The sequence below is a fragment of the Ruminiclostridium cellobioparum subsp. termitidis CT1112 genome, from assembly GCF_000350485.1.
Taxonomy (GTDB): Bacteria; Bacillota; Clostridia; order Acetivibrionales; family DSM-1351; genus Ruminiclostridium; species Ruminiclostridium termitidis.
This window is the reverse complement of the sequence record NZ_AORV01000051.1, coordinates 1-48,119: the sequence shown is the minus strand read 5'-3', so window position 1 is coordinate 48,119 and position 48,119 is coordinate 1. Positions and strand designations below refer to the sequence as shown.

Here is a 48,119-nt window from a genome sequence, read left to right as displayed (position 1 = left end):
GGGGATAAGCCGGTAGTGGATATAAGCCTTAGAGTTGACGGAAATATAATCAAGTGGAGTAATCCCGACAAACCGGTAACTGTAAGCATCCCTTATACGGCTACGGCTTTTGAGGCTAAAAATCCTCAGTTTATCATTGCCTGGTATATAGACGATACCGGAAACAGGATAGTTGTTCCAAATTCCAGATATTCAGCTGATAAGAAGGTTGTAGCCTTTACAGTCACTCATTTCAGCAAATATGCCGTAGCATTTATCATGAAGAGCTTTGAGGATGTAAAGAGTGAAAAATGGTACGCTCCTGCGGTTGTAACCGTGGCCTCATACGGCTTTGCCCAGGGAACTTCGGATACTGTTTTCAGTCCTGACAAGGCTGTAACCAGGGGTGAATATTTAGGCTGGCTCATAAGAACTCTGGGTCTTACCTCTGAGGTAAAGTCCAACTTCAGCGATGTGCCTGAAGCGTATAAATATTCTGCTGAAATCGGTACAGCCAAAGCACTGAAGATAACTGCAGGTACCGGAGAAAATAAATTCAGCCCAAATGCCAATATTTCAAGACAGGATCTGATGGTGCTTACGGTAAAAGCCATACAGGCAGCTAAGGGAGAGCTTCCTTCAAAAACTCCTGTGGATTTGAAAAAATTCTCTGATGCGGGCAAGATTGCAAAATATGCGGTTAACGATGTATCTGCAATGATAGCCTCAGGTTATGTGGGCGGAAGCACCAATAACAGGTTAAATCCTCAAATGCTGACGACCAGGGCTGAAGCGGCACAGATACTCTATAACATCTTTAATTCATATAAATAGCCACAGGCATAATAACAGGCTGTTTGCAAAACAAAAACAAATGAGACACATGTGTCTCATTTGTTTTTGTTTTAGAGCAGCCTGTCGTCTATAAGCCCTTTTTGTTTATTATTTCGTTATACTTGGTTATGGCGGCATTCAGCATTTGGCTGGCTGAGATTATTTCAGGATCAGTCAGGTTGATGCCTTTTTTACTTATAACCTCATGTAAATTTTCACGCAATTTATCTATATCATCCAGGAGTCTTTGAAGTTCGCTCATATTTATTTCCTCCTCCAAAGACAGTATTTGCAAGCAGGCAATTAATATTCACAATATGATGAATATTACTGAGTATGCCGGTATACTCAAGGGTTTTGTGAATAAGTCTCATAAATATGCCAGAAAGCTTCTATTTCAGGCATTATTAATTTGTTTTTATGGATAATAATCTGTGACATAATGGGAAATTGCATACCACCCCATTTAAGTTTTACAAGACTATGATCCGCCAATTCATTTTGTGCTGTAATGGAAGGGATGAAAGCAATACCATGACCATTAGCGGCAAATTGCTTAAGAATCTCTTTACTTGATGTCTCAAGAGCTATTTTGCAGGTGAGTCCTTTTCTTGCCAGGTCGGATAAAAGCATAATACGAAAATTGCAATTTGCATCGGTAAGCAGTAAAGGATACTTTGCAATATCTTCTTCGACGACCATTTTACATTGGGACAGCGGGTGGTTGGGAGAAACCAGAAAGTCAAGGGATTCCGGCTGGCTATATGGAATCAGAAAATTATCGTCTTTATATGCTGTATTTATTGTATAAACAAAATCCAGCAGTCCCTCCTGTAGAAGTTGGGGAAATGTAGTGTGATTTATAAATTTAAGCTGAATATCAACCTTTGGATACAGACTTTTGTAATCCTGCAGGAGTTTTGGAAATTTTGTATAGCACAGGGATTCTGCAACTCCGATTTTCAATGTACCGGAGGGCGATTCTGATTCCGGAACGTGGGATATAATTTTATGCTCTAATTGAACCATATCTTTTGCATAGGGAAGTAATCTCTGGCCGGAGGCAGTCAGTACAATGGTCTTGCCAAGGCGTTCAAAGAGAGGGGTGCCCAGCTCCTCCTCAAGTAATTTTATCTGAGTGGTTATAGTGGATTGTGCGTAACCGATCTGTAAAGCTGTTTCTGTAAAATTCATTTTTTCTGTAAGAACAAGAAAAGTGTGCAGTTGTTTAATATTCACAGTGTATCTGCCTCCATAATATCAATTAAATCGATAGTTGCAATCTATTAATTCAATTTTACTAATAATGTTTACAATGCTATTATAATGTAAAAGCGGAAGGGGATCAATACAGTATGGGAATTAATGTGGAGCATATTTCAAAAAGTTATCATGTTGTGAGGAGAGAAAAGGGACTGCTTGGTTCGGTAAAGCAATTTTTCCACCCGCACTATACAATAATCAATGCGGTAAACGATATTTCCTTCAACATTGAAACCGGTAAGATTGTTGGGTTTATTGGTGAAAATGGAGCAGGCAAGTCAACAACAATTAAGATGATGGTTGGAATCCTGACACCGGACCGCGGAACAATCAGAATTAATGATGAGATGGTCGGAGTAAATAAAAAAAAGATAGCATATCAAATCGGGGTAGTATTTGGCCAGAGAACACAATTATGGTGGGATATCCCCATTATAGAATCTTTCCGGCTGTTTAAGGATATGTATCGCATACCGGATCAGGAATATAAAGAGAACCTTGATATTTTTCAGGAGATTCTCGGACTGAATGAATTTATGAATCAGCCCACCAGGCATTTGAGTCTGGGGCAGAGAATGCGTGCCGATCTATGTGCTGCGTTGCTGCATAATCCTTCGGTATTGTTTTTGGACGAACCAACGATAGGTATTGATGTTGCGACAAAGGAGAAAATGAGAAATTTTATACGGGAGATAAATCGGAGAAAGTTAACAACAGTTTTACTGACGACCCATGATATGAAGGATATAGAGGAACTTAGTGATGAGCTGATAGTAATTGATCGGGGAGGATTGATTTATCAGGGAAATCTGCAAAACCTGAAAACCAGATATGGCGGCATGAGCACCATTACATTAAAATGCTGTCCGGAAACTGCCGGTGAAATACAGAAAAGTGTTTCATCAAAAGAAATAAATTGTAGGTATGATGATGCACTTTATCTTGTTTTCGATAAAAAAAAGTATTCAGCGCAGGAAGTTTTAAGAGACATGGTAAATCAGTTTACATTTTCCGATATACAGGTTGAGGATAGCTGTCTGGAGGATATTGTAAAAAAGATTTATTATGAAATAGATAATGGGGGATGCATATGAGAGGATATTTAAACTATACAAAAATCTCAATGGAATCGATCCTGGCATATCCCTTTAATCAATGGATGAAATTCTTCTCCAAGGTTTTATTCCTGGTTATGCAGGTTTGTTTATGGAATGCATTATATCAATCCAATGGTCAGATAAGTACCGGACATGGATTTAACGAAACAATGAGCTATGTCATTGTAGTAAATATTGTGAATACATTTATGGAAAGTAATATAACCGCCTGGCTAAACAATGAAATACGGACAGGAGATATTGTATTCGATCTCATGAGACCGCTAAATTTTGCCTGTATGACATTTTGCAAGCAGATGGGTGAAACATTGCTGAACGTGATATTTCAAACGCTGCCGCTTTTATTGATATCATTACTCCTGGGAAAAAATATTGCGTTCTGTAATAGCCGGCTGGGTTTGTTTCTGATTTCCATAGCATTGGGTTACATAATTAATTTTTTGTATTCATATTTAGTGGGAATAATGGCTTTTTGGTTAATTGTAACCTGGCCGTTAAATATGCTGCTATCCGCAGTATACAAATTATTGTCGGGTATGTGGATTCCGGTTTTTCTATTTCCTGAATTTCTAAAGAGTATTAATAATTACTTGCCGTTCCGCTATATTTATGCGGTACCGGCAATGATTTTTACGCAGTATTTAAGTTATGAACAGATTGCAAATGAATTGACTGCCCAGTGTCTATGGGCCGGTATATTTTTCGTAACTGCCGCGGGTGTATGGTATTTGGGCAGGAAAAGGATGGTGGTTCAAGGTGGCTGAGCTTGGAAGGCTGTATGGGAATTTTATTAAGATCTATTTAAAAAGCAAGCTGGAGTACCGGTTTGGATTTATCCTTGAAATTCTGGCGAATTTTGTACTTATCGGTGTTTATTTTTCAGGTATATGGATACTGTTTGATAACTTTAATAATATTGCCGGGTGGAGTAAATATGAATTCTTGTTTCTATTCACCACCAACTGGCTTACGTACTCAATAAGCAGCTTCCTGTTATGGCAGCCAATGAAGGATATGGGGGAGCTGGTGAGGAGCGGGGGAATGGATTCGTATCTGATTCGTCCACTCAATCCCCTGGTTTATCTGGTAGTACGGCAGTTTCAATATACCTTTTTGCCGAGACTGATACTGGCAGCTATATTCTGGTGGTATAGCCTTAAAAGGATACAGGTGATATGGTCTCCCTTATATATATCATACCTTATTATAAATATGTTTGCCGCATTATTGATATTTTCGGGTATTTACATATTTTCCGGTGCGGTCAGCTTTTGGACGGTGCAAAGCTCGGAGCTTACAGCTCTGCTTACCAGTAATGATTATGGCTTGCGTACCTATTCCGATTACCCCCTCAACATATTTCATAAAGGAATCCAGATACTTTTGACTTTTATTTTTCCCTATGCCTTTACTGGATATTATGAGGTGGTATATTTGCTTGGTATGAGCCCGGGAGGCATTTGGCAGAATATTTTACAATGGTGTGCGCCACTGGCAGGAGTTCTGACATTTGGTATTTCCATATGTGTATGGAATAAAGGAGTACAGCGATATGGCAGCAGTGGTACATAGGAAAATTTAAAGAAATATACATAGCATGCAGATACCCCATGGATATTAATGAGAATCTGTTATATAATGGGGAGGTAAAACGTCCAGTAGGAACCCGTGAAAAAGCAGCCGCAGGACAGTTTTGTTTTATACATACAATATATATTTAAATTACAGATATCAAAGGGACTTTTAAACAGTCTCTTTTTTTGTAACTTGGTAACAGAAATCCGCAACTTAGGTTGTGCAGACTTGAAATAAAGAAATGCCGGAGATATTATAAAAGCGATATGGAGGTCAGTAAATGAAGATTAACATTCAGACTTTCAGCAATGTACAGGAGACCGAGATAAATATTATCTGCAATCAGCTGACACCGGAAATTGAAAGGCTTGTCTCGCTTATCCGCATTATGGATATGAAGTTTACCGGAGAGAAAAACGGGCAGATACATATATTGGATATCAGCAAGATTCTATATATAGATACGGTGGATAAGAAAACCTTCTTTTACACCAAAACTGACGTTTATGAAACTCCGTTGCGGCTTTATGAGCTGGAGGAACAGCTTGAAGGAACAGAATTTTTCAGGGCGAACAAATCCTGCATTGTCAATTTTGAGCAGATCCAATCCTTAAAATCAGATCTGGACGGGAGGATTCTGCTTACAATGAGCAATAATGAGAAACTGTATGTTTCAAGGCAGTATTCACCTTTTGTAAAAAAGAAACTGGGGGTGAAGTAATATGGAGAAAAGGTTTACTATATTTGATTTTTTTTCAGAGGCATTTAACACATTTTCCATTATGGTGATCTGTATTGCATTTACGGCCCGTTTTGTGGGAAAGGACGCCGGTGCCATTTCATCACTTTACAGTTTTGGAAGTGACGGTATAGCGGTTGATACAATAGTTCAATTCCTGCTGGTATCCCTGGTTATGGAAGGTTCAAAAGTATTTTGGTTTTCTGAAAAGCTGCTTAAACATATGACTGCATTTTGGAGAACAGTGGGCATGGTACTATCGGTAATACCGATAATTACCGTTTTTGCCGGTGTATTTGACTGGTTCCCTCTTAATAATCTGTATGCCTGGTGCGGTTTTCTGACAGCCTTTTCCAGCTGCTTTGCTCTGAGCCTGCTGGTAATATATATAAAGACAAAACTGGAAAACAAAAAGATTGAGAAAGGCTTTGAACGCTACCGTAAAGAGCATGGATTGGAGGAAGATGATGAACAGTCTTGAGGTTGAGAAGCTGGAGAAAATATTTGGAGAAAAAAAGGTTCTGGATAATATCTGCCTGACTGTGGCCTGCGGAGAACTTTTTGGACTGCTGGGGCCTTCGGGAGCAGGTAAGACCACCCTGATCAAAATATTGACGGGACAGCTGAAGTATGGCGGGCAGGCCAGGGTATTAGGAAAGGACTGCAGCAAGTTTGGCAATGAAATTTATTCAAAAGTCGGGATGGTCCTGGACAATTGCGGAGTATATGAAAGATTGAACTGCTATGACAATATGAGGCTGTTTGCAAGGATATACAGGATTGATAATCAGACAATTCATTCTGTCCTAAAAAAGGTTGGGCTGTCGGAAGCCGTGAAGACGCCTGCGGGAAGGCTGTCAAAAGGCATGCGGCAGAGATTGCTGCTGGCCAGGGCAGTGCTTTATAAACCGGAAATTTTATTTCTGGATGAGCCAACAGGCGGTTTGGATCCTGCGACGGCCCAGGAAATCCACGAATATCTGAATGAACTTAAAAATGCGGGAACAACTATATTCCTGACAACTCACAATATGGAAGAAGCCTATAAGCTATGTGATAATATTGCTTTGCTGAACGAAGGAAAAATTGTTGAATACGGAGTTCCCGGAGAGTTATGCCGAAAATACAACCGGGAAAATACGGTTGAAATTATATTAAAGAACGGGGAGACAGTCAGGATTCCAAACAGTTCAGCTTCAGCAGAAAAAATAGCCTCATATTTCAGTGAAGATAAGGTGGAGGCCATCCATTCCTCCGAACCCAATCTCGGAACTGTATTTATGAAATTGACGGGGAGGGGCTTGAACCTATGATTCGGATAAACCATATGACTGCCATACTGGCAAAAGATATAAAAGATGTGATCAGGAATATCCAGGTACTTGTTTTGTTTATTGTATATCCCGCTGTGGCCTTTATAATGACACAATCCATTGGAGGAGAAAAGGTATTTTTCATCGGGGTGTTTGCAACAATGCATTTCGTGTTTACACCTATTGTAGTGGCAGCAAGCATGATTGCCGAGGAAAAGGAGAAAAATACACTGCGTGTGCTAAGGATGTCGGGCATTTCGTCCATGGAATTCTTTTTGAGCACGGCAGTATTTGTGGTGGTTCTGGACTGCTTGACCGGAAGTTCTTTTTTATTAATGCAGGGAGATGGCTCAATCAATGTGGGGTTGTTTTACTCTGCCGCAATTTTCGGAAGTGTCATATCGGTATTGATAGGAATGTGCGTGGGAACCTATTCAAAGAGCCCCAGTGCCACAAATGGTCTTGCGGTGCCGCTGGGAATGATCTTTTCCTTTCTTCCCATGCTTTCATACTTTAATAAAAATCTGGAGAGCATATCAAAATACCTTTTTGGGCAGCAGATACAGTATTTGATAGGGGGACAGAAGTGGACGGCTGAGGCTGTTATTATCTGTTCAATAAATTTTATAATAATCACAGGGCTTTATATACTGCTTTACAGAAGGGCAAAAACAGACGGGTAAATTAATAAGAATAATAAGCATAACAAGAATTACAAACTTACAGGAATCATACTGAGAAATTAATGAATTATATTATCAAGTCCGGTAAAAAAAGTGATATTCAGGTACGTCGGAAGGCAGCTGATGAACCGCAATGTTGAGAAAATCCGTAATCTTTAAGCTAAATGCCTGTTGAAGCATATTTAGTTGTATTGTCTTTTCATATGAAATCACAGGGCTATTTCCTCTCCGTCCCGGGGTATAAATATCCTATCCTGCATATTATTTTCCAAAACATATCTGCCCAGGTCCTTTCTTGTGAGTATGCAGTGATTCCAGCTTTCCATGTGGACCGCGATTATTCTGGAGGCGGGGGAATGCCGGTATATTGCGGCAATATCTTCAATTCCCATGGTAATGGGTCTTCCGCAGGAGAAGGTGGCTTCTCCTGCGTTACATATAACTATATCGGGCTTATACCTGTCCAGTACCTTCCTTGTTGCCGAATAAAATACGCTGTCGCCGGTAATATAAACGGCAGGCTCCCCGGTGGCGCTTATCACGAAGCCCGACACAGGTGCAAACATAAGGGCAGCTGCTCCGTGGCCGTGCCGGGCAGGAGTTCTGGCAATGCGTATTCCTTCCCAGTTGATGTGCCGGCATATGGCAGTAACATTTTCAAACCCGTAATTCAGTAATTTATCCCTGTCCCGGGGCTGACAGAAAATCTGCTTATCTCGGGGCAGCAATCTGGCAGCCGCTTCATCAAAATGGTCCCTGTGGGTATGGGTGATCAACACGGCATCGCAAGCTGTCAGCATTTCCCCGGAAACAGGAAGCTCCACCAGAGGATTCCTGTTTTGACTTTCAGCCGGTTTTGCAGGTTCCATACTTCCCTTATCTGAAAAAACAGGATCAACCAGCAGCTTCCTCTTATTTATTCCAAGTATTATTGTGGCATGGCGCACAAGTCTAAAATACATATATTTATCAGCCTTTCGATATGATATACTTAACAAAAATATATTTAATTTGATTATATAAAATTATAATACAGGCAGCGCTTTAATGGGCCAAGAGTTGGGGCTTGCATATTTTCAAAATTCAAAATTTATTGGCGGATTTGTTGAGTTTATAAAGGCCAATTAACCTCCTTTATTCGCCACATTGCGATAAAGGATAATTACTTGCATAACATTTTGTGGCCACGAATGTGGCTCATGGAGGTTAATATGTTTGATGAAGTGGATATGGAAATAATTAAAATCCTGCAGAACAATTCACGAATGCAGCTGCAGGAGATTGGAAATATGGTTCATTTGACAGGACAGGCGGTCAGAAACAGAATTACACGTCTGGAAAAGCTCGGTGCCATTGAAGGCTATACTATAAAGACCAATATGGCAAAGCTTGGCCTGGGGCTGACCGCTTATATCACTGTATACATGAAAACCAACAATCATGCGGCTTTTCATAAATATATAAGAGACAACACAATGATCACAGAGGCCCACAGGGTCAGCGGAGAGGGCTGTTACAGCCTGAAGGCCGAAGTTGCAAGCCATGGGATGCTGGAGGAGCTTCTGGACGGAATACTGCAATTTGGAAACTATAAGGTCAACCTGTCCATAAGCAGGATAAAGTAAAGCTACGGGAGATAATATACCTGGAAGGTTCGGATAACACACTGGATTGTCCGGCCGTTAAAAAGTAATTGACAAAAAAATTGCATACGGCATATAATATATAAAAGTTTTATTGGTAAGAATATTAATAATTTTATAGTTTCATGCAAAGACTGCGAAAAGAAGAGTAAGTACCGGATACATTTACAGAGAGTCCTGCTGCTGAGAGAGGATATGGTTTGAAGATACTGAACATGGTCTTGGAGTTGCGCACCGAACACATTTAGAATGAAGCCTGCCGTCATTATGAGGGCTGTGGGGATTTCGTGCCAGGCTGCGACGGTTTCGCCCGTTATAGCGATAGAGTATAAGGTAACAGGTCTTGCCCGGCAATTTCCGGGGCAGGAATTTGACCCGTACTCGATGAGGTTCCTGCCGTGAGGCCGGAACAAATTTGGAGTGGTAACGCGAAGTCATACTCTCGTCTCCGAAAATAATATTTTCGGAGGTGGGAGTTTTTTTATGCATATGAAAATATATATTTTTAAATTATGTTGAAGGAATTTGCAGATCTTATAGAACGGTTTGGGCCGCCATTGAGGCTCAAAGCCATAACAATGGCTTACGGAGGTTAACATGAATAACGGAGATTGCAGAAATATTTTGATCGGAGGCGCATGGCCTTACGCAAACGGCTCACTTCACATAGGGCGTGTCTCTGCGCTCATACCCGGAGATATTCTGGCAAGGTATCACAGGGCAATAGGAGACAGGGTTTTCTATGTATCGGGCAGTGACTGCCACGGTACGCCTGTGGCCATAAGGGCAAGGCAGGAAGGGAAAACTCCCGGGGAAATCAGCGACCATTACCACGAGGAATTCAAGGAGTGCTTTGACCGGCTTGGTTTTACCTATGATTTATACGACAAGACTTCCTCGGAAGAGCATAAAAATTTTGTAAAAGAGTTTCATAAAGCCATGTATGATGGGCGATACATCTATGAAAAGAATGTGCCTCAGGCATATTGCAGCACCTGTAAGAGTTTTCTGGCCGACAGGTTTGTTGAGGGCATATGCCCCGAGTGCCGGCAGGAGGCCAGAGGGGATCAGTGCGATGCCTGCGGAAAGCTGCTGGAACCTGAACTGCTCGAAAATCCCAGATGCTCGGTATGCGGGACAACTCCCGAGTTCAGGGAGAGCAGACACCTTTATATAGCACTTTCCTGGCTGGAGGAGGAAATCAATGCATATATAGGCAGCCATCCCGACTGGAGAAAAAATGCCCTGGCATTCTCAAAGAAATATATCAATGAAGGCCTGAGGGACAGAGCCATTACAAGGGATTTAGACTGGGGGATAGATGTCCCCAATCCGGATTTTAAAAACAAGAAAATCTATATCTGGGCCGAAAATGTTCTGGGCTACCTGTCAGGCAGCTATCAGACGGCCCTGAAAAGGGGTGACGACTTTAATGAATTGTGGTTTGGGAATAATACAAAACACTACTATGTACATGGCAAAGACAACATACCCTTTCACTCCATCATACTTCCTGGTCTGCTGCTGGCAAACGGCGAAGGCTGGCATTTGCCCGATGAAATTGTATCCTGTGAATATCTTACCCTGGAGGGCAGAAAAATCTCCACCAGCAAAAATTATGCCGTATGGGTCAGGGAGATGCTGGACAGTTTCGACCCCGATTCCATAAGATATTTTCTGATTACAAACGGGCCTGAAAAAAGAGACACCGATTTTACCTGGAGGGAGTTTGTAAACAGTCATAACGGGGAATTGCTGGGGGCGTACGGAAACTTTGCAAACAGGAATCTGGCATTCATAACGAAATATTACGGCGGTGCAGTGCCGGAAGGTATCCTGGATACTGAAATCTCTGCAAATCTTAATGCTTTGTTCGCGGCCACGGGAAAAAGGATTGAAAAGGGAGCCTTTAAGGAAGCCCTGGACGGAATATTTGAATTCGTGAGGTGGTCAAATAAATATTTTGATTCTCAGAAGCCATGGGAGACAAGGACTGCCGCTCCCCGGAAATGTGAGGATACACTTTTCAACTGTGTGCAGCTCATAGCAAACCTGGCAGTTCTCTTAAAACCCTTTCTTCCTTTTTCCTCGGAGAAGGTGCAGGGGTGGCTGGGATTAAACGATCTCTGGAAACCGCAATTTGTAGCCTCCGGCTATTCCTTGCCCGAAACGGGAATTTTATTTGAAAGAATTGATAAAAGCCGTGCGGACGAGGAATTGGAAAAACTGAAGGTACTTATAGGCTGATTGGCAAAAGGACACTTATCCCGGCTGTTCAGATCCCGCCGCCGAAGGTGAGGACCAGCAGGACTACGTTGGCTGCAATTATTATGCCAGCAATGATCCAGCCTGCTATATTGGTTATTGATTTATTAACCAGGGAACCCATCAAATCCTTGCGTCTTGTTATCAAAAGCATTGGAATAATTGCAGCCGGGAGTATGAAACTCAGCACTACCTGGCTGAATACCAGTGCCTGCATGGGGTTGATCCCCAGAATAATTATCAGCATGGCCGGCAGCATGGTCACCAGCCTTGTTATGTTATCACTTATTTTAAGTCCTACAAAGCCCTGCATTATGGTTGTGCCGGCCATGGTCCCCACTACCGAAGAAGACAGTCCCGAAGCGATGAGAGCCAGCCCGAAAGCTCCGCTTGAAGCGGCTCCCAGCAGAGGAGCCAGGGATTGGTGTGCCTGCTCTATGGTTTCGACAGCCATTCCGTTTTTATAAAATACGGCTGCCGAAACTATCACCATTGCGGCATTTATGACAAAGGCTATATTCATGGCTATGGTTATATCTATCCTTTCCATCTTCAAATGCTTTTTCTTCTGCTGCTCGGTCAGGTTTTCGTTTCTCTGCTGCACCAGCTGCGAGTGCAGGTATATGACATGGGGCATGACGGTGGCGCCCAGCATGCCAACGGCAATCATCACAGCTTCACCGTTGGGCAGTGACGGCATCAACACATGAAGACCTGCCTGTGCCCAATCAGGTTTTGCCAGAAACAGCTCAAGAGTATATGCTACGCAAATCACAGCCACCAATACGGATATAACTGCTTCCAGTACTCTTTGGCCGTATTTGCCCAGGTAGACTATAAAAAAGGTCAGGAAAGCTGTTATGAGACCAGCCCAGGCCATGGGAATACGAAAAAGCAGATAAAGGCCAAGGGTACAGCCAAGAAATTCGGCAAGATTGGTTGCCATGGCTGCTATTTCGGCAACAACCCAGAAGCCCCAGTTGGCCTTCCTGGAAAATACTTTTCCGCACATCTGGGGAAGGTTATAGCCTGTTGCAATACCAAGTTTCGCAGAAAGTGACTGCAAAAAGATGGCCATAAGATTGCTCCATAGAATGACCCACACAAGATTATAATTAAACTTTGACCCGCCGCTGATATTTGTGGCAAAGTTTCCGGGGTCTACATAAGCTACACTTACAATAAAGGCAGGACCCAGAAATTTCAGCAGTGTTTGCACCTTGGAAAAGGGTTGGGCCTTTCTGGTGAATATTTTTTCAAAACCCAAAGAATCAGTCTGTGATCCGGCTGCGGGTATGTAACTTTCGTCCAGCATTTCAGCACCTCAAAGTATGTTTACGGCAAGCTAATAACTTTAGCTTAGACTAATTTCGTTTACCTAATCTAAAATATGTGCTGAATGAAGGAAGTGTTACATAATGATATCAGAAAAAATTGCGGCAGCAAAAAAAGCCGCCTGTTTTATACAGCCGGCTGAAAAATACTCATTAAGCCATGGATATCAGGCGACAATTTCAATATCTTCCTTCTTTTCCTGCTTCGACAGGTAATCCTGATAACTCATATCCCGGCAGGGATAATATTTCATATCCGACGGGTTTTTTACAAATAAATGATCGGTGAAAAGACAAACCTTTTTTCCTTTTTCCTGGGAATAGTAATCGCATAAACTGCATTCCAACATTGGGCACACCTCCAAAAACTAAATCGTTAACAACCTACCACTAATTATAAAATTGCTGCGGCTGTTAACAATGCTTTTGTTTTTGTGCCCGGGATGAATATTTTTGCGGCAGTATTATTAATACGGTTTTTATGTGTGTTCGGAATTAAGCTTTATGAATTCGCTCAATTTCCTGCAGATTTCGGGATTGTTTATCAGAAACTTATTAAAGAGACCGATTTTGCTCAGGGTTGTCAGCGATACGTAATGTTCTATTAATTCCGTTTCGGTCAGTATATCCTCGGATACTCCCAGGTTGTTAAGGAATTCCTGAATAGTATTGTGCCGCTCCAAAAGAAACTTACCTATTTCACGTCCGTTTTCGGTAAGAAATATTATGCCGTATTTTTTATAATCCAGCAGTCCCAATTTACTCAGCTTTTGAACCATTTTTGTTGCTGATGGAGCGGCAACATTTAAGAGCTCTGAAAGGGTATTGACTCTCATATAGCCTTCCACAAGACTATTTCTGTAAATCATCTCAAGGTAGTCCTCCATAGCGGAAGTGAGGAGATTCTTGTTCTGTGAAAGGAGCTGGTAACCGCGCACAGTATGAAATTTTGAGATTTCTTCCACCATCGATCACTATCCTTTTTTTGCAGAGTTCCCATAATAAATATATTCAAAATCCCGGGAGATATAACTTGCATATGGCAATAAGCCATATTAAATTAACGCGTACAATTTCAATTGGTACAGCGCGGCAATTTAACCTGATAGCCACACAATGCAAGACTTGAAATTGTGTTTGCTTCTATAATATAATAAAATTAATTATGCTGGAAAGCAGAAGGGAATATATGGTACATGTAGTCCTGTCACTTGAAGGACATTTAAAAAAAAATCAGAATAAACGGGGGAAATATGCTTTTAATATATAATGGAAAAATAATGACCATGATAGATACGGAATATGACAATGGATATATTTTATGCGATAAAGATAAAATAATAGCTGTAGGCAATGATATTAAGGAAGTTGATGGACTTTTAACTGCTGAGGTGAACAAAATTGACTGCAGAGGAGGCTATGTGCTTCCGGGCTTCATAGACGCTCACAGCCATATCGGAATGTGGGAGGATGCCGTGGGCTTTGAAGGTGATGACGGTAACGAATCCACAGACCCTGTCACACCTCAGCTGAGGGCCATCGATGCTGTTTATCATGCCGACAGGGCTTTTGTAGAAGCCTATGAGGGGGGAGTTACCTCTGTTGTGACCGGCCCGGGGAGTGCAAATGTAATAGGCGGCCAGTTTGCTGCCATCAAAACCTTTGGACGCAGTGTGGATGAGATGATAATAAAGCAGCCCGTTGCCATGAAGGTCGCTTTCGGAGAAAACCCGAAGACGGTTTATAATGAAAAACACCAGTCACCTATGACGAGGATGGCAACAGCCGCAATTTTAAGAGAAAACCTCTTCAAGGCAAAGGAATATAAGGAACTCTGGGAGGAATACAAAAAAAATACCGCAGAACTGGATAAACCTGAATTTGATTTCAAACTTGAAGCCCTGGTTCAGGTGCTCAATGGCGAAATACCGCTCAAAGCCCATGCACACAGGGCTGATGACATTATTACCGCTATGAGGATTGCAAAAGAATTCAATTTGAATATTACCCTTGATCACTGTACCGAAGGTTATCTCATTAAGGATATTCTTGCAGAGGCCGGCCTGCCTGTTATTGTTGGCCCGATGCTGACTGACAGGTCAAAGATCGAACTTAGAAATCAGAACCTTAAAAATCCGGGCATACTATCAAAGTATGGTGTAAAAGTTGCCATAATGACCGACCATCCGTGTGTTCCGGTTCAGCATCTATGCATGTGTGCATCTCTTGCTGTAAAAGAGGGCATGGAACCGAAGGAAGCGCTTAAGGCCATTACAATCAACGCCGCCGAAATAGTGGGAATCGCTGACAGGGTAGGATCTCTTGAAAAAGGGAAGGATGCCGATATAGTCATTTATGACGGGAATCCCCTGGAAATGATGACAAAGGTTCAGAAAACCATAATAAACGGAACAGTGGTATATGAAAGGGTTCGCAATGATTAATACCGAAACGCATTCTTTCGAAGAAACCGTAGAGTTGGGAAAAAAATTCGGAAGGATACTTAAACCCGGTGACGTAGTTTGTCTGTCCGGGGATTTAGGCACGGGAAAAACGGCATTTACAAACGGAATAGCAAAAGAACTCGGCATAGATTCCTATATAACAAGCCCAACCTTCACATTGGTTAACGAATATCAGGGAAAGTATCCCCTGTACCACTTTGACGTATATAGAATAGCTGATCCCGAGGAGATGTTTGATATCGGCTTTGAGGAGTACCTGAATGGAGAAGGGATCACCATTATAGAGTGGGGGGAATTGATATGGCCCATACTGCCCTCTGATATAATCAGGGTGAATATCGGAAAAAATCCCGGCAAGGGCCTGGATACCAGAGAGATCTCCATAGACTTTATCGGGGGTAAGTATTCCGGGTATGAACTGAAAATCTAAAAAACTGTTGGAAATTTACAGGGCCTGTCCGGCGGACCCTGCTCATATGGGATATGGAGGATTTAATGAAAATTCTAGCTTTGGACACATCAACAAATGCAGCTACTGCGGCAATACTTGAAGATGGCATAATAATAGGTGAATACAGCTGCAATAAGGGAAAGACCCATTCGCAGAGGCTGATGCCCATGATACAGAGCCTTCTTGACGCTGTTGGTTCAAGTGCCCGGGACATGGATGCCTTTGCAGCTTCCATCGGCCCCGGCTCCTTTACAGGTCTCCGCATAGGCGTCACCACGGTCAAAGCTATGGCTTTTGCAGCCCAAAAGCCTGTCATAAGCGTGTATACCCTGGATGCCCTGGCATATAATCTGGCAGCCTCAAAAGCCATAATCTGTCCTGTTATCGACGCCAGAAACGATCAGGTATTTACGTCTGTATATAAATTTTCTGGAGACAGACTGGAAAGGCTCACAGACTACCTTGGAATACATATTAATGAATTAGCGGATATTTTAGTGGCTATGGAAGGTGATGTGATTTTTCCGGGAGATGCCGCCTTCATGCATGAGGCTTTCTTCAGGGAAAGGCTGGGCAAGAGGGCTTCGGCAGCACCGCCCCATACAGTTCTTGCCAGAGCTTCATCAGTTGCCTTACTTGCAAAACAGGCTTTTGAAGAAGGCCTTTATGAGAACTGCTACGACATGAAGCCCTTCTATTTGAGAAAGTCACAGGCTGAAAGGGAGAAGGGTCAATAGAATGGTTAATAATATCGAAGTGGTTCAAATGACCCCGGAACATTTGGACGGTGTAATGATCATTGAGAACCTGAGCTTTAAGATACCCTGGTCCAGAAATGCCTTTATGGATGAACTTTCCACCAACCAGATGGCATTATATGTTGTGGCTGTTTCAGGCAGTGAGGTCATAGGTTACGGCGGTCTGTGGAGGATACTTGACGAGGGGCATATTACCAACATTGCAGTACATCCGGAATTCAGACGCTGCGGCGCAGGCTCGCGTATTCTGGATAAACTTTTGGAAATTTGTGACATCAACGGGATCAGAAGTCTTACTCTGGAAGTGAGAAAAAGCAACCTTCCTGCCCAGAAGCTATATGAGAAATACGGCTTTAAAGCCGAGGGGCTCCGAAAGGGCTATTACTCCGACACGGGGGAAGATGCCCTGATTATGTGGAGACACACTGCCGGTTAAATTATATAATGAGCTGTTTGAGCGGTTTCACATTGAGAAGCCGCTCAAAAAATACGAATGTTTTTATAACTATATTTATGTGTGCAAAGCATACAGATGGGAGAGTGTATGAAGCCAAGGGAACTTTCTTATAAGGATTTGGATTACAGGTGCGGTGAAGCCGTTTTTCCTTTCAAGAGTACTGCGGAACTGGGTACTTTTGAGGGGATAATAGGTCAGGAGAGAGCCTCTAAAGCTATGAAATTTGGCCTCAAAATGAAAATGAGAGGCTACAACATATATATGTCGGGTCCCACGGGTACGGGAAAAACAAGTTTTGCAAAGCAGATAGTGAATGAAATGGCCTCAACAATGAGCGTTCCCGATGACTGGTGTTATATATATAACTTCACAAAGCCGAATCAGCCCATGGCGATAAAGCTTCCTGCCGGGATGGGCAAGGAATTTCAGGCTGATATGGAAGCCTTCGTAAAAGTGATCAAGCAGGAGATAGTGAATGCTTTTGACAATGATCAATACGAGAAGGAAAAGGCTGAGATCATGGAGGAGTATGAAAGTAAAAAGGATGAACTGCTGGATAAGCTCAACGAGGATGCCGAAACACATGGTTTCAAGGTAAATACAGGCACCGCCGGAATATACTTTTTGCCCATCGTGGAAGGCAAAGCCATCAGTGAAGAGGAATTTGAAAATCTGGATGATAATATCAAGGAAGAAATAAATGAGAAAACAAATATTCTCCAGCAGGACACTCTTGAAATAATAAGAAAACTCAAAAACAACGAGAAAGAAACAAAACAAAAGGTATCGGAGTGGGAAAACAAAATTGCGCTTCTGGCACTTGGAGTACAGATGAATGACCTGAAGGAGAAGTATAGGAAGTTTGATGTCATCATGGAATATCTGGATAATGTCCAGAAGGATATACTGGATAACCTTGACGACTTCCAGGAGGAAGAGGTCAGCGAGGAGCAGCCCCAATTCATCATTCCCTTTATGCAAAAGGAAGAAACTCCGGTATACAAGTACAAGGTAAACGTACTGGTGGACAACAGCAGTCTTAAGGGTGCGCCGGTTATTATAGATTTCAATCCCACCTATCCCAATCTGATAGGTAAAATAGAGTACGAAAACGAATTCGGTTCTGTCTCAACCGATTATACAAAAATCAAGCCGGGCCTGTTTCACCTGGCCAACGGCGGGTATCTCATACTTCAGGCAAAAGATGTACTGGGCAACCCCCAGGCCTATGAGGCAATAAACAGGGTACTCAAAACAAAAAAAATAAACATTGAAAATATGAAGGACCAGGCGGGGGTGGTCGCAGTGCCGGCATTGAAACCTCAGCCCATTCCGGTGGACATAAAGGTTATTCTGGTTGGGAATACTCAGATATATCAGCTTTTATACGAGTATGAAGAGGATTTCAGAAAACTGTTCAAGGTCAAGGTTGATTTTGATGAGGAGATGGAGCGCAGCGAAGAAAATATATTGAAGCTGTCAGCGTTCATCAGCGGTTTTTGCAGAAAGGAAGAAACTCTTCATTTTGACAGATCCGGCGTAGCCAGGGTTGTGGAGTACGCTTCCTGGCTTGTGGAAGATCAGAACAAGCTCACTACCAGATTCAATGATATTGTTGAAATCCTGTGTGAGGCCTGTATGTGGGCCGAGGATGACAAGGCCAGATTTGTAAAGGCAAAACATGTAAAACAGGCTATAGTCGAGAAGGCCGCCCGGTGTGACCGGGTTGACAAAAAAATGCTGGAAATGCTTGAGGACGGAACCATAATGGTGGACACCAACGGCGAAGAAATAGGCCAGATAAACGGTCTTACGGTTATGGACATGGGGGACTATTCCTTTGGGAAGCCGTCAAGAATCACCGCTTCCACCTATATTGGAGAAAGCGGTATTGTGAATGTGGAAAGGGAGGTTGATTTGAGCGGAACCTCACACAGCAAGGGAGTTCTGATACTTAGCGGGTACATAGGACAAAAATATGCACAGGATTTCCCTCTGTCACTTACCGCCAGCCTTTGTTTCGAGCAGCTGTACGGGGGGGTTGACGGAGACAGTGCTTCAAGTGCGGAATTGTATGCTATTTTGTCCAGCCTTGCAGAGGTACCGATAAAGCAGTATATTGCAGTGACGGGTTCGGTGAATCAAAAAGGAGAAATCCAGCCTGTGGGCGGTGTTTCATATAAAATAGAAGGCTTCTTTGAATTGTGCAGGCACAGGGGACTTGACGGGAAACATGGAGTAATAATACCTCACCAGAATTGCAGAAACCTTGTCCTCAATGAAGAAGTTGTTGATGCGGTACGAAAAAAACTGTTCCATATATACCCCGTTACAACAATTGACCAGGGAATACAATTGCTGACAGGGTTGGAGGCCGGGGATAAAAATACCGACGGCAGCTATAAAAAAGGAACGGTCAATTATCTGGTCAACAGCAAGCTGGAGAAGTTTGCCAAAACGGTTATGAATACTGCCGGAAGGAGAAAATAATTTCAGACAAATTTAAAATTCGAACGTAACTATTATATACTGCAACATGAGATGCATGGCATTTTTCTGTGTAAAGGGGGTGTATCGAGCTTTGGTGCTTACAGATGCAGAACTGGTATCCCGATGTATAGACGGTGATAGTAGTGCGTTTGAAGAAATAGTGATAAGATATAAAAAACTGGTTTACAGTGTTGTATATAAGATGATATCGGATAAAGAGGAAGTCAACGATGTATCTCAGGAGGTTTTTATCAGATTATACAAATCTCTTCACAAATATAATCCGGAATACAAAATGTCAACATGGATAGTAAAGATTACTTCTAACTTGTGTCTGGACACCTTAAGAAAGAAAAAACAGGATACTGTTACACTGGATGATGCCATCGGGGTTTCAAGCGATATAGATACACCTGAACAAACCTTGATAAAAAATCAAAGGTCGCAATTGATTAACAAAGCTATTAATGAATTACCTGAAAAATATAGAATACTGATAATTCTTTTTCATAACAACGGAATGTCCTATGAGGAAATGACAAAGGTATTGAATGAGCCCATGTCCATAATAAAAAACCGGCTTTACAGGGCGAGGCTCATGTTAAAGGAAAAACTTGATAGTGCAAGAAAGGAGGAGGTATTATGAAATGTAACGAATCACGGGATTATATGATGAAATTCTTCGATAAAAATATCAACGACATTGAAGAGGCCCAGTTAAAACAACATATCAAAAGCTGCACAAAGTGTTCTGAAGAATTTTCAGTCCTGAGTGAAATATTTTCTGAAATAGAGCAAGACTTGGCAATTGAGCCTCCGGAGGATTTTGAACTACAGGTTATGAGCAGGCTGGAAAGAGAAGTGGTAATGTATACCAAACCTGCCGAAAAAAATACATTTGTATATGATATTTTATTGGTTGCGGTATCCTTTATCTTTGTGATTTTATTCGGAGGGATCCTTTACGAAGCTGTAAAGTACCCGCTTGGCTTTTTTCAGAATGTACAGATTGCAACCGATCTTGCAAAGGAATTTTTCTCTGCCGCGGTTACGATGGCAAAAGGGATTGGTATTGCTGTGATGGGTGTTGCCGCATCTGTTTACAAGACTTATTATTACTTGTACATTTTACTTGGAGTCCTGCTGCTGGTCATTCAGGGAGTATTTATAAGAATGGTCAGAGAGGGTAACGGTGCGGTGCAATGAAAAAAACGATTAAACTTGTGCTGGTATTGCTCATATTCACATTATTGATTCCGGGTGTGGTGCTGGCGGCCAGGAATGATCTGACCATCAGCAACCTTATAATATTGGAAGATAAAAACATAGATGATGTAAGCTGCGGAAATGTCACTGTTGTTCTGGGTTCCACCGACATAAAGTCAAATGTGCTCGGAAGTGTGATAGTTGTATTCGGAAAAGCCAATATAAGCGGAAAAGTGAACGGTGACGTTGTTTCAGCCTTCGGTGAAGTTTATCTGAAAGGCGATACCGAGGTAATGGGAAATTTGGTTTCGCTGGGGAAGCTTGAAAAAGACAGTGATGTAAAAATCAGAGGAACCAAAGTCTCAATGAACTTCGACTTTATCTCAATGTTCAAATCAAACGGAATATTGATCAATGCACTTATAGCAGGCTCAGTGTTCACACTTGTGGCAGGTCTTATATTGATAACCATATTTGCCGCCAGATTCAGAGTAATGTCATATTCGCTGAATAACGCCCTGCCCAGGCGGATGGTGCTGGGAGCACTGGTTGTAGTGAGTCTCACCATAGTCCTTGCATTCCTCATTTTCCTGCTGGTGGCTCCTGTTTTATACCTTTTGTTTATACTACTGGCCGATATTATCGGCAGCATATACCTTGGAACGGTTATATTCAAAAACAATTATGACAGATCTGCCATTTACATTGAGTTCTTTGTGGGACACATACTCATCAGCATTATAAAAATAGTGCCTTTGATATTTATCCCTTCAGGTTCCTATACGGCACTGATGATTTATGGGATATGTTATGTTGTAGTTCAATTGTCCCTTTCTTCCTTTGGTATCGGAACGGTGATAGATACCGGTTTTGGCAAGAACACGGAGCTTTTAAGGAAAAGCGGCAAGGTGTGATCGGTAAAAATTTTTTATTTGAAAATTGATCAGGCAAACAGCACAATGTGTTAATTTATTTCCCCCGCAATTTAAAGTTTGATTTGTTTGGCTTTTATTTGGTATAATACTATATATACAGTTGTCAAGATAAATAGACGGGGGAGCGAAAGATGATTTCAAATAAAGTCGTTATAAATTGTCCATCAGGTTTGGATTCAAAAGCAGCAGCATTGCTTGTACAAAAGGTATCAAAATACAGCTCAAACATCTGGCTCGAAAAGGGAGAGAGAAGAGCCAATGCGAAAAGTCTACTCGGCTTGCTTTCATTAGGAGTTGAAAGACAGGCAACAATAACAGTTATCACTGATGGGGAAGATGAAGAAAAGGCCTCCAGAGAGATTTCGGAATATTTCTCCACTGGATTTTAATTAATTTGTAATCTAGACTATATTTAAATATGCAACATAAACAGTTGTGGCTTTTGCGAACCTGTGAGTTCGCACAAACCACTTTTTGTTTATGTTAAGGAATTTGACAAGGTGTAAAACGCAGGTGTTTTAATTACTATTTTCCGGCGTGCACGGCACGTAGATGGGGACCAGGATGTTTGACATACAGGAAGAATTAAAAAAATTGCCCGACAAACCGGGTGTATATATAATGAAGGATGTTAATGGGATTGTTATATATGTAGGAAAGGCTGTGGTACTCAAAAACCGGGTAAGACAGTATTTCCAGAATTCCGCAAACCATCCTCCCAAAGTTTGTGCAATGGTTTCAAGAATTCATGAATTTGAGTATATTGTCACCGATACCGAAGTTGAAGCCCTGATGCTGGAATGCAATCTTATAAAGAAATACAAACCCAAATATAATATACTTCTCAAGGATGACAAGCATTACCCGTATATCAAGGTCACAATGAACGAACAGTACCCGCGTATTTTAAAAACGCGAAGGGTGGAAAAGGACGGTGCAAAATACTTCGGGCCGTATTCCAGTGCGTTTGCGGTCAATGATGCCATTGACACAATCAAAAAGCTTTTTCCCATAAAAACCTGCAACAGGAATCTTCCAAGGGATATAGGAAAATTCAGGCCCTGTCTGAACTATCACATCAGGCAGTGTCTGGGTCCCTGCCAGGGCGAGGTGAACAGGGAAGAATACAGGAATATGATGAAAAAGATTTGTTCCTTTCTGGGCGGCCAGTACGATGAGATCCTGAACGATCTCAAGGGCCAGATGGAGACTGCCGCGCAAAACCTGGAGTTTGAAAAGGCGGCACAGCTGAGAAACAAGATCAACAGCATCGTCCAGCTCTCAGAAGCGCAGAAGGTACTGTCGGCAGACGGACAGGACAGGGATATCATCGGCTTTGCGCAGAATGCTACCGACCTGTGTATTCAGGTATTTTTTGTGAGGAACGGCAGAGTGGTGGGAAGAGAGCATTTTGTTTTTGAAGGAGAGGGAAATGAGGATGTGAGATACTCTCTTTCAACCTTTATAAAGCAGTTTTACAATACGGTGCAGTTTGTGCCTTCAGAGATAGTTATACCGCAGGAAATAGAGGACAGCGGTATCATAGAGCAATGGCTTACCGGAAAGAGGGGCTTTAAAGTAAGTCTGAGGGTTCCTCAGAGGGGCGAACTTGTAAAATTTGTAAAAATGGTTGTACAAAACGCAGAAATATCTCTTAAATTGTATGGTGAGCGTCTCAGGCGGGAAGGCTCTATTCATGAGGAGGGCTTGAAGGAACTCACAAAAGCTCTCAGGCTTGAATGCATTCCCGACAGGATAGAATCCTATGATATATCCAATACGGGTTCTTCGGAAATAGTTGCATCAATGGTGGTGTTTGAAAACGGCAGGCCCGCAAGGGATGAGTACAGAAAATTCAAAATGAAGTCTGTTGAGGAACAGAACGATTATGCAAGTATGCAGGAAACTCTGTACAGAAGACTGTCACGGGCCAGAAGAGAGTCCGAGGGAGAGGATGGGCAGGCCAAATTTTCAAAGCTGCCCGACCTTATTCTGGTGGACGGAGGACTTGCCCATGTCAATGCCGCACAGCAGATAGCCGATGAACTGGGTTTTGATCTGGTTATAGCAGGTATGGCCAAGGATGACCGCCACAGAACCAGGGCTCTGGTATACAAGGGCAGTGAGTATGAACTGTCCTCAAACATGCCCATGCTGAGGCTGATTACCGAGATTCAGGATGAAACACACAGGGTAGCCGTACAATACAACAGAAAGCTGAGGGAGAAGAGATACACACATTCCGAGCTGGATGATATTGAAGGCATAGGAGATACAAGGAAAAAGGCGCTTATAAGACATTTTAAATCCCTGGCTGCGGTTAAAAAAGCTGAAATATCCCAGCTGCTTGAAGTGGATGGAATAAATCAAAAGGTGGCCGGAAAAATTTATGAGTATTTCAGGAAGTAGGTACAAAATTTTATGTCAGTCTTTGCAATAGCCGATCTACACCTGGCTCTGGGAATAGATAAACCCATGGATGTATTCGGGGGCAGATGGTCAAATTATATGGAGAAACTTAAAAACAACTGGCTGGAAACTGTCAGGGAATCCGATACCGTCATAATTCCGGGTGATATATCCTGGGCTACATATATTGAGAATGCCTATGAGGATTTCAAATATATAGATGTCCTGCCGGGGAAAAAAATTATTTCCAAAGGAAATCACGATTATTGGTGGACAACCAGTTCAAAATTGAATAAATATCTGATGGAGAACAAGTTTGAAACCATATTCTTCATGCATAACAATGCTTTTGTAGCTGAAAATTTTGCCGTTTGCGGTACAAGGGGCTGGAAATGTCCAGGAGAAGATGATTTTAAAAAGGATGATGAAAAAATCTATTTAAGGGAAATCGAACGTCTGGAGCTTTCCATAAAGGCTTCCATGGGTCTGGAGTATTCGGAAAGGCTGGTTTTTATGCACTACCCGCCGGTAACTGCCAAAAGTCAGACATCGGGTTTTATGGAGGTCATGAAAAAACACGGTATAACCAGATGCTTTTACGGACACCTTCATGGAGAAGGTATTAAAGGTGCCGTAGAAGGAGATTATGAAGGTGTTGTCCTGAAATTGATATCTGCCGATTATTTGAATTTTGTACCCATGATGGTAAATAGTCAGCAGGCAGTTGACAGGACATTGATGTCGGGGTATATTGATTCTTGAAATATGTGAACAATATGATATAATTGAATGGTTAATTTTTAAACCAGTAGTTTTTTGTGCGAAAAAACAAGCATACAAGCTGAATGTATAAAATTATACAAAACTAAATACCGGGAGGAAGTTTACGAAAATGAAAGTTAACAAAATGGAAGATGTTGAAAAGAACGTTGTACAACTTGAGATTCAAGTTGATGCAGCTAAATTTGAAGAAGGTATGCAGCAGTCCTTCAAGAAGAACGCATCAAAGTTTAACGTACCAGGTTTTAGAAAGGGCAAGGCTCCGAGAAATATAGTTGAACGTTACTACGGAGAGCAGGCATTATATGACGACGCAATCAACATAGTCTGCTCCGAAGCATATGACCAGGCTGTGGAAGAAAAGCAGCTGGAGCCCGTAGACAGACCTGAAATTGACATAGTGCAGATCGGAAGCAACCAGGATCTTATATTCACTGCAAAAATTACCCTCAAGCCAGAGGTTGAGTTAGGCGCATACATGGGTGTAGAGGTTACCAGGGCTGATGCTACCGTAACCGAAGACGATGTTGAAAACGAATTCAATAAGGTAGTGGAAAAGAATTCACGTCTGGTAACTGTTACCGACAGACCTGTTCAATCAGGGGACACTGCTGTTATCGACTTTGAAGGCTTTATTGATTCAGTGCCTTTTGAAGGCGGAAAAGGAACGGACTACAGTCTTGTAATAGGTTCGGGCTCATTTATTCCAGGTTTTGAAGATCAGCTGATCGGCAAGAATGCAGGAGAAGAAGCAGAGGTTAATGTCAGCTTCCCGGAAGATTACGGCAAGGAAGAATTGAGCGGAAAGCCCACATTGTTCAAAGTGACGGTTAAGGAAATAAAAGTAAAAGAATTGCCTGCCGTTGATGATGAATTTGCAAAGGATATAAGCGAATTTGACACTCTTGAAGAATATAAAAAGGATTTGAGAAATAAATTAGAAGAGACTGCTAAACACAAGGCAGAACATGAAAATGAAGAAAGTGTCATCCAGAAGGTAGCAGAGAACGCAACTGTGGAAATACCAAGGGTTATGGTAGAAAAACAAATAGATTCCATGGCCAGGGACTTCGATATGAGACTCCGTTACCAGGGACTTGATTTACAGAGATACCTCGATATGATGGGAATGGATTTTGAAGCCTTCAGAGGTCAGTTCTCAGCAAGAGCTGAAAACGAAGTAAAAGTACAGCTTGTAGTTGAAAAGATAGCACAGATTGAAAATGTACAGGTGTCCGAGGATGAAATTGACGAAGATATTGCAAAAGCTGCCGAAGCATACAAGCAGCCGGCCGAAGATTTGAAAAAATCCTTGAGGCCTGAGGATATGGAATACATTAAGAAAGATGTTGCTTTCAGAAAGACTATCAAGTTATTGGTAGAAAACGCAAAGCTGGCTTAATCAGCCGGCTTTATGCCTTCTCCGTCAACAGCCGTACATTTATGTGAAAATAGCGGTTGGACATTGTCGGAAATGGGTAACAATATATAAGGGTAACTAAATGGTATCGTGTATTCAGGTAATTAAAAAAATTTGATTGACATTGGGTATCATGAACAAGGAACGGTTATAAATCATAATCTGTTTTAGCGGGATATATTTTTAACCGTTGCAATAAAAATAACATATATTAATAAGGGAGGTATGGTCATGAGTTTAGTACCTATGGTTGTTGAACAGACTAATCGTGGTGAGAGGTCTTATGATATTTTTTCCAGACTGTTAAATGATAGAATTATTGTGTTGAGCGATGAGGTTAATGATGTTACTGCAAGCCTGGTTGTTGCACAGATGCTTTACCTGGAAGCCCAGGATCCCGACAAGGATATACAGTTTTATATAAACAGCCCCGGAGGAGCTGTACATTCCGGTTTTGCAATATATGATACCATGCAGTATGTTAAATGCGATGTATCAACCATATGCATGGGTATGGCTGCAAGTATGGGTGCATTCCTGCTGGCTGCCGGAGCAAAGGGTAAGAGATTTGCACTTCCCAACAGTGAAATCATGATTCACCAGCCTCTTGGCGGTGCAAAAGGTCAGGCTACTGACATCAAGATCCATGCTGAAAATATATTGAAAACCAAGGATAAATTAAATAGAATTTTAAGCGACAGAACAGGTCAACCTCTGGATAAGATCGAAAAAGATACCGACAGAGATTATTTTATGTCTGCAGAGGAAGCAAAGGCCTACGGACTCGTTGACGACATTATGGTTAGAAGATAATAGTTGAGGTGCAATGATGACCAGATATGATGAGAAGAAGCAGTTAAAATGCTCTTTTTGCGGTAAGTCTCAAGAGCAGGTAAAAAGACTGGTTGCAGGTCCTGGAGTTTATATTTGCGACGAATGTATTGAATTATGCTCTGAGATTATAGAAGAGGAATTTGAAGATACCAAAATAGATGCTGAAATTAATGAAATACCAAAACCAAAAGAGATCAGAGAGATCCTTGACCAGTATGTCATAGGTCAGGAGGCTGCAAAGAGATCCCTTTCGGTAGCTGTTTACAATCACTACAAGAGAATAAACAGCGATTTAAAGTCCTCTGATATTGAACTACAGAAGAGCAATATCGTGATGCTGGGGCCTACAGGCAGCGGTAAAACTTTTCTGGCACAGACTCTTGCAAAAATACTGAATGTCCCCTTTGCTATCGCAGATGCTACTTCTCTCACAGAAGCAGGTTATGTAGGAGAGGATGTTGAAAATATCCTTTTAAGATTGATACAGGCTGCCGATTACGATATAGAAAAGGCTGAAAAGGGCATTATCTATATTGATGAAATAGATAAGATAGCCCGTAAATCTGAAAATCCTTCCATAACCAGAGATGTCAGCGGTGAAGGAGTACAACAGGCATTACTTAAAATATTGGAAGGTACGTTGGCTTCCGTTCCCCCCCAGGGAGGAAGAAAACATCCTCATCAGGAATTCATTCAAATTGATACCACAAACATATTATTCATATGCGGCGGTGCATTTGATGGAATTGACAAGATAATTCAGAACAGGATAGGCAAAAAGTCACTTGGCTTTGGAGCTAAAATTGAAAGCAACAAGGACAGGGATGTGGGAGAGCTCCTGAAGGAAATACTTCCCCAGGACCTGCTGAAATTCGGGCTTATTCCCGAATTCGTGGGAAGACTTCCCATAGTGGTCACACTGCAGTCTCTGGATAAGAAAGCTTTGGTGCAGATACTTACCGAGCCAAAGAACGCACTGGTAAAACAATACCAGAAGCTGCTTGAAATGGACGATGTGCTGCTGGAGATCCAGGAGGATGCCCTTGAACTGATCGCACAAAAGGCAATAGCCAGAAATACCGGTGCCAGGGGGCTTCGTGCCATATTGGAAGAAATAATGCTCGGAGTGATGTACGATATACCGTCCATGAACAATGTTGAGAAATGTATTATCAGCAAGGCGGTCATTGAGGATAATTCCCAGCCTGAGCTCGTATTGAACGAGAACCGTAAATCTTTAAAAAAGCCAGGTTCCAAGAAGGCAAGAGTAAAAAAGGAATCTGTATCGTAAATTAATAACAATATCATAGTAACTGCCTCCGGATAATTTTTAAAATGCCGGAGGCAGTTTTTTGTTATTCAAATTTCTCCAATTACTTGGATAAAATATAAATCATTGCCAATAATATTATAGGTACGCAGCAAATAAGCTTAGGAGGTAATGTATGTTTACAACTACGATGTTTATCATACAGTTTTTCTTTTCAGTTATTATTGGTATATATTTTTTTACTTTACTTAAAACACAGCAGGGCAATAGGAGCGCAATTGACAAGGAGTCCAAAAAAGAACTGGAGAAGCTGAGGAAATTAAGGGATATCCACTTGACCGAGCCCTTATCGGAAAAAACAAGGCCATCTACCTTGAAGGATATAATAGGCCAGGAACAGGGGATAAGGGCGCTCAGGGCATCCCTGTGCGGCTCAAATCCCCAGCATGTGATAATTTACGGACCTCCCGGGGTGGGTAAGACCGCTGCTGCCAGGGTGATCCTTGAAGAAGCAAAAAACAATGGAATTTCGCCTTTTAAAAAGGAGGCCAAATTTGTTGAAATGGATGCCACAACTTTAAGGTTTGATGAGAGGGGAATTGCAGATCCTCTTATAGGTTCGGTGCATGACCCAATCTACCAGGGAGCGGGAGCGTATGGAGCGGCAGGTGTTCCTCAGCCCAAGCCGGGAGCCGTAACAAAAGCACATGGCGGGATACTGTTCATCGATGAGATCGGAGAACTGCACCCCATACAGATGAACAAGCTGTTGAAGGTGCTGGAGGACAGGAGGGTTTTTTTTGAGAGCGCATATTATACCTCTGAAGACAGCAACATACCTTCACATATACATGACATATTCCAAAAGGGTTTACCGGCCGATTTCAGGCTTGTAGGGGCCACAACCAGGACTCCTGATGAAATACCTGCGGCTATCAGGTCCAGATGTGTAGAGATCCATTTCAGGCCTTTAAGGGCGGATGAAATCAGTACCATTTGCGAAAACGCAGCCCTGAAGGGCGGATACGCCCTTGCGGAAGGCTGCAGTGAGCAGGTTGCCAGATATGCACAAAACGGAAGGGATGCAGTGAATATCATCCAGATTGCCGGCGGTATTGCCATGCTGGAAAACAAAAATGCCATTGATGTAAAGGATATAGAATGGGTTATAGAGTTCGGACATTACAGCCCGCGCATTGAAAAGAAAGTCAATTCAGACGTACAGATCGGTTGCATAAACGGTCTGGCGGTTTTCGGAAACAGTACGGGTATGGTTATTGATGTGGAGGCCACTGCAATGGAGGTGGCAAATGGCAACGGCGGCATAAAGATAACCGGAATTGTGGAGGAAGAGGAAATGGACAACAGGGGCCATAAACTAAAGAGGACCAGCTCCGCAAAGGCCTCGGTCGAGAACGTTCTGACAGTTTTAAAGAGATACCTGGATATAGATTTCAAGAACTATGAAATACACCTCAATTTTCCGGGAGGTATACCCATAGATGGGCCCTCGGCCGGAATTACAATAGCAACCGCAGTTTATTCGGCTGTCAGGAATATTCCGGTCAGCGGGGATATAGCCATGACCGGTGAAATATCCATAAAGGGTAAGGTCAAGCCGGTCGGGGGAGTTGTCGCCAAAGTGGAGGCAGCCAGAGTGGCAGGAATAAAAAAAGTATTCATACCCAGGGAAAACTACCAGGAATTATTTGATGACATGGATATTGAAGTAATTGCCGTGGACAACATCGGGCAGGTAATGAAGTCGATATTTGATGCGGATGTCATAGAAAGAAAGGATGAAGCCGTCATAAACAGCACGGTGCCCGTCACGGTGCTGACAGCTCAGGGAACATGAATCGGGGAATTATTCGTTGTGCAAGCCATTGCTTGAAGTTAATATGGAAGTACCGGTATAAGCAGTACAATTTTTTACTGCTGGCATAATGCTTGAAATTAATTCGTGTACATTATAGCGTTATAAGTCTTAATCTGACTCTAAATATTTCAACCTTATGAAATTAAGTCTTAAGTGATATCGGCCAATACACTTAATGAAAGAACAGCCTGGCGGACATAGCATCCTGCCGGGCTGTTTTTAACCATATGCCGAATTTGCATGCTCTGTGGTATAATTACCTTTGCAAACAAAATGAAAGGTGAATCCCATGAAGAAAAAAACCATATCAGCACTTGCAACATTAGTAACAGCCGCAGTCATTCTAATTGGAGGTGTAATTAACGAGCAGGGGGATAAAAATCCTCTTGGCAATTTTTTTCATGAATCAGGCAGTGTAAAAGCAAGCCGGGTTAAAGACAGTTCACAGGAGGGTACTTATCAGGCTTCAATAACCTTTCCTGAAAATCTCTTAAAGGCAGAAACCGAAGGTATAGCCCCATTCGGCTATATTAAAGCGACAGTATCAAAAGTCACTGATGGTGATACTTTTCATATAACCTATGAAAACAGGGACTACAAAGTCAGAATGCTGGACATAGATACACCTGAATCGGTCAAGGCAGGGGTCAAACCACAGCCCTTTTCAAAAGAGGCATCCGGGCTCACGGAAGAAATGCTGGCCAATAAGAACGTCAAGCTGATTTTTGAAAAAGATACCACTGATCAGTTTGACAGACTCCTTGCACATGTTATTCTTGAGGACAATACATATTACAATGCCTATATGGTTGAAAACGGGTATGCAATATGCGTTTTTTACAGTCCGAATACCCTGCTGAAGAAATACTTCAATGAGCTGCAGGATACTGCCATCAATGAACAGAAAGGCTTCTGGCAATTACCCGAAAAAGACAGACCGTTTATAAAGGACAGTAAGGGAAAATATGTGGCAGCCTATAAATCCAAAGGTAAAGCCGCTTAATAACCGCTCAATAATATTGCAAATTTCCGCAAAGTACCTAAAAAAAACGGGATTTTTGTCGGCTGATCTTCCTAAAATCCAAGTGGGACTTTGGGACTAGCCCTATTGGTAGGTATTGTCTATTTTCAGAATGGTATAAAATTTGGTAATATAAGGTTGAACATTAGCATTTCTCCTTTTAGGGGCATGGAGCCCGTAAGGCTCCATGTTTTTTTTGTACCCTTTTGTACCCCTGTTGGTGCCTGCCTTGATAAAATACCACCATTAAGCTATTATATTTTTATAATGTTATATTGTTTACGGAGGCTGACGCAATATGGATACACTTATTCTTGGGATAGAAAGCAGTTGTGATGAAACTTCTGCTTCAGTTATAAAGAACGGCAGATATATATTGTCAAATGTAATTTCCTCACAAATCGACCTGCACAAAAAATATGGGGGTGTTGTACCCGAAATAGCATCCAGAAAGCATGTGGAGCTTATTATGCCGGTTATAAACCAGGCTCTGGAGGAAGCGGGTGTTACGCTCAATGATATTGACGCCATAGGGGTTACTTACGGACCGGGACTTGTGGGTGCTCTTCTGGTTGGTTTGACGGCGGCCAAGGCCATAGCTTTTACAACAGGAAAGCCTCTTGTAGGTGTCCATCACATAGAAGGGCACATAGCGGCCAACTATTTGCAGTATCCCGAACTGGAACCTCCCTTCGTATGTCTTGTGGCTTCGGGAGGACACAGTCATATAGTTCTGGTTGAAAGCTATGACAAATTCGAGATATTGGGGCAGACAAGGGATGATGCCGCCGGAGAAGCCTTTGATAAAATTTCCAGAGCCATAGGGTTAGGATATCCAGGAGGACCTTTGATTGACAAGTATGCGGCCCAGGGTAACAGCAAGGCGGTAAAATTCCCCAGGGTGCAGTTTGAGGACGGGTCTCTGGATTTCAGCTTCAGCGGACTGAAGACGGCAGTACTCAATCATCTGAACAGACTGGAGCAAACGGGTGAGCAGGTAAACATACCCGATGTGGCTGCAAGTTTTCAACAGGCAGTGGTTGATGTCCTGGTGAAAAATACCATAAGGGCGGCAAAGCAGAAGGGTGTAGATAAAATTGCATTGGCCGGAGGTGTGGCAGCCAATTCCCAGCTGAGAAGCGAAATGAAAAGCCAGGCAAAAAAGCAGGGAATAGAAGTCCTGTATCCCGATTTGATCCTATGCACGGATAATGCCGCCATGATAGGCTGCGCGGCGTATTTTGAATATAAGAACGGAAAACGCTCAGGTATGGATTTAAATGCCGTTCCTGGTCTTAAATTGGGATAAATATACAGTCTTTGTCAAAAGTTATCCACAGGCTGTATAGAAAATGAAAAAAACTTGTTTTACTGTAATAATAACGGGTATAAGGTCATAAGAGTTTTTGACATATAATGTAAAAAAATCTGCAACCCCCTGTAAAATGTGGTTTCAGGCTGCGAATTTAACCAATGTGAATAATTTTCTGTGAATAAATTTGCGGTTCTGTGGAAATATCTCGAAATATAACAGCCATAAGTATTACAGAGTTGTGGATAATTATGTGGATATTGTGAATAATTTTTAAGGATAAGTTCTATTTTTCAGGAAATATAATAAGCCGCATCAGCGGCTTGTTAACATTTTATACTGGTTATAATATTCGGTTACCTTTTGGACATAGTCATGAGTTTCAATAAAGGGTGGAATGCCGCCATACTTTTCAACAGAATTCGGTCCTGCATTATAGGCGGCCAGAGCCAGGTCTAAATCGTTGTCGAACCTTGAGAGCTGATCCTTTAAATACCGGGTTCCTCCGTTAATGTTCTGCACTATATCAAAGGGGTCGGAAACATTAAGCGTATCAGCCGTTCCGGGCATTAACTGCATCAGTCCCTGTGCCCCCGAAGAGGATATGGACCTGGGATTGAAGGAAGACTCCTGCTTCATGACGGCCCTTATGAGATCCTTGTCCACTCCGTACCTTTGCGACGCATTATCTATGGCAGCATTTATTATGCTCATGAGCTGTGTTTGATCGCCCGGTATGTAGGCTGTGGATTTGGAAAGTGCCAATTGTGCTCTCAATACATTTACTGAGTCGGAATCATCATCCCTGTTCAGATTTTTTAACAGGTTTGTCCAGGTATCGGAGTTTGTCAAGGAGGAGCCGTCTGTGAGTGGATTGTCCAAGCCCAGCAGTGAAGCGTCGGCCAGATATTTTTCAAAAGGGATATCTGAAGTCCCGGCATCCTTTGAAGTTAACCCTGAATCAATACCGGCCAGCCTGCTTTCAATTTCAGCCAGCTTCTGGTTAAATATAGCGTTTATGTCTAAATTCATACAACCTCCCAATACCCATAATAAAGACTATTATAATATAAAAGTCCGGGGAATTATAGTCAAAAAATATAAACCATATAATCTATATCGGAAGAATGTACTGAAAAAATTAGACCTTAAGCGGGATTTTTGCCAAATAATTTTGAGTAACGTAAAAACTTTACGATACTTCTATAAGCATTTTCCTGGAAAATTTGGAGCAGGCATTTCTTTTATTTCCGTCATATTCCCTTGCCGAGAACAGCTTGCATTTGCCGAAGTCCTGATCAGGTGAATCCAGCTCCACAAGGAAGTACTCACAATGGATGCACTTATAGCTGTTCTGCCGGTCGGCTGCGGTGTCGGCAGAACCTTTATATTTGAAGCAGCAATAATCAGGAGTGACAACTCCGTGATATTTGCACAAAATGTCCCTGGTCAGGTGCATAGGTGTCCCACGTTCACAATTATTACAGCATTTTGTCCGCTTCATAAATCAGACCACCCTTTAGTTCAAAAGTTTTTCTTCATTATAACAAAACATATTCCTTTAGTAAAAAATTGGGAAATAAAAACCTCTTTAAAAAGAAATTTGCATATGCCTTCAAAAACAGCCGATTCTAATGTATAATAGCCATAAGCAAATTTTGACGATTTTAGGAGAAGATATGAATAAGCCAAATATTTTAAGAACCAGATTTATTCCATTTGAAACAGTTGATATTTCCAGCGATGAGGTACTATACATTGATGAAGAGATTTTAATTACGCGGTGGAAAGCAATCAGGCCAAGAGCAGATATATCGGGTGGAATTTCATACACCTTCTTGAAGGATGGCATTAAAATAAGCAGGTTTTACGATGCCGGCAAAAAGTTTGCCTACTGGTATTGCGATATAATTGATGTTAAGTATGAAAAGGATTTAAACAGGTATACATTGATAGATCTGCTGCTGGATGTCAAACTGATGCCCGACGGTACAATGAAAGTGCTGGATGCGGATGAACTGGCGGTTGCTCTTGAACAAGGTCTTATTACACAGGAGCAGGCCTGCAGATCCTTAAAGAAGATGGACACCATACTGCAAAGCATATATGGGAATACCTTCCCGCCTGCAATTTGTATGGAACAGAAATACTGGGAAGTATAAAATAGTGGTCTGTAACATTTAAACTCATATATTGCCGGCGGTTAAATTTCTTCAGGACTGCGTTGTCGAAAAGTATTGCTTTGTAGTACTTCGTTGGAATAGAGCGATTATTCCGCCCTTCTCCGCTTTGTCCCGAGTAAATTTTCCCCGCCGGACAATATAACGCTTTAGATGATGCAGGCCCCCTAAGGACTTGGAGGAAAAATTGAAAAATAACACGACAAAGCTTATTGATTTGCATACACACAGCACTGCCTCCGACGGAAGCATGAGCCCTGCCGAAATTGTCCGGCTGGCCCGTGAGAAAGGTCTTTCGGCAATAGCTTTGACAGATCATGATACCGTTGACGGGGTTGAGGAAGCGCTGGAAGAGGGAAAAAGATCGGGAGTGGAAGTGATTCCCGGAATTGAAATAAGTGTGGATTTCAAGCCCGAGATGCACATATTGGGCTATTTTCCGGATATTAACGGCTATACCGGCATCAGGCAGGAGCTTGAGGTTGTAAAGCAGGGCAGGGAAGTAAGGAATAAAAAAATTATAAACAGGCTTAATGAGCTGGGGATAGATATCACCCTGGAAGAGGTAAAAGGCGTGGCCCTGGGAGATATAATGGGGCGTCCGCATATTGCGAGGGTTTTGGTTAACAGAGGTTTTGTTTCATCTATAGATGAAGCCTTTGACAGATACCTGTGCAGGGAAGGCCTTGCTTACTTCAAAAGGGTTGAGCTGAAGCCCGGGGATGGAATTAACGCTATCCGTAACGCAGGCGGACTGCCCGTACTGGCACATCCTGTATTTTTGGGAAAATCCCATGGTGAACTGGATACGCTGCTGGCCGAGCTTAAGGAATTCGGTCTGGCGGGTATTGAGGCTTTGTACAGTGAAAACTCCAAAGAGGATACCGGTAACTTTCTGAGACTTGCCATCAAATATGAACTGTTGGTTACCGGAGGAAGTGACTTTCATGGAAGTTTTAAGCCGGGGATCGAACTTGGAAGGGGAAGAGGAAGGCTTGAGGTGCCGTATGAGCTTCTGGAGAAGCTTAGAGGAGCAGTAAGGGCATGATTAAATAATAAAATCCACCTTTTAAGACGGATATTTTCGGGCAATATCTCATTGGCCAATGCTTCGATATGCAATGCTTGGCGCTAATGTTTGGCACCCAGTGCTTGGTATCCAGTGCTCAGCATCCATAGATTGGTATCCAATGCTTCGTTGTCGTTAGCAGCCATAAAGCAATTAATGTGCCTTTTTCCGCCTGCCATGACGGAAAATATCCCGCATAATATCCCGCATTAAGATGAAGTTTTATTGTTTAATACTGTGCTAGAAAAGTTTAGAAAGGCTTAAAACTTCTGGAACTTGACCTTTTGGTGCTGCGGTGCTATAATATGTTCTGTCAGATGAATACTTTAGAAGAAGCCCTTTTTCGAGAGGGTTATTTTTGTCTGATGTTGTTTATAATTTTGGTAGTGATCTTTAAGTATATTAACCTTGTGACGGAACTTGATCAATTATGCCTGATAAGGTTTTTACACGATGGAATTGGTGGTAGGAATGGTAAAGGAAGCATATAAAGTTGTTGCACAAAATAAAAAAGCTCGTCATGATTACTTCATTGAGGAAACAATTGAGGCAGGTATCGTTTTGTCCGGAACTGAGGTCAAGTCCATCAGACAGGGCAAGCTGAACCTGAAGGAAAGCTATGCCTCCATTGTGGGCGGGGAAGTAATCCTGAGTGGGATGAATATAAGCCCATATGAGCAGGGCAACATATTTAACAAGGATCCTTTACGTGACAGAAAGCTTCTGCTGCACAGGTCGGAAATAAACCGGCTCATTGGTTTGACACAGCAGAAAGGCTTCACTCTGGTACCTATCCAGGCGTACCTGAAACGCGGTATGGTTAAAATAGAACTTGGAGTTGCCAGAGGTAAAAAACTGTACGACAAACGTGATGATATTGCCGCACGTGATGCAAAACGGGAAATTGACCGCAGGCTGAAGGAACAGCAGAGGTAGCAGGAAGCTTGTATCTGGCATGATGTGCCGGAGAATTGCTGAACTTGCCAAAAGTAATGCTAATGGATACTATTGAAGTTGAAATACAGTAATAGATACTGTTGAGACACTAATGAGGGATTACTGTTTTGAAATTATGTAAACTGATATTTGACAAGTAAATATTTTTGTAGTAAGCTTAAAAACCCAATATGATACAATAATTACGAGGCAGGAACAGTAAAAGCTTTTATCTGCCGGGTAATTTTGTCAGGTACGCACAGCGTACCATATATATGGGGGCGTAATGGTTTCGACGGGATTGTTGAGACTTGATAAGCGGGTAGAGGATTCTCGTTGGCCTCTTAAAAAACGAGAACTTAAAATTAAACGCTAAAAACGATAATTTCGCTTTAGCTGCTGCCTAATATGGCAGCCCGTCAGTCCCAGGTTGCTGCACCTGGGGTAGCTGGCGTCGACAAGTCAGCCCTTTTGCATAGGAAGGTTAAATGCTAGCACTGATTTGGCCGTAGCCTTGAGCCATTTCGGAACTTAAAGGCTACCGAAAGCGGCACCTTGCCTGTGGGGGGCCGCTGTAGGGAAACGTAAGGTTATCGTCCCGCAAGGGATACGTAACTTTGCACAAAACATAGGCTACACCCGTAGAAGTTCTTGAGGATATGGTTTCGGACAGGGGTTCAACTCCCCTCGCCTCCACCACAATTTGTCTGAAAAGCCTGATTTATCTGTTGCAATACCCATAAATTTTCCGTTTTGAAAAGATATGCTTCCTTTTTGAAAAGGAAAATATATGGTTCCTCAAAAGAAGCTACGTTTCTTACTAAGAAACGTAGCTTCTTTTGGTATATTCATTTGTAATGGTTAGTTAGTTTTGATATGATTTGAAGTAAGTAATAAAGCTCACATTTGAGAGTAGATAAGTATAATGACAGCAAATATTCTATTGGAGTTTTCAATTTATACCATTAATATAAAAGGTATTTCAGGAGAGATGTTTTCTGGTAACTGATATGCCTACTCATAAAAGATTCTCTTACAGAGGAACTTTATGAAGTGAATTTACAGGCTGTACATGGACTTTGAACAGCAGGGAATAAAGAAAAATATGAGAATAGGTACACGACGGTGAAAAAGAGGAGTTAGATTTGCGGCGCAGTGTACCACAAAAAAGTTGATAATCGGCACGCAGTATGTACTAATGGTTTGCTGGAATTGGTCCGTGTTGCGTGACTTTTAAACATTATAAGCTTTTTATATTCTACATCATAAAATGCAAGTACTTAAAACTTTATTAGATAACTTTATACGCAACTGAATCAAGCCATATTTTTAATGAGATAAATCTTTCGAATAATACGGCTTTTAATTTCTATATATTATAAGTCTTTTGTTTTTCTACAACTAACCCGATTATATACATAGATTTTCTTAATGACATATATTGTGGTGTAATAATTTACAATACGCAAAGACAATTTTCGAATCTGTTTTGTCAATTCTGCTATATAGTGCGATTGATAACTGCGATTATTAGGATAATGAAGCTTTAAGCAACCAATCAGATTTCCTGTTTGAAGTGATAAAACATGTTTTGGCGCAGAGTATTGAGAGATGCGCAGAGATTGTTGTTGAATGGATTATGACAATACAAGAATTGCACTGCAAGAAACTAAATCGCAAAAGGCAAAGAAATAGATAGACTAATTTCTTCATATTTTGCTGCGAAACTTACTTTATTGCCAATTTTTATTAAATAATATATACTCTAAATGAATAATTTGTTATAAGAAATTATAAATTGTGTTTTCAAAAGGATAATTGCAAAGAGGTGCGAACATTGCCAAATCATGAAAGTGTCACTCCAGACGCTTATTCAGTAATACAGTCACTCCGTTCGGTTGGATACAACCTTCAGAGTGCAATTGCTGATATTATAGATAATAGCATAACGGCGAGAGCCAGCGAGATAAAAATTCGATTTCACTGGAATATGGATAACAGTTATATCAGCATACATGATAACGGTAATGGAATGAGTGAAAACGATTTACGGCAGGCTATGCGTATGGGTTCTAAAAACCCTCTAGACAGACGTGAGAAAAACGATTTAGGGCGTTTTGGAATGGGTTTAAAAACGGCGGCATTCTCACTATGTAAAAGATTGACAGTTAAGTCTGGATATAAACATGATGAAACCTTTATACGATGTTGGGATTTAGACTATATTAAGGATACAAATGATTGGACACTTATAACTCATGCTGCTGACAATGATTCAAGCTTGTTTTTACAACAACATGAGATTAAAGAGTCAGGTACTGTTGTTCTACTAGAAAAATTAGACCGGATTATTACTTCACCTTTTAATCAAAAGGCATATACTGAGTTTTTGAAGAAAGTTGAATCTGTTGAAAAACATATTAGTATGATATTCCATAGATTTTTGTCAGGACCTCAAGCAGTAAAGATTTATATTAACGAAAATGAGATAAAGCCTTGGGACCCATTCCTTACGAATGAGGTAGCGACACAAGAGCTTGCCACTGAACAATTCAAGTTCGGTAATACTACAATTACAATTTCTCCGTATATCTTACCTCACCATTCAAAAATTACAAAAGGTACTTTTGATAGGGCTGAAGGATTAAAAGGATGGAATGCACATCAAGGATTTTATGTGTATCGAAATAAGCGTCTCCTTGTAGCCGGTACTTGGTTTAATATGTTTAAAAAGGAAGAACCTTTTAAGTTAGCGAGAATAATGCTTGATATTTCAAGTGATTTAGACTTCGATTGGAAGATAGATATTAAAAAGGCTGCTGCAGTACCTCCACAAGAAATCGTTCATGAAGTTGAGAAAATAGCGAAGATAGCCCGTGAAGCTTCGTACAGAGTTTACTATCATAGGGGTGCAAAACTCGCAGTAGACAATACGGTATCAAGTGTTGATTACGTATGGGAACAGATTTATAAACATGGTATTCTGTATCATAAAGTTAACCGCAACCATTCACTTTTATTGAACTTTATAACTACATTATCTTCGGAGCAAAAAAGAATGCTTAATGCCTACTTGGCTATTGTAGAAGAAAATACACCAAGTAACTTGCTTTCCTATGCTGTAGGTAAGCAGGAGAACAACGAAGGCAATAGCAATAACTCAGCACTTGATACAGAAGATGCCGTAAATCACATACGCGATATTATATATGCTTTTAGGATTTCAGGTTACAAAGATGATGAAATTGTTAATAGACTTAAACATATGAAGTCATTTATTCCCTACGAAAGACTTTTCCAAAGGCTTATGGAAGAAACAAATTAATTGTATTGTGTGAGGAGATGTCGATATGTCAAATTATAATGATGCAAGGTCTATGGCTCTATTATACTATAAAAAATTTATGACACAAACAACTGATGAGAATGAAGCAATTTACAAGGCAGCTGAACAAAGTATCACTTTTTATTCGGATGTGAGTGTAAATGAACTTGTCAAAGACCTTCAAGAATCATTAAATATTGGAGTAACTCTTCCTTCAATGTTAACTTCTAAGAACGATAGTGAACATATACCATGGTGGAATATCAAAAAGGGTGAACTAAAGCTTACGTTTTGGCATAGGTATGAACGCTACCTTCTAGAAAAAAAGCATTGGCCTTTAAAAGTGGTACAGAGTCTTGATGAAACAACAGATAAGATATTGGATATTCTCGAAGACCCTACTGATACAACGAGAATTTATGACAGACGAGGGCTAGTTATTGGTTATGTTCAGTCCGGTAAAACAGCTAACTATACTGCATTGATAAATAAAGCAATTGATGCTGGATTTAAGTTAATAATCGTTTTATCAGGAATGCATAATGATTTAAGAAGCCAAACACAAATGAGACTTGACGAAGAAGTATTAGGATTTGAAACTAGTACCACACAGTTAAGACAGCCTAATGAGGTGCTTGCAAAGTTAATTGGAGTTAGCACGCTTCCTGGAGAGAAGTTTGTTAATATTGGAACTTTAACAACACGTGATAATTCCGGCGATTTTAGCAGGAAGATTGCTAGGAATATAAATGTACATCCAGGTATGCAGCCATTCATCCTTGTTGTAAAAAAGAATGTGAGTGTTTTACAAAACATTCTTAATTACTATAGAAATGATAGTCCTTTAGCTCATTTAGCGACTCCATCTGCTCAGTATAAAACTGTACCTGGTATACCACTGCTTTTAATAGATGATGAAGCAGACCAGGCATCAGTTAACACAGCAGATATATACGATGATGATGGAAATATTATGGAAGACTATCATCCGTCAAAAATAAACGGGTTAATACGGCAAATATATTATACGTTTGACCAAAAAGCATATATTGGATATACTGCAACTCCGTTTGCAAATATATTTATTCATAATGAAGCCAACAGTGGTCTGTATGGGTCAGAGTTATTCCCAAAAGATTTCATTCTAGGTCTTCCGAAACCAGCTAATTATATAGGGCCTGCAGAGCTATTTGGGCTTAATAAAGATGATGATACATACATGCCATTAATCAGTATGGTAAATTATGACAATGATTTTGTGCCTGCACAACACAAAAGTAATCACACACCGTCTGCATTACCTGATACTTTAATTGAAGCAATATATTCATTTATTCTTACAACATCAGCTAGAAGGGCCAGAGGACAGCGTAATGTTCATAATTCCATGCTTATTCATGTCACACGTTTTAACAGTGTTCAAAATATTGTATACGAGATGGTTAAGGATGTTTTTTATGATATTAAACGTAGGGTAAAATATGGTGAGCCTAATAGTAATAATAATGTTAAATTAGCCCTAAAAAAGCTATGGGTGAGCAATTACTGTACAACATCAGAATACATGAAAGAGAACTTTTCTGAATTAGTCGGCGATGTTTCTATTCCATCATGGGAAGACATAGAGAAGGAGCTTGTGCCGACACTTGAAAGTATTATAGTTAAGGAAATCAACGGTTCTAGCGGTGATGCATTAGATTATAAAGAACACGAAACAACAGGGCTTAACGTAATTGCTATTGGTGGGGATAAGTTATCACGTGGATTAACCCTAGAGGGGCTAACCGTTAGTTACTATCTCCGTGCTAGTAGAATGTATGATACTCTTATGCAGATGGGGCGTTGGTTTGGTTATCGCCCAGGATATTTAGATTTATGCAGGATTTATACAACGCCTGATCTTGCATCATGGTTTAGACATATTGCTATAGCGACAGAAGAGCTGCGAGACTCTCTACATTATATGGATAGTATAAAAGCAACACCCGAAGAATTTGGACTAAAAATTCAAACTCATCCAATTATGTATATAACAAGTCAAGTAAAAATGCAGTCCGGTACGGTTCAACGTCTATCATATAAGAATACTGTAAGTGAAACTACTGTATTTGAAATTGATGATTCCTTCTTTGATAATAATTTTATGGCAACCGATCAATTTATTAGGAGCTTGGGGCAGCCTGTTGAAGACTATTTGATTAAGAAGGGTAGGTCACATGCCAAAGCAGAACACCTATTTTGGGAGAATGTAACTGGAGACTACATAATAGAATATCTATCCAAGTATAAGACTGCAAAAACTGCACCTAGAGCCAATAGTGAGTATTTACGTCGTTACATTGAAGCCCAAATGCAGAATGACGAGCTAGTAAGGTGGACTGTAGTCTTAATTAATACTGGAAATGAGCCAGGGTTTAGACTTGGTGGTCATGATATAAAATCAGGAATTGAACGTAAAGGTATAGAGGATGATAGAAGAGGTAAGAGAGTCTCTGTAAAAAGACTTATGTCTGCTGACCATGAGTATCTTGACTTTAGTATGGAGCAGCATAGACGTGTATTAGAAATAAAAAAATCTGCAAAAAATCCAGATGATGAAAAAACAAAGAGCGAACAAATTCGTGCACAATTGCGTTCACCTGAAGAAGGGTTACTGCTTATATATCCAATTGACAGAAAAGAAACAGAGTTATTAAAAACTGCAAGTCAAGTACCGATTGGTATTGCGTTAGTCTTTCCGGACAGTGGAAATGATACATCCGTAGAATATGCAGTAAATAATGTTTTTATGGAGATGGAGCAAAATGATTGATATTAAAAATGTACTTAGAAGCATAGACCAAGACCCAAGGCTTAACGATATAAATGCAACCCCTTCACTTGTTGCAAGGCTAATATCTAGTCATTCTGCCGTTCAATTAGTTGCAGCTGTTAGCAAGAATGATAGAAAAAGGCATTTACTTATAGCAATTCGAGAAAAACTAACTCCTGAAAAGCTCGAAAGCTTGCCAAAATGGTATGGACTAAGTATCGAGCAGGAGAAATTAACAATTTTAGACATTAGAACCTCGTGGTTTTTGATATTAAAACATACAAATGAAAGTGATAAAGATATATTTGAAGCAGTTATAAGTAACATATGTAACGAGTTATTGCTATTAAATGATAATGAAGCTATGTTACCAACGTTAATAAAGATCCTCGATAAATGGAAGTATTTCTTTACCTTATATAGTAGAGAAGGGTTATCTTCAACTGAGCAACAGGGGCTTTACGGTGAACTTTGGTTTCTCAGAGAGTTAATAGATTACTCACGCCTAACTAGTTTGGTTAAAAATTGGACAGGTATAGAGAAAACAACACACGATTTTCAGATTGGGAAAAGTGCTATTGAAATAAAGACGTCCGTTAGCAACAAGCCTTATTCTGCAAAAATTAATAACGAGAATCAGTTAGATGATACGAACTTAGCAAATTTATACTTGGCTTTTTTAGCATTACACCCTATGCTTGAAGGAGGGGAAACATTACCTGATATTATTAGTCAAATACGTAGGAAGATTGCTAATGACACTGAAGCAAAGCTTAAATTTGAAGAAAAATTATTCTTCTCGGGGTATGTTGAAAACCAGTCACACCTATATAAGACTGGCTATGCACTTCGAGATGTGATTGCTTTTTCTGTTAAAGCAGGTTTCCCAAGGATACTAAACGCTGATGTACCTGATGGTATAGGGGATATTTCATATTCAATACAAATTTCTGTTTGTGAACCATTCAAAGTCAATTTAGAACATGTTTTGCAACAAGTAACTAGCAATTAAGGAGTCTATTATGGAGAATTTAACTGACTTTGCAAAAAGTTTTGTAGAAGACGTTTTAAGTCAAGCTGACGCTGATGTTGTTTTAAAGGAAGATGCATTTACAGACATATTTTGCGGCTATTTGGTAAGTGCTGAACAGTGCATGGATTACGTTATATGTAATTTTAAAAAAAGTGTTCTTAATATAAAAATCAACGCTTATGAATATAACGAGTATTTTGGCACATTTACCCTTGTTATTTCTGACTTTGACCAATTTAGTATTATGTCAAAAATGAATAGTAAACTGTCTGATTCCTTGTTTCGAAGAGCACGTAATTTCTTTGAGAAGTCATGTAAGGGTTTAAAGAATAAACTAGAGGACTCAACGGAAGCTTTTGCTTTATCAGATATTATTGAAACAAACCAAAGGAATATAGATAAGCTCAAAATAATTATAATAACAAACAAAATAGCTACTAATGAAATACCATCCGATAGTAATATTGAAAGCATCGGCGTATCACACGATATTTGGGATATTGAAAGAATATATCAACTTCTGTACCAACAAAAAGGCCCTGAAGAAATACGAATAAAGATTGAAGAAATATACGGAGAGAGTCTTGGCTTCTTAAAAACTGACGATGATAATGAAATATATGATAGCTACGTAGGTATAATTCCAGGTAAGCTATTAGCAAAAATATATGATGACTGGGGTCAACGTTTGATTGAACGCAATGTTCGTTCATTCCTGCAAGCAAAAGGTACTATTAACCGTGGATTGAGGGACACTATAAACAAAGACCCTAGAATGTTTATGGCATATAACAATGGCATATCTACCATAGCTGAGCAATTAGTACTTAATCCGTCTCCCATAGATAATTATATACAAATTAAAGAGATGGTCGGCTGGCAAATTGTAAATGGCGGTCAAACGACAGCTTCTTTATATAATGCATTAAAAAGTAAGGCAGACTTAGATTCTGTGTATTTACAAATGAAATTAACCGTTATAAAAAAGGAAGAGCACGTGGATGATATTATTACATCAATTTCTAAATACGCAAATAGTCAAAATAAAATTACTATGTCTGATTTCAGTGCGAATGATAATTTCCATGTAACAATGGAAAACCTTTCAAGACGTGTTTGGGTTCCAAGTGTTAAGGGTAAAGCGACAACGAAATGGTTTTATGAACGTGCTCGAGGTCAATATTTGGTCGAGCTTAATAGGCAGCACACGGAATCAAAAAAACGTTTATTTAAGCAACAAAATCCAAAAAATCAAGTGATGAATAAAACAGCTGCTGCAAAATATGAGATGTCATGGTTACAGTTCCCTCATATAGTGAGTAGGGGAGCAGAGACGAACTTTGTATTTTTCACCGATATGGTTAAGGATAAACCAGACTTACAGCCCAATGAAGACTATTTCAAACACTTAGTTGCTAAAGCAATACTTTTTAGCACTTGTGATAAAATCGTAAAAAATAATAACTTTGGTGATTATAAAGCAAACGTTGTCACTTATACAATAGGACTACTTTCTTCAATCAGAAAAGGAAAGATTGATTTTGACACGATTTGGGCTAATCAATCGCTTGATAAAACATTATGTGCAGAAATAAGTGACTTGTCCATATGTGTATGGAAACATATAACAAAGCCTATCGTTGAGGGGACTAATATAACACAATGGTGTAAACGTGAAGAATGTTGGACTGAACTAATAAGAAGGTATAAAAGTAACGAGTTATAGTATTAATTTTTTAGGATAAAATTGACTATATTTTCGTTATTCAAATTTAAAATATGATATAATTAGCTTTTAGTATATTTGAAAAGAATTTTATTGACTTTATCAGTTTCTAAATGATATGCTGCAGGTATAGAATAAAATACTTTATTATTTGAAGACATAGTTTTGTGACGATATGGTAAGGGGGTAAAAAATGCAAAAACTGAATACCATTGACCTCTTTGCTGGAGCTGGAGGGCTTAGTTATGGGTTCTGTGAAACAGGATGTTTTGATGTTAAAGTTGCTGTAGAGTGTAATAAGTATGCGCAAGAAACGTATAAAAATAACCATCTTGGTGTGGATATATATGATAATATTTGTACAATAAATTATAAGAAATTAAAAGATAAATATGGTTCGTTTGATGTGGTTATAGGGGGACCTCCCTGCCAAGGGTTTTCCAATGCAAACAGGCAAAGAAATGAGCTTGTATCTGGTAATAACCAATTAGTAAATGAGTATATAAAGGCCGTGGAAGAACTGCAACCTAGTGCATTTGTAATGGAAAATGTAAAGACGATAAATTCTGATAATCATAAATTTTTTTTCTGTGAGAAAATTAGAAACGATGTTGAAAATCTAAATATTCCTTTGAATGAAGAAATTATACCGATTGCAGAGGTGACTTTTTTACCATGTGTTTTTGCAAATTTATTAAGTGGGTCTGACAGGTTAATCAAATATTCGATGGCGAAAGAGAATTATATCAAAATAAATACTATTTTTAGAAATGCTAAAAGTTACGATCAACTCTTTAACTACTTAAAAAAATATAGTAATCAGGTCTCAAAATTTTTAAATATATGGAATAGTCTACATGAAGAATTTTGGTGTGAAGACTATAGGAAGACCTTTTGTGAAGCGAAATTGATGCTAATAGATTTTATGACTCATAAAAAGAACTTCAAAGAACTTAAAAATGCATTAAAAATAATTATTGAAACTCAGAAAGCCTTTTACAAAATTAAGGAAGTTCGAGATAACAAAATAATACTTTCAGATATAATTATTGACAAAAAAAATTTTTGTATTAAGGTAAAAACATATAATATTATAAATTATGTTATGGAAAAGTTTAGGGCGATAGGATATCACGTTAATAAAGGTATTGTTAATGCTGTTAACTTTGGAGTGCCACAAAGTAGAGAAAGGTTTATAATAATAGGTATAAAGCAGGGAGTTTCTGATAAAGAAATAGTAATGCCAGAAGCATTATTAAAGACGACAAAAGAGTTTTATACTATTGGGGATGCTATACAAGACATAGAAGAATACAAGACATCAATTGATGTAAATAGTGATGCTATTAAGAAAAAAGGAATAGTACCGGAAAGTCAGTTGCAAAATTATTTAAATAGCAACACTCTTGTTCTTCATAATCATGTTAATACCAATACTAAAGAAACTGCTCTTGAGCGTTTCAAAAATATTGCTCCAGGACAGAACTTCCACCATCTTACTGATAAATTAAAAGAAACATATAGTGACCCTTCACGTACTCAAAATACTATTTATCTAAGGTTAGACTATAATGTCCCTGCTGGAACCGTTGTAAATGTTAGGAAATCAATGTGGATTCATCCTTCAAAAGATAGGGCTATAAGTATTCGGGAAGCAGCGAGATTGCAATCTTTTCCAGACAAATTTATTTTTTATGGACCTAAAGATTCACAATACCAACAAGTTGGTAATGCTGTTCCTCCATTGTTAGGTAGAGCAATTGCAGAAAAAGTTCTTGAATTACTTGGAATGCAACCTAATAATAAATTAAAGGATGTAATTTTAAATAAATTTGAATCAATTACAAAAGAAGAATAATTAATTTATTTGATTTATTTGAAGATCCATATTAGATGGAAAAATAATTTTGTGAGGATCATAAAGGCATGTATCTAGAAGAATCATTAAAAAAACATGAGGAATTTTACTCCAAATATATAACGCTTAAAACTCATTTAGTAGATAAAGTATATAAAGAATTGCCGTTTAGGCAATATATCATAGATGAAAATAAGATATTATTGAATGACCATGGAAAAGAGCATGTAGAAACAGTTCTTAAAAGAGCCTCTGATTTAGTAAATACTGAAACAATTAATTTATCAGATTATGAAAAATTTATATTATTAATTGCTATTTTACTACATGATGTAGGTGTAGTTTTTGGAAGAGAAGATCATGAATTAAATGGTCGAGAAATCTACAAAGATATATTCGAGATTATAAATTACGATAGTATTGAGGCACGGCAAGTTTTAAAAATTGCTGAGTGTCATACTGGTAAAAATAAGGAAAATGGTGACAAAGATAAAATCTATTATCTTTATGAAACAGAACAATTAAAGCATGGTAGTATTAGAAATAGATTACTTGCTGCTATACTTAAGTTCGCTGATGAGTTAGCTGATGATGAAAGTAGATCATTTAAACAAATGCTCAAAAATAAACTAATTCCTAAAAACAGTGAAATATTTCATGCATATTCATTTTGCCTTTATACTCCTGAAATATTACATGATACAAAATCTATCAAGTTAACATATAATATCCCTTATGAATTTTTAG

The 48,119-nt window shown here is 40.1% G+C and carries 44 protein-coding genes and 1 other RNA gene; 37 read left to right on the top strand and 8 right to left on the bottom strand.

The genetic code is table 11. The features are described 5' to 3' along the window. A partial coding sequence (locus tag CTER_RS18445) for an S-layer homology domain-containing protein (RefSeq protein ID WP_004628048.1) occupies nt 1-813 on the top strand: 813 nt, incomplete at its 5' end. Nucleotides 814-901: 88 nt separating this feature from the next. On the opposite strand, the gene CTER_RS18440 is transcribed toward CTER_RS18445, so the two are convergent. Continuing rightward, complete coding sequence (locus CTER_RS18440; RefSeq protein ID WP_004628054.1) at nt 902-1,075, bottom strand: aspartyl-phosphate phosphatase Spo0E family protein; 174 nt, start codon at nt 1,073-1,075, stop codon at nt 902-904. A gap of 86 nt (nt 1,076-1,161) precedes the next feature. Next, complete coding sequence (locus CTER_RS18435) at nt 1,162-2,052, bottom strand: LysR family transcriptional regulator (protein ID WP_004628049.1); 891 nt, start codon at nt 2,050-2,052, stop codon at nt 1,162-1,164. Between the two features lie 116 nt (nt 2,053-2,168). On the opposite strand from CTER_RS18435, the gene CTER_RS18430 reads away from it, so the two are divergent. From CTER_RS18430 to CTER_RS18400, 7 genes are all read left to right on the top strand, one after another. Then, on the top strand, nt 2,169-3,170 hold the full coding sequence (locus CTER_RS18430) for an ABC transporter ATP-binding protein (protein ID WP_004628044.1): 1,002 nt from the start codon (nt 2,169-2,171) through the stop codon (nt 3,168-3,170). Beyond that, nucleotides 3,167-3,958, top strand: a complete 792-nt coding sequence (locus CTER_RS18425; protein ID WP_004628095.1) for an ABC transporter permease — start codon at nt 3,167-3,169, stop codon at nt 3,956-3,958. The genes CTER_RS18430 and CTER_RS18425 overlap by 4 nt, the downstream gene beginning before the upstream one ends. After that, entirely contained in the window at nt 3,951-4,766 is an 816-nt protein-coding gene (locus CTER_RS18420) for an ABC transporter permease (RefSeq protein WP_004628064.1), read from the top strand. Before CTER_RS18425 ends, CTER_RS18420 begins: the two co-directional genes overlap by 8 nt. 283 nt (nt 4,767-5,049) lie before the next feature. After that, a complete protein-coding gene (locus CTER_RS18415; RefSeq protein ID WP_004628068.1) occupies nt 5,050-5,490 on the top strand; it encodes a LytTR family DNA-binding domain-containing protein in 441 nt (146 codons plus the stop codon). A gap of 1 nt (nt 5,491) precedes the next feature. Next, nucleotides 5,492-5,989, top strand: coding sequence for a hypothetical protein (locus CTER_RS18410; protein ID WP_004628099.1), 498 nt, complete (start codon nt 5,492-5,494; stop codon nt 5,987-5,989). Then, nucleotides 5,976-6,821 carry an ABC transporter ATP-binding protein gene (locus tag CTER_RS18405; protein ID WP_004628101.1) on the top strand — a complete coding sequence of 282 codons (846 nt, stop codon included), beginning with the start codon at nt 5,976-5,978 and terminating at the stop codon, nt 6,819-6,821. Before CTER_RS18410 ends, CTER_RS18405 begins: the two co-directional genes overlap by 14 nt. Next, nucleotides 6,818-7,504, top strand: a complete 687-nt coding sequence (locus tag CTER_RS18400; RefSeq protein ID WP_004628092.1) for an ABC transporter permease — start codon at nt 6,818-6,820, stop codon at nt 7,502-7,504. Before CTER_RS18405 ends, CTER_RS18400 begins: the two co-directional genes overlap by 4 nt. Nucleotides 7,505-7,713: 209 nt before the next feature. On the opposite strand, the gene CTER_RS18395 is transcribed toward CTER_RS18400, so the two are convergent. Next, the gene (locus CTER_RS18395; protein WP_004628057.1) at nt 7,714-8,466 is read right to left on the bottom strand and encodes an MBL fold metallo-hydrolase; all 753 of its coding nucleotides are present in this window, start codon (nt 8,464-8,466) and stop codon (nt 7,714-7,716) included. 249 nt (nt 8,467-8,715) lie between these two features. Between CTER_RS18395 and CTER_RS18390 the strand changes: the two genes are divergently transcribed. Next, complete coding sequence (locus tag CTER_RS18390; RefSeq protein WP_004628076.1) at nt 8,716-9,129, top strand: Lrp/AsnC family transcriptional regulator; 414 nt, start codon at nt 8,716-8,718, stop codon at nt 9,127-9,129. A 615-nt stretch (nt 9,130-9,744) separates the two neighbouring features. Next, complete coding sequence (gene metG / locus CTER_RS18385) at nt 9,745-11,394, top strand: methionine--tRNA ligase (protein ID WP_004628029.1); 1,650 nt, start codon at nt 9,745-9,747, stop codon at nt 11,392-11,394. Between the two features lie 28 nt (nt 11,395-11,422). Here the strand turns inward: metG and CTER_RS18380 are convergent, their stop codons facing one another. From CTER_RS18380 to CTER_RS18370, 3 genes are all read right to left on the bottom strand, one after another. Next, nucleotides 11,423-12,727: an Nramp family divalent metal transporter gene (locus CTER_RS18380; RefSeq protein WP_004628039.1), complete on the bottom strand. Its 1,305-nt coding sequence runs from the start codon at nt 12,725-12,727 to the stop codon at nt 11,423-11,425. A 186-nt stretch (nt 12,728-12,913) separates the two neighbouring features. Next, entirely contained in the window at nt 12,914-13,096 is a 183-nt protein-coding gene (locus CTER_RS18375) for a hypothetical protein (RefSeq protein WP_004628045.1), read from the bottom strand. A 129-nt stretch (nt 13,097-13,225) separates the two neighbouring features. Further along, nucleotides 13,226-13,711, bottom strand: coding sequence for a metal-dependent transcriptional regulator (locus tag CTER_RS18370; RefSeq protein ID WP_040761617.1), 486 nt, complete (start codon nt 13,709-13,711; stop codon nt 13,226-13,228). A 288-nt stretch (nt 13,712-13,999) separates the two neighbouring features. Between CTER_RS18370 and CTER_RS18365 the strand changes: the two genes are divergently transcribed. The 17 genes from CTER_RS18365 to tsaD all read left to right on the top strand — a co-directional run bounded on the left by CTER_RS18365 (nt 14,000) and on the right by tsaD (nt 32,430). Then, complete coding sequence (locus tag CTER_RS18365) at nt 14,000-15,190, top strand: amidohydrolase (RefSeq protein WP_004628035.1); 1,191 nt, start codon at nt 14,000-14,002, stop codon at nt 15,188-15,190. After that, the gene (tsaE, locus tag CTER_RS18360; RefSeq protein ID WP_040761611.1) at nt 15,183-15,641 is read left to right on the top strand and encodes a tRNA (adenosine(37)-N6)-threonylcarbamoyltransferase complex ATPase subunit type 1 TsaE; all 459 of its coding nucleotides are present in this window, start codon (nt 15,183-15,185) and stop codon (nt 15,639-15,641) included. The genes CTER_RS18365 and tsaE overlap by 8 nt, the downstream gene beginning before the upstream one ends. Before the next feature lie 65 nt (nt 15,642-15,706). After that, nucleotides 15,707-16,399: a tRNA (adenosine(37)-N6)-threonylcarbamoyltransferase complex dimerization subunit type 1 TsaB gene (tsaB, locus tag CTER_RS18355; RefSeq protein WP_004628041.1), complete on the top strand. Its 693-nt coding sequence runs from the start codon at nt 15,707-15,709 to the stop codon at nt 16,397-16,399. Nucleotide 16,400: 1 nt separating this feature from the next. Then, complete coding sequence (rimI, locus tag CTER_RS18350; RefSeq protein WP_004628080.1) at nt 16,401-16,856, top strand: ribosomal protein S18-alanine N-acetyltransferase; 456 nt, start codon at nt 16,401-16,403, stop codon at nt 16,854-16,856. 108 nt (nt 16,857-16,964) lie between these two features. Continuing rightward, complete coding sequence (locus tag CTER_RS18345) at nt 16,965-19,367, top strand: ATP-binding protein (protein ID WP_004628032.1); 2,403 nt, start codon at nt 16,965-16,967, stop codon at nt 19,365-19,367. Between the two features lie 94 nt (nt 19,368-19,461). Then, the gene (locus tag CTER_RS18340) at nt 19,462-20,013 is read left to right on the top strand and encodes an RNA polymerase sigma factor (RefSeq protein ID WP_242835013.1); all 552 of its coding nucleotides are present in this window, start codon (nt 19,462-19,464) and stop codon (nt 20,011-20,013) included. Next, nucleotides 20,010-20,573: an anti-sigma factor family protein gene (locus CTER_RS18335; RefSeq protein ID WP_004628050.1), complete on the top strand. Its 564-nt coding sequence runs from the start codon at nt 20,010-20,012 to the stop codon at nt 20,571-20,573. Before CTER_RS18340 ends, CTER_RS18335 begins: the two co-directional genes overlap by 4 nt. Then, a complete protein-coding gene (locus CTER_RS18330; RefSeq protein ID WP_004628066.1) occupies nt 20,570-21,487 on the top strand; it encodes a hypothetical protein in 918 nt (305 codons plus the stop codon). The genes CTER_RS18335 and CTER_RS18330 overlap by 4 nt, the downstream gene beginning before the upstream one ends. 152 nt (nt 21,488-21,639) lie before the next feature. Continuing rightward, complete coding sequence (locus CTER_RS18325; RefSeq protein WP_004628079.1) at nt 21,640-21,897, top strand: HPr family phosphocarrier protein; 258 nt, start codon at nt 21,640-21,642, stop codon at nt 21,895-21,897. A 175-nt stretch (nt 21,898-22,072) separates the two neighbouring features. Further along, nucleotides 22,073-23,917 carry an excinuclease ABC subunit UvrC gene (uvrC, locus tag CTER_RS18320; protein ID WP_004628062.1) on the top strand — a complete coding sequence of 615 codons (1,845 nt, stop codon included), beginning with the start codon at nt 22,073-22,075 and terminating at the stop codon, nt 23,915-23,917. Nucleotides 23,918-23,929: 12 nt separating this feature from the next. Continuing rightward, complete coding sequence (locus CTER_RS18315) at nt 23,930-24,679, top strand: metallophosphoesterase (RefSeq protein ID WP_004628093.1); 750 nt, start codon at nt 23,930-23,932, stop codon at nt 24,677-24,679. Nucleotides 24,680-24,809: 130 nt separating this feature from the next. Next, the gene (gene tig / locus CTER_RS18310) at nt 24,810-26,099 is read left to right on the top strand and encodes a trigger factor (RefSeq protein WP_004628058.1); all 1,290 of its coding nucleotides are present in this window, start codon (nt 24,810-24,812) and stop codon (nt 26,097-26,099) included. 249 nt (nt 26,100-26,348) lie between these two features. Then, nucleotides 26,349-26,930, top strand: coding sequence for an ATP-dependent Clp endopeptidase proteolytic subunit ClpP (clpP, locus tag CTER_RS18305; RefSeq protein WP_004628053.1), 582 nt, complete (start codon nt 26,349-26,351; stop codon nt 26,928-26,930). Between the two features lie 16 nt (nt 26,931-26,946). Then, entirely contained in the window at nt 26,947-28,242 is a 1,296-nt protein-coding gene (gene clpX, locus CTER_RS18300; protein WP_004628056.1) for an ATP-dependent Clp protease ATP-binding subunit ClpX, read from the top strand. A gap of 154 nt (nt 28,243-28,396) precedes the next feature. Next, a complete protein-coding gene (gene lonB, locus CTER_RS18295; RefSeq protein ID WP_004628046.1) occupies nt 28,397-30,079 on the top strand; it encodes an ATP-dependent protease LonB in 1,683 nt (560 codons plus the stop codon). A 310-nt stretch (nt 30,080-30,389) separates the two neighbouring features. After that, nucleotides 30,390-31,103, top strand: coding sequence for a thermonuclease family protein (locus CTER_RS18290; RefSeq protein ID WP_004628052.1), 714 nt, complete (start codon nt 30,390-30,392; stop codon nt 31,101-31,103). Nucleotides 31,104-31,419: 316 nt separating this feature from the next. After that, nucleotides 31,420-32,430: a tRNA (adenosine(37)-N6)-threonylcarbamoyltransferase complex transferase subunit TsaD gene (gene tsaD / locus CTER_RS18285; RefSeq protein WP_004628063.1), complete on the top strand. Its 1,011-nt coding sequence runs from the start codon at nt 31,420-31,422 to the stop codon at nt 32,428-32,430. 318 nt (nt 32,431-32,748) lie between these two features. Here the strand turns inward: tsaD and CTER_RS18280 are convergent, their stop codons facing one another. Further along, nucleotides 32,749-33,465 carry a lytic transglycosylase domain-containing protein gene (locus CTER_RS18280; protein WP_004628060.1) on the bottom strand — a complete coding sequence of 239 codons (717 nt, stop codon included), beginning with the start codon at nt 33,463-33,465 and terminating at the stop codon, nt 32,749-32,751. A 160-nt stretch (nt 33,466-33,625) separates the two neighbouring features. Continuing rightward, nucleotides 33,626-33,937, bottom strand: coding sequence for a hypothetical protein (locus CTER_RS18275; protein WP_004628043.1), 312 nt, complete (start codon nt 33,935-33,937; stop codon nt 33,626-33,628). Nucleotides 33,938-34,112: 175 nt separating this feature from the next. Here CTER_RS18275 and CTER_RS18270 point away from each other — a divergent pair, with 175 nt between their 5' ends. The 10 genes from CTER_RS18270 to CTER_RS18230 all read left to right on the top strand — a co-directional run. After that, nucleotides 34,113-34,595, top strand: coding sequence for a ribonuclease FAU-1 family protein (locus CTER_RS18270; protein WP_004628051.1), 483 nt, complete (start codon nt 34,113-34,115; stop codon nt 34,593-34,595). A gap of 205 nt (nt 34,596-34,800) precedes the next feature. Next, nucleotides 34,801-35,661, top strand: coding sequence for a PHP domain-containing protein (locus CTER_RS18265; RefSeq protein WP_004628087.1), 861 nt, complete (start codon nt 34,801-34,803; stop codon nt 35,659-35,661). 492 nt (nt 35,662-36,153) lie between these two features. Further along, nucleotides 36,154-36,618, top strand: coding sequence for an SsrA-binding protein SmpB (gene smpB, locus CTER_RS18260; RefSeq protein WP_004628055.1), 465 nt, complete (start codon nt 36,154-36,156; stop codon nt 36,616-36,618). Nucleotides 36,619-36,895: 277 nt separating this feature from the next. Further along, nucleotides 36,896-37,317: a transfer-messenger RNA gene (gene ssrA, locus CTER_RS27745) on the top strand. Between the two features lie 1,138 nt (nt 37,318-38,455). Continuing rightward, nucleotides 38,456-39,943 (top strand): ATP-binding protein, encoded by a 1,488-nt coding sequence (locus tag CTER_RS18255; protein WP_004628074.1) that lies wholly within the window; start codon nt 38,456-38,458, stop codon nt 39,941-39,943. Between the two features lie 25 nt (nt 39,944-39,968). Then, nucleotides 39,969-42,755 carry a Z1 domain-containing protein gene (locus CTER_RS18250; protein WP_004628082.1) on the top strand — a complete coding sequence of 929 codons (2,787 nt, stop codon included), beginning with the start codon at nt 39,969-39,971 and terminating at the stop codon, nt 42,753-42,755. Continuing rightward, nucleotides 42,748-43,767, top strand: a complete 1,020-nt coding sequence (locus CTER_RS18245) for a PD-(D/E)XK motif protein (RefSeq protein ID WP_004628059.1) — start codon at nt 42,748-42,750, stop codon at nt 43,765-43,767. Before CTER_RS18250 ends, CTER_RS18245 begins: the two co-directional genes overlap by 8 nt. Nucleotides 43,768-43,777: 10 nt before the next feature. After that, the gene (locus tag CTER_RS18240; protein ID WP_004628037.1) at nt 43,778-45,514 is read left to right on the top strand and encodes an AIPR family protein; all 1,737 of its coding nucleotides are present in this window, start codon (nt 43,778-43,780) and stop codon (nt 45,512-45,514) included. Nucleotides 45,515-45,707: 193 nt separating this feature from the next. Beyond that, a complete protein-coding gene (locus CTER_RS18235) occupies nt 45,708-47,372 on the top strand; it encodes a DNA cytosine methyltransferase (RefSeq protein WP_004628085.1) in 1,665 nt (554 codons plus the stop codon). A 68-nt stretch (nt 47,373-47,440) separates the two neighbouring features. Further along, a partial coding sequence (locus CTER_RS18230; protein ID WP_004628033.1) for an HD domain-containing protein occupies nt 47,441-48,119 on the top strand: 679 nt, incomplete at its 3' end.

Excerpts from the sequence above, each read along its gene's own strand:
- CTER_RS18440 (WP_004628054.1), bottom strand. The coding sequence starts at position 1,075 with ATGAGCGAACTTCAAAGACTCCTGGATGATATAGATAAATTGCGTGAA.
- CTER_RS18430 (WP_004628044.1), top strand. The coding sequence starts at position 2,169 with ATGGGAATTAATGTGGAGCATATTTCAAAAAGTTATCATGTTGTGAGG.
- CTER_RS18425 (WP_004628095.1), top strand. The coding sequence starts at position 3,167 with ATGAGAGGATATTTAAACTATACAAAAATCTCAATGGAATCGATCCTG.
- CTER_RS18415 (WP_004628068.1), top strand. The coding sequence starts at position 5,050 with ATGAAGATTAACATTCAGACTTTCAGCAATGTACAGGAGACCGAGATA.
- CTER_RS18410 (WP_004628099.1), top strand. The coding sequence starts at position 5,492 with ATGGAGAAAAGGTTTACTATATTTGATTTTTTTTCAGAGGCATTTAAC.
- CTER_RS18405 (WP_004628101.1), top strand. The coding sequence starts at position 5,976 with ATGAACAGTCTTGAGGTTGAGAAGCTGGAGAAAATATTTGGAGAAAAA.
- CTER_RS18400 (WP_004628092.1), top strand. The coding sequence starts at position 6,818 with ATGATTCGGATAAACCATATGACTGCCATACTGGCAAAAGATATAAAA.
- CTER_RS18395 (WP_004628057.1), bottom strand. The coding sequence starts at position 8,466 with ATGTATTTTAGACTTGTGCGCCATGCCACAATAATACTTGGAATAAAT.
- CTER_RS18390 (WP_004628076.1), top strand. The coding sequence starts at position 8,716 with ATGTTTGATGAAGTGGATATGGAAATAATTAAAATCCTGCAGAACAAT.
- metG (WP_004628029.1), top strand. The coding sequence starts at position 9,745 with ATGAATAACGGAGATTGCAGAAATATTTTGATCGGAGGCGCATGGCCT.
- CTER_RS18380 (WP_004628039.1), bottom strand. The coding sequence starts at position 12,727 with ATGCTGGACGAAAGTTACATACCCGCAGCCGGATCACAGACTGATTCT.
- CTER_RS18375 (WP_004628045.1), bottom strand. The coding sequence starts at position 13,096 with ATGTTGGAATGCAGTTTATGCGATTACTATTCCCAGGAAAAAGGAAAA.
- CTER_RS18365 (WP_004628035.1), top strand. The coding sequence starts at position 14,000 with ATGCTTTTAATATATAATGGAAAAATAATGACCATGATAGATACGGAA.
- tsaE (WP_040761611.1), top strand. The coding sequence starts at position 15,183 with ATGATTAATACCGAAACGCATTCTTTCGAAGAAACCGTAGAGTTGGGA.
- tsaB (WP_004628041.1), top strand. The coding sequence starts at position 15,707 with ATGAAAATTCTAGCTTTGGACACATCAACAAATGCAGCTACTGCGGCA.
- rimI (WP_004628080.1), top strand. The coding sequence starts at position 16,401 with ATGGTTAATAATATCGAAGTGGTTCAAATGACCCCGGAACATTTGGAC.
- CTER_RS18345 (WP_004628032.1), top strand. The coding sequence starts at position 16,965 with ATGAAGCCAAGGGAACTTTCTTATAAGGATTTGGATTACAGGTGCGGT.
- CTER_RS18335 (WP_004628050.1), top strand. The coding sequence starts at position 20,010 with ATGAAATGTAACGAATCACGGGATTATATGATGAAATTCTTCGATAAA.
- CTER_RS18330 (WP_004628066.1), top strand. The coding sequence starts at position 20,570 with ATGAAAAAAACGATTAAACTTGTGCTGGTATTGCTCATATTCACATTA.
- CTER_RS18325 (WP_004628079.1), top strand. The coding sequence starts at position 21,640 with ATGATTTCAAATAAAGTCGTTATAAATTGTCCATCAGGTTTGGATTCA.
- uvrC (WP_004628062.1), top strand. The coding sequence starts at position 22,073 with ATGTTTGACATACAGGAAGAATTAAAAAAATTGCCCGACAAACCGGGT.
- CTER_RS18315 (WP_004628093.1), top strand. The coding sequence starts at position 23,930 with ATGTCAGTCTTTGCAATAGCCGATCTACACCTGGCTCTGGGAATAGAT.
- tig (WP_004628058.1), top strand. The coding sequence starts at position 24,810 with ATGAAAGTTAACAAAATGGAAGATGTTGAAAAGAACGTTGTACAACTT.
- clpP (WP_004628053.1), top strand. The coding sequence starts at position 26,349 with ATGAGTTTAGTACCTATGGTTGTTGAACAGACTAATCGTGGTGAGAGG.
- clpX (WP_004628056.1), top strand. The coding sequence starts at position 26,947 with ATGACCAGATATGATGAGAAGAAGCAGTTAAAATGCTCTTTTTGCGGT.
- lonB (WP_004628046.1), top strand. The coding sequence starts at position 28,397 with ATGTTTACAACTACGATGTTTATCATACAGTTTTTCTTTTCAGTTATT.
- CTER_RS18290 (WP_004628052.1), top strand. The coding sequence starts at position 30,390 with ATGAAGAAAAAAACCATATCAGCACTTGCAACATTAGTAACAGCCGCA.
- tsaD (WP_004628063.1), top strand. The coding sequence starts at position 31,420 with ATGGATACACTTATTCTTGGGATAGAAAGCAGTTGTGATGAAACTTCT.
- CTER_RS18280 (WP_004628060.1), bottom strand. The coding sequence starts at position 33,465 with ATGAATTTAGACATAAACGCTATATTTAACCAGAAGCTGGCTGAAATT.
- CTER_RS18275 (WP_004628043.1), bottom strand. The coding sequence starts at position 33,937 with ATGAAGCGGACAAAATGCTGTAATAATTGTGAACGTGGGACACCTATG.
- CTER_RS18270 (WP_004628051.1), top strand. The coding sequence starts at position 34,113 with ATGAATAAGCCAAATATTTTAAGAACCAGATTTATTCCATTTGAAACA.
- smpB (WP_004628055.1), top strand. The coding sequence starts at position 36,154 with ATGGTAAAGGAAGCATATAAAGTTGTTGCACAAAATAAAAAAGCTCGT.
- CTER_RS18250 (WP_004628082.1), top strand. The coding sequence starts at position 39,969 with ATGTCAAATTATAATGATGCAAGGTCTATGGCTCTATTATACTATAAA.
- CTER_RS18245 (WP_004628059.1), top strand. The coding sequence starts at position 42,748 with ATGATTGATATTAAAAATGTACTTAGAAGCATAGACCAAGACCCAAGG.
- CTER_RS18240 (WP_004628037.1), top strand. The coding sequence starts at position 43,778 with ATGGAGAATTTAACTGACTTTGCAAAAAGTTTTGTAGAAGACGTTTTA.
- CTER_RS18235 (WP_004628085.1), top strand. The coding sequence starts at position 45,708 with ATGCAAAAACTGAATACCATTGACCTCTTTGCTGGAGCTGGAGGGCTT.